Annotated in this window: 39 protein-coding genes and 1 riboswitch; of the genes, 14 read left to right on the top strand and 25 right to left on the bottom strand. The window is 65.8% G+C overall.

The features are described from left to right. Positions 1-524: 524 nt before the first annotated feature. Complete coding sequence (locus ACZBJS_RS34700) at positions 525-830, top strand: DUF6916 family protein (RefSeq protein WP_316398564.1); 306 nt, start codon at positions 525-527, stop codon at positions 828-830. Here ACZBJS_RS34700 and ACZBJS_RS34695 read toward each other — a convergent pair. From ACZBJS_RS34695 to ACZBJS_RS34675, 5 genes are all read right to left on the bottom strand, one after another. Continuing rightward, the gene (locus ACZBJS_RS34695) at positions 812-1,360 is read right to left on the bottom strand and encodes a GNAT family N-acetyltransferase (RefSeq protein WP_244559027.1); all 549 of its coding nucleotides are present in this window, start codon (positions 1,358-1,360) and stop codon (positions 812-814) included. The genes ACZBJS_RS34700 and ACZBJS_RS34695 overlap by 19 nt on opposite strands. Positions 1,361-1,367: 7 nt before the next feature. Continuing rightward, on the bottom strand, positions 1,368-1,901 hold the full coding sequence (locus tag ACZBJS_RS34690) for a phage tail protein (protein WP_057021215.1): 534 nt from the start codon (positions 1,899-1,901) through the stop codon (positions 1,368-1,370). 12 nt (positions 1,902-1,913) lie between these two features. Then, complete coding sequence (locus ACZBJS_RS34685) at positions 1,914-2,438, bottom strand: phage tail protein (protein WP_168858612.1); 525 nt, start codon at positions 2,436-2,438, stop codon at positions 1,914-1,916. A gap of 12 nt (positions 2,439-2,450) precedes the next feature. After that, positions 2,451-2,951, bottom strand: a complete 501-nt coding sequence (locus tag ACZBJS_RS34680; RefSeq protein ID WP_076834879.1) for a phage tail protein — start codon at positions 2,949-2,951, stop codon at positions 2,451-2,453. 337 nt (positions 2,952-3,288) lie between these two features. Continuing rightward, positions 3,289-11,274, bottom strand: a complete 7,986-nt coding sequence (locus ACZBJS_RS34675; RefSeq protein ID WP_316398561.1) for a cadherin domain-containing protein — start codon at positions 11,272-11,274, stop codon at positions 3,289-3,291. Positions 11,275-12,139: 865 nt separating this feature from the next. On the opposite strand from ACZBJS_RS34675, the gene ACZBJS_RS34670 reads away from it, so the two are divergent. The 3 genes from ACZBJS_RS34670 (at position 12,140) to ACZBJS_RS34660 (ending at position 17,952) form a co-directional block, all read left to right on the top strand. Beyond that, positions 12,140-13,324 carry an efflux RND transporter periplasmic adaptor subunit gene (locus ACZBJS_RS34670; RefSeq protein WP_316398568.1) on the top strand — a complete coding sequence of 395 codons (1,185 nt, stop codon included), beginning with the start codon at positions 12,140-12,142 and terminating at the stop codon, positions 13,322-13,324. Further along, positions 13,321-16,494, top strand: a complete 3,174-nt coding sequence (locus ACZBJS_RS34665; protein WP_168858610.1) for an efflux RND transporter permease subunit — start codon at positions 13,321-13,323, stop codon at positions 16,492-16,494. The genes ACZBJS_RS34670 and ACZBJS_RS34665 overlap by 4 nt, the downstream gene beginning before the upstream one ends. A gap of 267 nt (positions 16,495-16,761) precedes the next feature. Beyond that, positions 16,762-17,952: an ABC transporter substrate-binding protein gene (locus tag ACZBJS_RS34660; protein ID WP_057021219.1), complete on the top strand. Its 1,191-nt coding sequence runs from the start codon at positions 16,762-16,764 to the stop codon at positions 17,950-17,952. A 168-nt stretch (positions 17,953-18,120) separates the two neighbouring features. On the opposite strand, the gene ACZBJS_RS34655 is transcribed toward ACZBJS_RS34660, so the two are convergent. The 5 genes from ACZBJS_RS34655 to ACZBJS_RS34635 form a co-directional block, all read right to left on the bottom strand. Then, positions 18,121-18,510, bottom strand: coding sequence for an MAPEG family protein (locus tag ACZBJS_RS34655; protein WP_253638371.1), 390 nt, complete (start codon positions 18,508-18,510; stop codon positions 18,121-18,123). Between the two features lie 267 nt (positions 18,511-18,777). Next, the gene (locus ACZBJS_RS34650; RefSeq protein ID WP_316398560.1) at positions 18,778-19,863 is read right to left on the bottom strand and encodes a lipocalin-like domain-containing protein; all 1,086 of its coding nucleotides are present in this window, start codon (positions 19,861-19,863) and stop codon (positions 18,778-18,780) included. After that, positions 19,853-22,312: an ABC transporter permease gene (locus ACZBJS_RS34645; RefSeq protein ID WP_316398559.1), complete on the bottom strand. Its 2,460-nt coding sequence runs from the start codon at positions 22,310-22,312 to the stop codon at positions 19,853-19,855. The genes ACZBJS_RS34650 and ACZBJS_RS34645 overlap by 11 nt, the downstream gene beginning before the upstream one ends. Next, the gene (locus ACZBJS_RS34640; RefSeq protein ID WP_316398558.1) at positions 22,309-22,962 is read right to left on the bottom strand and encodes an ABC transporter ATP-binding protein; all 654 of its coding nucleotides are present in this window, start codon (positions 22,960-22,962) and stop codon (positions 22,309-22,311) included. Before ACZBJS_RS34640 ends, ACZBJS_RS34645 begins: the two co-directional genes overlap by 4 nt. 36 nt (positions 22,963-22,998) lie before the next feature. After that, positions 22,999-23,760 carry a class I SAM-dependent methyltransferase gene (locus ACZBJS_RS34635; RefSeq protein ID WP_057021224.1) on the bottom strand — a complete coding sequence of 254 codons (762 nt, stop codon included), beginning with the start codon at positions 23,758-23,760 and terminating at the stop codon, positions 22,999-23,001. A 224-nt stretch (positions 23,761-23,984) separates the two neighbouring features. Between ACZBJS_RS34635 and ACZBJS_RS34630 the strand changes: the two genes are divergently transcribed. Next, positions 23,985-25,313 carry an MFS transporter gene (locus ACZBJS_RS34630; RefSeq protein WP_253638375.1) on the top strand — a complete coding sequence of 443 codons (1,329 nt, stop codon included), beginning with the start codon at positions 23,985-23,987 and terminating at the stop codon, positions 25,311-25,313. Positions 25,314-25,537: 224 nt separating this feature from the next. Here the strand turns inward: ACZBJS_RS34630 and ACZBJS_RS34625 are convergent, their stop codons facing one another. Then, positions 25,538-27,256, bottom strand: a complete 1,719-nt coding sequence (locus tag ACZBJS_RS34625; RefSeq protein WP_316398557.1) for an N-acyl-D-amino-acid deacylase family protein — start codon at positions 27,254-27,256, stop codon at positions 25,538-25,540. A 167-nt stretch (positions 27,257-27,423) separates the two neighbouring features. Beyond that, complete coding sequence (locus ACZBJS_RS34620; protein WP_316398556.1) at positions 27,424-29,244, bottom strand: chloride channel protein; 1,821 nt, start codon at positions 29,242-29,244, stop codon at positions 27,424-27,426. Between the two features lie 76 nt (positions 29,245-29,320). Here ACZBJS_RS34620 and ACZBJS_RS34615 point away from each other — a divergent pair, with 76 nt between their 5' ends. Beyond that, entirely contained in the window at positions 29,321-29,761 is a 441-nt protein-coding gene (locus tag ACZBJS_RS34615) for a MarR family winged helix-turn-helix transcriptional regulator (protein ID WP_316398555.1), read from the top strand. Positions 29,762-29,789: 28 nt separating this feature from the next. On the opposite strand, the gene ACZBJS_RS34610 is transcribed toward ACZBJS_RS34615, so the two are convergent. Then, complete coding sequence (locus tag ACZBJS_RS34610) at positions 29,790-31,028, bottom strand: MFS transporter (RefSeq protein WP_316398553.1); 1,239 nt, start codon at positions 31,026-31,028, stop codon at positions 29,790-29,792. Positions 31,029-31,254: 226 nt separating this feature from the next. Between ACZBJS_RS34610 and ACZBJS_RS34605 the strand changes: the two genes are divergently transcribed. Next, a complete protein-coding gene (locus ACZBJS_RS34605; protein ID WP_253588624.1) occupies positions 31,255-32,502 on the top strand; it encodes an ATP-grasp domain-containing protein in 1,248 nt (415 codons plus the stop codon). A gap of 18 nt (positions 32,503-32,520) precedes the next feature. Here the strand turns inward: ACZBJS_RS34605 and ACZBJS_RS34600 are convergent, their stop codons facing one another. The 3 genes from ACZBJS_RS34600 to ACZBJS_RS34590 form a co-directional block, all read right to left on the bottom strand. Beyond that, positions 32,521-33,513, bottom strand: coding sequence for an ABC transporter substrate-binding protein (locus ACZBJS_RS34600; RefSeq protein WP_253638377.1), 993 nt, complete (start codon positions 33,511-33,513; stop codon positions 32,521-32,523). Between the two features lie 206 nt (positions 33,514-33,719). Next, positions 33,720-33,893: a hypothetical protein gene (locus ACZBJS_RS34595; protein WP_168858599.1), complete on the bottom strand. Its 174-nt coding sequence runs from the start codon at positions 33,891-33,893 to the stop codon at positions 33,720-33,722. A gap of 111 nt (positions 33,894-34,004) precedes the next feature. Further along, positions 34,005-36,287 carry a TonB-dependent receptor gene (locus ACZBJS_RS34590; protein WP_316398552.1) on the bottom strand — a complete coding sequence of 761 codons (2,283 nt, stop codon included), beginning with the start codon at positions 36,285-36,287 and terminating at the stop codon, positions 34,005-34,007. Between the two features lie 109 nt (positions 36,288-36,396). Beyond that, a riboswitch (cobalamin riboswitch) is annotated at positions 36,397-36,594 on the bottom strand. A 112-nt stretch (positions 36,595-36,706) separates the two neighbouring features. Here ACZBJS_RS34590 and ACZBJS_RS34585 point away from each other — a divergent pair. From ACZBJS_RS34585 to ACZBJS_RS34575, 3 genes are all read left to right on the top strand, one after another. Next, complete coding sequence (locus ACZBJS_RS34585) at positions 36,707-37,750, top strand: FecCD family ABC transporter permease (RefSeq protein ID WP_253638379.1); 1,044 nt, start codon at positions 36,707-36,709, stop codon at positions 37,748-37,750. Further along, positions 37,747-38,520 carry an ABC transporter ATP-binding protein gene (locus ACZBJS_RS34580; protein WP_253638380.1) on the top strand — a complete coding sequence of 258 codons (774 nt, stop codon included), beginning with the start codon at positions 37,747-37,749 and terminating at the stop codon, positions 38,518-38,520. The genes ACZBJS_RS34585 and ACZBJS_RS34580 overlap by 4 nt, the downstream gene beginning before the upstream one ends. Before the next feature lie 269 nt (positions 38,521-38,789). Further along, positions 38,790-39,536, top strand: a complete 747-nt coding sequence (locus ACZBJS_RS34575; RefSeq protein ID WP_316398566.1) for an ABC transporter substrate-binding protein — start codon at positions 38,790-38,792, stop codon at positions 39,534-39,536. Between the two features lie 172 nt (positions 39,537-39,708). Here ACZBJS_RS34575 and ACZBJS_RS34570 read toward each other — a convergent pair whose 3' ends face one another. From ACZBJS_RS34570 to soxX, 8 genes are all read right to left on the bottom strand, one after another. Beyond that, positions 39,709-40,749: an MBL fold metallo-hydrolase gene (locus tag ACZBJS_RS34570; RefSeq protein WP_253588628.1), complete on the bottom strand. Its 1,041-nt coding sequence runs from the start codon at positions 40,747-40,749 to the stop codon at positions 39,709-39,711. A 338-nt stretch (positions 40,750-41,087) separates the two neighbouring features. Then, positions 41,088-41,543 carry a DsrE family protein gene (locus ACZBJS_RS34565; protein WP_057021234.1) on the bottom strand — a complete coding sequence of 152 codons (456 nt, stop codon included), beginning with the start codon at positions 41,541-41,543 and terminating at the stop codon, positions 41,088-41,090. Then, positions 41,540-43,288: a thiosulfohydrolase SoxB gene (gene soxB / locus ACZBJS_RS34560; RefSeq protein ID WP_076834894.1), complete on the bottom strand. Its 1,749-nt coding sequence runs from the start codon at positions 43,286-43,288 to the stop codon at positions 41,540-41,542. The genes ACZBJS_RS34565 and soxB overlap by 4 nt, the downstream gene beginning before the upstream one ends. Before the next feature lie 34 nt (positions 43,289-43,322). Next, positions 43,323-43,637 (bottom strand): hypothetical protein, encoded by a 315-nt coding sequence (locus ACZBJS_RS34555; protein WP_245311939.1) that lies wholly within the window; start codon positions 43,635-43,637, stop codon positions 43,323-43,325. After that, a complete protein-coding gene (gene soxA / locus ACZBJS_RS34550) occupies positions 43,634-44,494 on the bottom strand; it encodes a sulfur oxidation c-type cytochrome SoxA (protein ID WP_316398551.1) in 861 nt (286 codons plus the stop codon). The genes ACZBJS_RS34555 and soxA overlap by 4 nt, the downstream gene beginning before the upstream one ends. Then, positions 44,491-44,802: a thiosulfate oxidation carrier complex protein SoxZ gene (soxZ, locus tag ACZBJS_RS34545; RefSeq protein WP_057021236.1), complete on the bottom strand. Its 312-nt coding sequence runs from the start codon at positions 44,800-44,802 to the stop codon at positions 44,491-44,493. Before soxZ ends, soxA begins: the two co-directional genes overlap by 4 nt. A gap of 70 nt (positions 44,803-44,872) precedes the next feature. Beyond that, positions 44,873-45,367 carry a thiosulfate oxidation carrier protein SoxY gene (soxY, locus tag ACZBJS_RS34540; protein WP_057021237.1) on the bottom strand — a complete coding sequence of 165 codons (495 nt, stop codon included), beginning with the start codon at positions 45,365-45,367 and terminating at the stop codon, positions 44,873-44,875. Positions 45,368-45,400: 33 nt separating this feature from the next. After that, on the bottom strand, positions 45,401-45,691 hold the full coding sequence (soxX, locus tag ACZBJS_RS34535; RefSeq protein WP_316398565.1) for a sulfur oxidation c-type cytochrome SoxX: 291 nt from the start codon (positions 45,689-45,691) through the stop codon (positions 45,401-45,403). A 265-nt stretch (positions 45,692-45,956) separates the two neighbouring features. On the opposite strand from soxX, the gene ACZBJS_RS34530 reads away from it, so the two are divergent. After that, a complete protein-coding gene (locus tag ACZBJS_RS34530) occupies positions 45,957-46,631 on the top strand; it encodes a DUF938 domain-containing protein (protein ID WP_316398550.1) in 675 nt (224 codons plus the stop codon). 6 nt (positions 46,632-46,637) lie between these two features. Here ACZBJS_RS34530 and ACZBJS_RS34525 read toward each other — a convergent pair whose 3' ends face one another. Further along, positions 46,638-47,510, bottom strand: coding sequence for a protein-L-isoaspartate O-methyltransferase family protein (locus ACZBJS_RS34525; RefSeq protein ID WP_316398549.1), 873 nt, complete (start codon positions 47,508-47,510; stop codon positions 46,638-46,640). A gap of 89 nt (positions 47,511-47,599) precedes the next feature. On the opposite strand from ACZBJS_RS34525, the gene ACZBJS_RS34520 reads away from it, so the two are divergent. From ACZBJS_RS34520 to ACZBJS_RS34510, 3 genes are all read left to right on the top strand, one after another. Next, on the top strand, positions 47,600-48,091 hold the full coding sequence (locus ACZBJS_RS34520) for a type II toxin-antitoxin system HicB family antitoxin (protein WP_168859287.1): 492 nt from the start codon (positions 47,600-47,602) through the stop codon (positions 48,089-48,091). Positions 48,092-48,395: 304 nt separating this feature from the next. Then, positions 48,396-49,640: an MFS transporter gene (locus tag ACZBJS_RS34515; protein WP_316398548.1), complete on the top strand. Its 1,245-nt coding sequence runs from the start codon at positions 48,396-48,398 to the stop codon at positions 49,638-49,640. Positions 49,641-49,811: 171 nt separating this feature from the next. Continuing rightward, positions 49,812-51,026 (top strand): MFS transporter, encoded by a 1,215-nt coding sequence (locus ACZBJS_RS34510; protein WP_057021242.1) that lies wholly within the window; start codon positions 49,812-49,814, stop codon positions 51,024-51,026. Positions 51,027-51,260 lie beyond the last annotated feature (234 nt).

The following is a 51,260-nucleotide window of genomic DNA, read 5'->3' as shown; positions in this document are numbered from 1 at the left end:
CGTCCCCGAACTCACCCAAAGACAAATCCGGCTGCATCGCTGGCGCTCCTTCGAATCAAAGCGCCAGTGAGAGAATCATACAACATGCTGCAGAGACGCCACTTCTTGCTGTACCGAGTCAATCTGTCGCGCCCCAAAACCGTGTAGACACGCTAGTGCGAAAGCAGGGACCCATAACCACAGGGTTGCGTTGTTGAAGTGAGCTGTGGCCCGAGCGCTGGCTAAACAATTGGCATCGGTGGTTATGGGTCCCGGGTCGCGCGGAGCCTGTCATCGGGCGGCGCTTCGCGCCGACCCGGTGGCTTGCCCGGGACGACATCGAATATGTGGCACTCGCGTGAGTCATACATCCGCATCCTCGCGGCGCGCTGCATCCGAGTCTTGCGTTTACTTGCCTCCCCGTGGAAGCAGAGGACGCCCCGGAATGACGGTGAAAGCTTCAGGTCGAAATCGGATGACCGGCAGAAATCTTGACGGCAACATAGCGGCGTGTGTTACACCTCGAAAGCAACAGGGACGTGCGCATGACATCCACCGTCGATCTCACGAAACTGCATATTGAAGATTTCACGCCGCATCAGGATGCGGAGTTCGCGATGCAGGCGGAGAGGGATCGCGTCGTGCCGCTGAAGCTCGCCAAGGTCGAGCCCGCGGGCAACAGCGGCCGGCCGGGTGGCGCATTCTCGCTGCTGTTCACGGCGCCGAAGGGCGCGTGGCTGCCGCAGGCGATCTATCCGGTGCGGCATCCGGCATTGGGCGTGATCGAGATGTTCCTGGTGCCGATCGGTCCGGTCGCGGACGGCAATGGTTATCAGGCGATCTTCACCTGACGCTCTGCCGCCCGCCAGCGCATCAGGTCGTAAACGCCCTTGTCTTCCTCGGTGATGAAGCCGAGCCGCCGGTAGAGCCGCATCGCCGGGTTGAGCTTCTCGACGTGGATCGAGACGTCCTTGCCGGCGGCCTTCGCCTCGTCGATCGCGTCGCGCAGCAACGCTTCGCCGTAGCCCCTGCCGCGATGCTCGGGCAGGAAGGCGATGTCGATGATGCGGTGCTGGCTCGGCCACCGTTCGAGATAGAACCGGCCGACGTCTTCACCCTGGCGCGCGATCACCAGCCAATCGGCGTTCGGATAGTGCTGCTGGTAGTGCGCGTGCTGGGCGCGGAATTGCTGCTCGAGAAAGGCAGCCTTGTCGGCCTCGCTCCACGGCACCGGCGCAAGTTCCTCGGCGCGCGTCGAGGCATAGAGGCGGCCGAGGAACGGCAGGTCCGCCTCCGACAGGCGGCGAAAGCCGCAACCGACTTCGGCCGCGCGCGCCCAGCCGAAGGCGGACGTGATGGTGCCTGGCGCGTCGAGAGCCAAAACGAGCTCAGCCTCGCGCCGGGAAGACGCCCTGCAGTGCGATGCAGAAGTTCAGCGTGAGGTAAGGTTGCATGTTGTTGTGCGGAAGGTTGCCGCCCGTCATGCCGATCATGGTGGCGTTCATCTGCGTCAGTGTTGGCGCCGGGCTCCCGGGCACGTAGGCGAACGCGTTGGCCGATTTGCCGAGGATGCGGGTCGGGCTCGGGACTTGAACGTCGGCCGTGTCCTGCGTACCGACGTTCACGGGGTGGTTGTGCTGCGGTATCTGGTTTTGCAGCAGCGTCACATTGGGGGAGCCGATGGTCTCGCCGAGGTCATACAGCGACAGCCCCGGGCCCTGTCCGGGCGCCAGCGGCGCGTTGCCCTGCATGTTGGGAAGCGCGAAATTCGAGGTGCCGTTGCCGCCATAGGTGACGCCGAGCAGCGAAAACAGCGCCGTGTTCTGCGAGATCGGCAGGATCTGGCCGCTGCAGAAGGCCCAGCCCTTGGGAGCGAAGTTGAACGGAAAGATGCGGATTTCGGCGACGAAGGGGTCGGCCATGGTGTCGCGCTCCTAGCCCTGGCTCGGGAAAATGCCGGACAGCGAAATGATGAAGGTGACGCAAAGCAGCGGCTGCAAATTGCTGTGCGGCAGGTTTCCGCCGGTATTCGTCAGCATTCCGCCTGCCATGGCCCCGTCGGGCGGCTGGCCGTCGATATACATCGCGATTGTGCCGGTCGTCTGATCGAGAATATTTCCCTGCGGGTTCGACGCGGTGCCGGTCTGCTTCGCGGCGATGAAGGCGTGCGAATGCTGCGGGATCGTCTGCGTCGTGAGTGTTACGTTTTCGACGCCGCCAGTCTGCCCCATGGCATAGGTCGTGCCGCTGCTGGCGGTGCCCGTGTGGATTGGCACACGGCCGCGCAGATCGGGGACCGCGAAGGTGGATTGGCCATCGCCGCCATAGGTGGTGCCGATCAGATTGAACAGCGCGTCGTACTGGGAGATCGCCAACAGGCTGCCGTCACAGAAATTCCATCCGACCGGGGCAAAGCTGCCGCCGAACATACGGATTTCGCCTAAATAGGATTCTGACATCGGCGCTTCTCGTCAATTCTGCGAGGGGAAAATGCCCTGGAGGGCAATGCTGAAATTGATCGTCAGGAACGGTTGCATGTTCTGATGGGCCTGGCCGCCGCCGGCATTGCCCACGGTCAATGGATTGAGCGGGGTGATGTCGGTCGTCGACGTGCTGTAGCCGTTGTTGAAGGCACCGAGATAGGCCCCCGAATCGAGCGGCTGGCTACCGTTGCTGTTGGTGGCGTTGGCCAAATGATTGTGCTGCGCCATCTCGTTGATCGTGAGCGTGTGGCTCTCCTCGCCGCCGCGTTGGCCGAGCGTATAGCCGGGGCCCATACTTATCGGCACCCGGCCTCGAAGGTCGGGCAGGCCAAAAGTGACGCGCCCGTCCCCGCCATAGGTCGTACCTAGCAACGAGAACAGTGCCTGATTCTGAGCGATGGGAAGCAGTTGGCCGTTGCAAAATGCCCAACCCTTGGGCGCAAAGCCGAACGACATCATGCGGACTTCGGAAAGAAACGGATCGGCCATCGGTCCTCCGCGAATACGCCGTACGATTTGTGAAAAATTCGAAGCAATGATGCTGCGTGTGCAACGTCTGCACGATAGCGTGTTTTGTGGCTAGTGCAACCTCAACGATTGTCTGGTTTCCGCGATTTTTTCGATTCCGCGGCCGCGCGAGCCATTCGCAGTTCGCGACGAGACGGTATCGCTGCTGACGGGACCGTTGTCACGAATCGGACATGTCCAAGCGGACATCATGAGGCGATTGAAGTTTGCCGGGTCGACGGAAGCGCGGATCCCATCCATCTGAGGCAAGCCTGCCGGAACGCTTCGGCAGGCGTTGTGTAGTCGATACGGTGCCCGGTCAGACGATCAGGTCATGGTGCAACTGGGCGTGGTTGTCGGTCGGCGTGCCGCCCATGGCGGCAAACGTCGCCTCATGGCCGACCCACCATGGGGTGCCGGCATTGGCGTGCCCGCTGAACAGATCGGACCAGGTCTGGGTGTTCGCGGCCGGGTCCGCGTGGCTCGTGCTGGCCTGCGACGGTGTCTGGGTGAACGACGAGAAGTCGAAGCCGTCGCGGTTCAGAGTCGAGGATGTGTTGCTCTGCATGGGCATCGCCTTCGCCGATCCCACGTTGGCCTGCGTGACATCCGCGGCGGTTGGGAGCCGCCGCTCGCCGTCGGTGAGACTGATATACATCAGGTCGTTGGCATCGGATGACGACGTCAGGTCGGGGAGGCCGAGCACGTGTCCCAACTCATGGACCACGGCGGTCAATAGATCGAGATGACCGGCTGCGGCCGTCGACGAATCGGTCTGCAGATCGGAGCCGGAAGCATTGAGCGCGTGGGGGAACTCAAAATTGTCAAACGGTGTCGAATCGACGAACCAGCCATGGCCGGCGGCATCGGCATCGATCGTAATGTGGCCGGCGCTTTCCAGGCCGACCACCTGGCCGGCGAGATCAGCGACGCTGAAGGTGACGGCATGCAGCGCGGCCAGTTGATCCGCGTCCACGCCAGCCTTTGCCCATTGGGTAATGGCCGCCGAGACGACCGAGTCGAGCTGGCTTTGCGTCAGGTGGGTTTCACCCGGGGTCGCGACGGCGGCCTGCACGCCGCCATCCGCGGCGAGCAGCGGCGACGAGCCGAAGCCGTTGGTGCTGCCCGCCGTGACGCTGATGGTCGGCGCCGTGGTGACCGTATTGTGCGCCAGGACGTAGCTCGAGATTGCGGCGGTATCGGTCGCGCCGCCGCCATAGGACGAGCCGTCGCCCGCGTGCAGGCCGACGGTGGTGGCAAACCGATCGCGCAGCCGGATGTCGGTGCCGGTCGCGCCCGAACCGAGGAACTGATTTTCCTGGGCGCCGGTGCCGCCCAGCGTCAACGAGACGCTCTGCGCATCGCCCGCGACCGTGCCGGCATTAAGTTCGAAGCCATGAGCGCCGAACGCACCCGGGTTGGACACCGTGTTGCCCATGACGATCGCGGTCAATAGGGCGTTGCCGCCGTTCGCAGCGTCACCGGTCTGCAGTTCGATTCCGTCGTTGTTGTACTGATACAGATGATTGTTGGTGATCGTGACGCTGGAATTGGCCCCGCCCATCGTGACGAAGCCGATGTCACTGCCCTGGGCGGAGCCGCTGTTGGCGACGCCGGCGACGCCGATCGTGTTGGAATCGATCGTGCCGTTGAACGAGCTTGCGCCTGATCCCGTGCTGATGCCGAGCGCGGTGCCGAGGGCATCACGCATGGTATTGTTGGCGATGTTGAAGGTCAGGTTGGCGTGGTCGCCGGTCCCGCCGGAGCTGATGGTGATGCCGCCGCCGCCCGAGACGATATTCTGGTTGTTGTTCGAGAAACTGTTTCCGTTCAGCACGAGGTCCGAGTTGACGCCGCCGTGCAGATCGAGCTGGAACAGGTCGCCGCGCGCCGACGTGAATGTCGAATTCTGCACGGTCGCGTTGAATGTTCCGTCGGTGGCCTGGAACACCAGGGCATCGCCCGAGCTGTTTCCGGCCGCCGAATTGGTCGCGAAGGTCGAGCCGGTAATGGTGATGCGGTTGAGTGTCTGACCGCTGTTGTTGAAGACGTGGAACGCATCGAGCGCCGCGCCCGTGAAGGTCGAATTCGTTACCGACGCCGTGCCGGACAGGCCGGTGAAGTAGACGTCGCCCTCGCCGATGCCGCCGACGTTGGTGCCGTTGGTGCCGGTCACCGTGGTGTTGCCGAGGGCAAAGCCGGTGACGCTGGTGCCGACGATGCCGTAGTTCTGGAAGTCGTGCATCGCCAGATAGGACAGCTGAACGTCCTTGGTGTTGTTCAGATAGACGCCGCTGCCCTGCGTGGTGCTGCCGTCGGCGCCGGTCTTGTTGGCGATGGTGCCGCCGCTGCCCGCCGTCGAGCCGTCGCCGGTGATGTGCAGGCCGCCGTTGCCGGCGGCGGTGCCGGTGTTCGACAGGATGATGCCGTTGTTGGACCCGCCGCTCGAGGTGATGCTCTTGAGGATGAGGTTGGACGAGCCGATCTGGGTGTTCTCGACATCGAGCGCGGTGCCGGTGCCCGACGTGATGGAGTTGTTGGTGCCGGTCAGCGTGATGGTGCCGCCATGGGTGAAGCTCATGCCGGTGCCGCTGGCAGTCTTGACCGTGATGTCGGACATCGTGACGGTGCCGACATTGTTGTTGTCGTCGCTGATGCCCATGCCGGTCGAGGCCGAGGTGTCGATGCTGACGCCGCTGATGCTGTGGCCCGAGGTGCCGAGCAGGTCGATGCCGTTGTCGGCGCCGGTCACCTTGATCACCGGATCGGTGCCGGTCGCAGTGTTGGCGGTCACCACGGCGCCGGTCACCGGATTGGTGAACGTCAGGGAGTGACTGCCGCCGACCAGGTTGACGCCATTGGCGAGGTTGATGCCGTTGGCCTCGGTATAGGTGCCGGACCTCAGCACGACATAGTCGCCAGAGCCGGCCGGATTCGCCGCGTTGTAGGCGGCGATCGAGGTGTATGGATCGGCCGCGGTGCCGAGATTGGCGCTGTTGGCCAGCGCCGTGGGCGAGTTGTCGATATAGAACACCTGCGGGACGACGCCGACGTGGAAGGTCTGGGCGCCCGACGTGAGCGGCCCGCCGGTGCCGGTGTTGCCGTTGTCGTTGATGTTCAGCGTGACGGTATCCGAGCCGGTGAAGCCGTCGTCGCTGTTGTATGTCAAGGTCGCCAGCGCGGTGTTGACCTGTGCGACGGTGCCGGTCAGCGTCACCGTGTGGCTGCTGTTGTTGGTGGAGCTGGCGAGCCCGGCGGTATTGAAGGTCAGGTTCGCATGGCTCGAGGCAATCGTCGCCGTGACGTTGCCGCTGGCGGCATCGATGTCGGCGACCGAAAGTCCTGAAACCGCGAAGTCGGTGTGCGAGAATGCCGTGCCGATCGAATTGTCCGCCGGCACCGACGCGGTGGGTCCGTCGTCCACCGCGGTGACGCTTCCCGTCGTCGATCCCGTCCCGGTGTTGCTGCCGCCATTCGCGGTACCGCCGTCATCGTGCACGGTCAGGCTGTAGGAGCGCGCGGTGGTGTCGGGGTTTTCGCTGGTGTTGTTGAACTGGATCAGGTCCAGCGCCGCATTGTAGTGCGCAAGCGTGTCGGTACCGGTGAAGCTGATCGTTTCGGTACCGGCGGTGCTGGTGATCTCGAAGTGGATGCCGCCGATATCGCCGCTGTTGCCGGCGTGGCCTGCGATCGACAGCGCATCCGACGGCTTCAGATTGTTCAGAACGAAGGTCGCATCGGTCAGGTTATTGCCTTCGGCGTCCGTGATCGTCAGGTTCGGCGTGATCGTGACCGGCGTCGAGTTCGCTGCCGGCGTGCCGTTCGGCGGCTCGGAGAAGCCGGTGATGGCACCGAAGCTCACGACCGGCGCATCGTTGACCGGCGTGACGTGGATGGTCGAGGTCGAGGTGTTGCTGCTGTCGGTGCCGTCGGTGACCGTAAAGCTGACGGTGCGATCCGCCCCGGATGGGTTGTCGCTCGAGTTGAAATAGGTGATGGAATCGAGCGCGGCCTTGTAGTTGGCGACGCTGGCGGAGCCGGTCAGCGTCAGCACGCCGGTCCCGGAATTGTACGAGCCGGTGATGCCGTTCTGGTTGACGAAGCCCAGCACGTCCTGGCCGGCGGCGAAGCCGCCGGTGATCTGCACCGTCGCGCCGGTCAGATTGGCGCTGTCGACGTCGGTCACGTTGACCGACGCATCGATCACGGTCGCGGCCTGGTTTTCGGTGTAGTTCAGCGTGCCGCCGGCGGTCGTGACCGGCGGATCGTTGACCGGCGTGACGTTGATGGTGCCGGTGACCGGCGTGGAGGTCGCCGTGCCGTCGTTTGCGATGATCGTGACGGTGCGCGCCAGGCCCGACGGGTTGTCGCTGGTGTTCTGATAGGTCACCGAGGCGAGCGCCGCCTGATAATCGGCGACGCTGGCGGTGCCTGTCAGCGTCAGCATGCCGGTTCCCGCATTGAACGAGCCGGTGATGCCGTTCTGGGACGTAAAGGCGAGGACGTCCTGACCGTTCGCGTAGTTGCCGGTGATCTGCACCGTCGCGCCGGTCAGCGTGGTGTTGTCGACGTCGGACACGATGATCGCCGGGTCGAACGCGGTCGCGGCCTGGTTCTCGGTGTAATTGAGGGTGTGACCGGCGGTGACGACGGGCGGGTCGTTGACCGGGGTGACGTTGATGGTGTCGGTGACCGGCGAGCTGTCGAGCGTGCCGTCATTGGTCGTGATGGTGACGGTGCGCGCCAGCCCGGACGGATTGTCGCTGCTGTTGATGTAAGTCACCGACGCCAGCGCGGCCTGGTAGTTCGCGACGCTGGAGGAGCCGGTCAGCGTCAGCGTTCCGGTCGCGGCATTGAACGAGCCGGTGATGCCGTTCTGGTTGGTGAAGCCGAGGACATCCTGGCCGCTGGCATAGTTGCCGGTGATCTGCACCGTCGCGGACACCAGATTGGCGTCATCGCCGTCGGTGACGGTGATCGCCGAATCGATCACGGTCGCGGCCTGGTTCTCGGTGTAGTTCAGCGTGTGGCCGGCGGTGACGACCGGCGCCTGGTCGACCACGACGGCGATGGTGAAGGTCTGCTGGCTGTGCAGCGTACCGTCGCTCGCATCGACCGTGACGTCATAGGACGGGTCGGCAATGTTGATCTTGCTGGGATCGGCGACCGTGATCTTGCCGGTGGTCGCATCGATGGTGAAGCCGCCGCCGGAAGTGTCGCCGACCAGCGAATAGGTCACGGCGGGGCCGTTGACGTCCGTCGAGGATGCCGTGACGCTGGTTCCCGCGCCGACCGGTGCGTTGACCGCAACGCGGTTGGCGCCGGCGTCGGCATCGACCGGGGTCGACGGCGCGACGTCGGTGACGGCGATGGTGAAGGTCTGCGAACTCGTGAGCAAACCGTCGCTGGCCTGCGCGGTGACGGTGTAGGCGTGCCCGGCCGGGTTTTCGTAATCGATCTTGGAGCTGTCCGCGACGGTGATGACGCCCGTCGTCGCGTTGATGGTGAAGCCGCCGCCGGAGGTGTCGCCGATCAGCGACCAGATCACGGCCGGGCCGTTGACGTCGGTTGCCGCCGCGGTGATGCCGACGGTCGAGCCGTTGGCAGCGCCTTCGGCGATCGTGTTGGTGCCGGCGTCGGCATCGACCGGGGTCGACGGTGCGGCGTCGTTGACGGCGATGGTGAAGCTCTGCGAGCTCGCCAGCGTGCCGTCGCTGGCCTGCGCGGTCACCGTATAAGAATGGGTCGGGCCGCTGCCCTCATAATCGATCTTGGTCGGGTCGGCGACGGTGATGACGCCGGTCGTCGGGTCGATGGTGAAGCCGCCGCCGGAGGTGTCGCCGATCAACGACCAGGTCACGGCCGGGCCGTTGACGTCGGTCGCGTGCGCGGTGATGCCGACCGCAGTGCCGGCAGCCGCGCCTTCGACAACGATGTTGGCGGCGGCGTCGCCGTCGACCGGCGTCGACGGCGCAACATCTGCGATGTTGATGGTGAAGGTCTGCGAGCTCGCCAGCGTGCCGTCGCTGGCTTGCGTGGTGACGGTGTAGCTGCCGCCCGAGCTTTCGAAATCGAGCTTGCTCGAATCGGCGACCGTGACGACGCCGGTTGCGGCATTGATGGTGAAGCCGCCGCCGGAGCTGTCGCCGATCAGCGAATAGGTCACGGCCGGACCGTTGATGTCGGTCGCCGACGCGGTGATGCCGACGGTCGAGCCGTTGGCTGCGCCTTCAATGACGGTGTTGGCGCCGGCGTCGGAGTCGACCGGGGTCGACGGCGCGACGTCGGTGACGGCGATCGTAAAGGTTTGCGAGCTCGCCGTCGTGCCGTCGCTGGCCTGCGCGGTGACGGTGTAGGAATGGGTCGGACCGCTGCTCTCGTAATCGAGCTTGCTGCCATCCGCGACGGTGATGACGCCGGTTGTCGCGTCGATGGTGAAGCCGCCGCCGGAGGTGTCGCCGATCAGCGAATAGGTCACGGGCGGGCCGTTGACGTCGATCGACGACGCCGTGACACCGACGGTCGAGCCGTTGGCCGCGCCTTCGGCGATCGCATTGGCGCTGGCGTCGCTGTCGACCGGGGTCGACGGCGGGGCTTCGGTGACGGCGATGGTGAAGGTCTGCGAGGTCGCAAGGGTGCCGTCGCTGGCCTGCGCGGTGACGGTATAGGCGTGGCCGGGCGCGCTTTCGTAATCGAGCTTGCTCGGGTCGGCGACGGTGATGACGCCCGTTGTCGCGTTGATGGTGAAGCCGCCGCCGGAAGTGTCGCCGGTCAGCGAATAGGTTACCGCCGGGCCGTTGATGTCGGTCGAGGATGCGGTGACGCCGACCGTGGTGCCGACGGCCGCGCCTTCGACGACGGTATTCGCGGCAGCATTGCTGTCGACCGGGGCCGCCGGCGCAACGTCGGTGACGTTGACGGTAAAGGTCTGCGTGCTGGTCTGCGTGCCGTCGCTGGCCTGCGCGGTGATCGTGTAGGCGTGGCCGGGCGCGGTTTCGAAATCGACCTTGGTGGGATCGGCGACGGTGACGACGCCGGTCGCGGCGTTGATGGTGAGGCCGTGGGCATCGCCGACCAGCGAATAGGTCACGGTGCCGCCATTGATGTCGGTGGCGTGCGCGGTGATGCCGACGGCGGTGCCGATGGCGGCGCCTTCGACCACTGTGTTGGTCGCGGCGTCAGAGTCGGTGGGAGCCGACGGCGGGGCGTCGGTCACGCCGATCGTGAAGGTTTGCGTCGTCGTGGTCGCGCCACTCGTCGCCTGCACCGTGATGGTGTAGGCGTGGCCCGGCGCGCTCTCGTAATCGAGCTTGTTCGGATCGGCGACGGTGACGACACCCGTCGTGGCATTGATGGTGAAGCCGCCGCCGGAGGTGTCGCCGGTCAGCGAATAGGTGGTTGCGGGGCCGTTCGGATCGACCGCGGAGGCGGTGATGCCGACCAGCGTATTGACGGCAGCGCCTTCGACGACGCTGTTGGCGGCGGCATTGACGTCGACCGGGGTGCTGACCGCCACGTCGTTGACGTTGATCGTGAAGCTCTGCGAGCTGACGCCGCCATGGCCGTCGCTGGCCTGGACCGTGATGGTGTAGGCGTGACCCGGCGCGGTCTCGAAGTCGATCTTGGTGGAATTGGCGACGGTGACGATGCCGGTGGTGGGATCGATCTTGAAGCCGCCATTGGAGGAATCCGATGTCAGCGAGTAGGTGACGCCGGGGCCGTTGACGTCGGCCGACGACGCGGTGATGCCGACCGAGGTGTTGACCGCGGCGCCCTCGTTGACGGCGTTGGCGGTGGCGTTGCCGTCGGTCGGTGTCGAGGGCGGCGCATTGCTGACCGCGATCGTGAAGCTCTGCGACGAGACGAAGATACCGTCGGTCGCCTGCACATTGACAACGTAGCTGCCGCCGGAGCTCTCGAAATCGACCTTGGAGGGATCGGCAATCGACACGACGCCGGTATTCGGATCGACCTTGAAGCCGCCATGCGAGGAATCGGACGCCAGCGAATAGGTGACCGGAAGACCGATCAGGCTGGTGGATTGCGCGGTGATGCCGACCGACGTACTGGCTGCGGCGCCCTCAACGACCGTGTTGGCGCCGGAATTGGCGTCGGTCGGAGGCGATAGGAAGCCGGGCACCGGCGGCCACGGCGTGCCGGGAGGACAGCCTAGGTAAAGATATTGCAGACCATACGTATTGACGAACGCCTGCGCGGCCGGATCCAGAATGATATTGCCGCTCGGATCGAGATGAAGCTCGGGGCGGGTTAAACCACCGATTGTATAGGCAGGTATGGTCGTCATGAGTACTCCCGCGATCGGCGTGAAAGCCGATCAACTAACTACAATTTTTGGGGACGACGAGGTGTGAAGCAGTTCACACGTTGAGGTTGACTACTTGCGATCCGAGATCGCACCGGTCTGCTCGCAATATGCGGACACCGCGACGGTTGCGGAGTCCCGACATCAGCAAGTTCAAATGCGCTTGCCATTACGTAATCGCTTCCACTCACTCACGCCGCGAGAAAGGCCCAATGAATGTTCGAGAAAAGCGCGGCGGCCAAGAAAATTTACCGGTTGGCAACCACGACCGTATTGTCGATGCTTCCGAGTGTCAATGTGTGTCCACGTGACACCGCGCCGTTAACCACGATTCGGCCATGCAGCGGGAGGTAGAGTGTGGGAACTCGACCATTTTTAATCTTGTGCGACCCCCGGTGGTTTCTGCGCCGCAGGCGGAATTGTCGTTGTGTGACGAACATGTGTCGGTGATTCGCCTTGTGATTGATTCCCGGCAAGCCGTCTGTGATCTCTCCTCACCCGAAAGGCCAGTGAATCTGTCCCTTCCTGTCGTCACGGCTTTGCGATCACGTCGTAAGGCTTTCAGATTGCGCAACTATTCGCTTGATCCGGCGGCCATCTTGAACAGACTGGGGGGCGGCTACATCTGTGACGTCCGCTGCCGCGACATTGCGGTGGTCCATCCGCGTTGAATCACCGCAAGTTCAATTGCGACTTTCGTAGCCCTGCACTGATCCTGGGGGAGAGGGAATTGAGTTCGATCGACAGAACGGGGCGTGTGGCTCCGGTGACCGGCGTCGAGCGTCATTCGCTTCGCCGCCATGCCTCGCGTGGCCCGTCGCTCAAGCCTTGGCTCGGCCTTGCGCCGATCGGGCTGCTGGCCGCGCTGGCGCTCGGCGGCTGCGACAACAAGAGCGCGCAATCGCAGGCCGCGCCTCCGCCGCCACCCGTGACCGTCGCGCAACCGGTCAAGCGCACCGTCACCGACTGGGACGAGTTCACCGGCCGCTTCGAGGCGATCGAGGAGGTTCAGGTCCGCGCCCGTGTCGGCGGCTTCGTCAACAGCGTCGAGTTCAAGGATGGTGCGATCGTCCACGCCGGCGATCTGCTCTACATTATCGACCCGCGGCCGTTCGAGGCGGTCGTGCTGCAGGCCGAAGGCCAGCTGGCCGACGCGCGCGCCAAGGGGGAGCTTGCCAAGCGCGATCTCGAGCGCGGGCTGAACCTCGTGCAGACCAGCGCGGTCTCGGAGCAAGTCGTCGATCAGCGACGTCAGGCGTTGCAGGCGGCACGCGCCGCCGAGACCCAGGCCGAGGGCACGCTGAAGGCCGCGCAGCTCAACGTCGAATTCACCCATGTGCTGGCGCCGATCACCGGCCGCGTCAGCCGGCATCTGGTCACTCCGGGCAATCTCGTGCAGGGCAGCGAGGGCGGCGCGACGCTGCTGACCTCGATCGTGTCGCTCGATCCGATCTACATCTATTTCGACGTCGACGAGGCGACCTATCAGCGCAATAGCAAGCTGTGGTTCGAAGGCAGGCGGCCGAGCTCGCGCGACACCGCGAACCCGGTGCAGGTGACGCTGACCGGCGAGACCAAGCCCTCGCATGAAGGCAAGATGGACTTCCTCGACAATCGGCTCGACGTCTCGACCGCGACGCTGCGCAGCCGCGCGATCATTCCGAACAAGGATCTGTCGGTCCTGCCCGGCCAGTTCGGCCGCGTCCGTATCATCGGCTCCTCGCCCTATGAGGCGCTGTTGATCCCGGACAGCGCTGTTGCCACCGACCAGTCGCGCAAGATCGTGTTCGTGGTCAAGGACGACAACACGGTGGAAGCAAGAGCGGTCACGCTCGGGCCGCTCGACGATGGCTTGCGCGTCGTCCGCGAAGGCCTCAAGGCGGAGGATCACGTGATCGTCGACGGCCTGCAGCGCGCCCGCGTCGGCGCCAAGGTGACGCCGAAGATGGCGCAGGCTCCGGCGGATTCCAAGCCCGCCGCAGGCGACAAGCCCGCGGCCGCTGACAAGCCCGCCTCAGGTGCCAAACCATGAATCTCGGCAGGCTCTCCATCAACCAGCCCATCCTCGCGATGGTGCTGTCGATCGTGCTGCTGATCGTCGGCGCGATCGCCTATCCGACGCTGCCGGTCTCGGAATATCCGCAAGTGGTGCCGCCGACCGTCGTCGTCACCACGCAATATCCGGGCGCCTCGGCGCAGACCGTGTCCGACACCGTCGCCGCGCCGATCGAGCAGGAGATCAACGGCGTCGAGGACATGCTGTATCTCTACAGCCAGGCGACGTCGAACGGCCAGCTCACCATCACAGCGACCTTCAAGCTCGGCACCGACCTCGACAAGGCCCAGGTGCTGGTGCAGAACCGCGTCGCGATCGCGCAGCCGCGGCTGCCCGAAGAGGTGCAGCGCAACGGCGTGACCACGCGCAAGAACTCGCCCGACATCCTGATGGTCGTGTTCATGCTGTCGCCCGATGACACGTTCGACCAGCTCTACATCTCCAACTACGCGCTGCTGCAGGTCCGCGACCAGCTGTTGCGGCTCGATGGCGTCGGCGACATCCAGATGTTCGGCGCGCGCGATTACTCGATGCGGCTGTGGCTCGATCCCGACCGGATCGCCAATCTCGGTCTGACCTCGACCGAGGTGCTGGCGGCGATCCGGGCGCAGAACCTGCAAATCGCCGGCGGCCAGATCGCCGAGCCGCCGATCGCCGATCGCGCATTCCAGCCGAACCTCGTCTTCACCGGCCGCCTCAAGGACATCAGGCAGTTCGAGGACATCGTGGTGAAGGCCGGCTCCGACGGCCGCACGGTACGTCTGCGCGACGTCGCCCGCGTCGAGCTCGGCGCGCTGTCCTACGCCACCAACAGCTTCCTGCTGCGCAAATCCGCGGTCGCCCTGCTGGTGACGCAACGGCCCGGATCGAACGCGCTCGCCACCGCCAAGAGCATCTCCGACACGATGGAGCGGATGAAGGCGAGTTTCCCGAAGGGGCTCGACTACAATATCGGCTACAACCCGACCGAATTCATCGCCCAATCGGTCCACGAGCTGATCAAGACGATCTACGAGGCCATGGCGCTCGTCGTCATCGTGGTGCTGGTGTTCCTGCAGGGATGGCGGCCTGCGATCATCCCGATCATCGCGATCCCGGTGTCGCTGGTCGGCACCTTCGCGGTGATGGCGGCGCTCGGCTTCTCGATCAACAATCTGACGCTGTTCGGCCTCGTGCTGGCGGTCGGCATCGTGGTCGACGACGCCATCGTGGTGGTCGAAAATGTCGAGCGGCATCTCGAGCACGGCATGAGCAGGCGCGACGCTGCGCTCAAGACCATGGAGGAGGTCGGCGGCGCGCTGGTCTCGATCGCGCTGGTGCTGTGCGCGGTGTTCGTGCCGACCGCCTTCCTCGGCGGCATTTCCGGGCAGTTCTTCCAGCAATTTGCGGTGACGATCGCGGTCGCGACCGCGATCTCCTGCTTCTGCTCGTTGACGCTGTCGCCGGCGCTGGCCTCGCAGATCCTGGTGCCGCATGAGGCGAAACGCCCGCCGGCGCGCTGGAACATCATCGCGCGCGGCTGGGACAGCTTCACCGCGCTGTTCAACCGCGTGTTTGACCGGCTCGCGCACGGCTATGCATCGGTGGCCGACTTCGTGATCCGGCATACGGTGGTGATGCTTGCGCTCTACCTCGTACTTATCGGCAGCGCCGGCTGGCTGCTCGCGACCACCTCGCAGGGCTTCATTCCGGCGCAGGACCGCGGCTACGTCATCATCTCGGCGCAGCTGCCGGGCGCCGCGTCGCTGGCGCGGACCACCGCTGTTGTGCGCGAGATCGAGCGGATTGCGCTGGATACGCCGGGCATCGTTCGCGTCGCGGCTTTCGCCGGCTTCTCCGGTGCGACGCGCACGCAGCAGGGTAACGCCGCGGCGCTGTTCCCGGTATTCGACGAGCCGGAGGCGCGCCTGAAGAAGGGGCTGACGGCGAACGCGATCACGGCCGAATTGCGCAAGCGTCTGTCGGTGATCCAGGGCGCCTTCATCATCGTCATTCCGCCGCCGGCCGTGCCCGGCATCGGCACCGGTGGTGGCTTCACCATCCGCGTCCAGGACCGGCAGGGGCGCGGACCCGAACTGCTGGCTTCCGCGACCGATGAACTGGTGACAGCCGCGCGCAAATCGCCGTCTCTCACGTCGGTGTTCTCGCCGTTCACCGCGAACACGCCGCAGCTGTTCGTCGACATTGATCGCGTCAAGGCGCAGAAGCTCGGGGTGCCGATCGCCAACATTAACGACACGATCCAGACCTATTTTGGTTCGACCTATGTCAACGACTTCAACCTGTTCGGCCGCACCTATCACGTTACCGCGCAAGCCGATCTGCCGTTCCGGAAAGACAGCCCCGATCTCGCAAGGCTGCGCACCCGCAACGTCGCCGGCGACATGGTGATGCTCGGCAGCATCGTGGACTTCAAGGACGTCTCGGGACCCGACCGCGTCGCGCGCTACAATCTGTACTCGGCGTCCGAACTGCAGGGTGAGCCGGCACCCGGCGTGAGCTCGACGACGGCGCTCAACACCATCAAGCAGCTCGCCGACCAGACATTGCCGAGTGGCTTTTCGTTCGAGTGGACCGACCTGTCCTATCAGCAGGTGACCGGCGCCAATGCCGGCCTCTACGTGTTCCCGATCTGCGTGCTGTTCGTCTATCTGGTGCTGGCCGCGCAATATGGCAGCTGGACATTGCCGTTCGCGGTGATCCTGATCGTGCCGATGTGCCTGTTCGCGGCCACGATCGGCGTGCGCCTGATGGGCCAGGACGTCAACATCCTGACCCAGATCGGCTTCGTGGTGCTGGTGGGGCTGGCCGCCAAGAACGCGATCCTGATCGTCGAGTTCGCACGCGACATCGAGCTCGAGGGGAGGTCGCGGCTGGACGCGGTGATCGAGGCCTGCCGGCTCCGTCTGCGGCCGATCCTGATGACCTCGTTCGCCTTCATCCTCGGCGTGCTGCCGCTGGTGGTATCGACCGGTTCGGGCTCGGAGATGCGGCAGGCGGTCGGCGTTGCCGTGTTCTTCGGCATGCTCGGCGTCACCCTGTTCGGCCTGATCTTCACGCCGATCTTCTACATGGTGGTGCGCAACCTCGCGGAAGGAAAGAACGAGGGCAAGCCGGCCGAGCCCAAGGCAACCGTGGCGGGTTGAGGGCGGCACCCAACGTTCCGCAGCAGCAAGTCCTTGCCCGTCATCCTGAGGAGCCTGCGAAGCAGGCGTCTCGAAGGATGCACGGCCACCGGCCGGGCCGTCGACCCTTCGAGACGCGCGTTCCGCGCTCCTCGGGGTGACGGGAAGCTAGCAAGTGCTGTCGACGCAGCCCATACTTTTGGCTGAGCGGAAAGAGATGGGCAGGCGTGGGGTTATAAAATAATGTCGCGCCGATTTTCCTGATAGAAACTGCTGGGAGAGCATAGAATGAAGTCCGGATTTTTGGCCGCGGTCGCGGCCTGCAGCCTGATGCTTGCGGCGCCGGCGATGGCCCAGGGCGTCAAGATCGGCATCCTGAACGATCAGTCCGGCGTCTATGCCGACTACGGCGGCAAATATTCGCTCGAAGCCGCGCGGATGGCGGTCGAGGATTTCGGCGGCGAGGTGCTGGGACAGAAGATCGAGATCGTTACCGCCGACCATCAGAACAAGCCGGATCTTGCGACCGCGATCGCGCGGCGCTGGTACGAGGTCGAGAACGTCGACATGATCACCGAGCTTACGACGTCGTCGGTCGCGCTCGCGGTGCAGGAGCTGTCGAAGGAAAAGAAGAAGATCGACATCGTGGTCGGCGCGGCGACCTCCCGTATCACCGGGGATGCCTGCACGCCCTACAGCTTCCACTGGGCCTATGACACCCGCGCGCTCGCGGTCGGAACCGGCGGTGCGCTGACAGAAGCCGGCGGCAACACCTGGTTCTTCCTGACCGCCGACTACGCCTTCGGCTACGCGCTGGAGAAGGACACCAGCGACATCGTCACCTCAAAGGGCGGCAAGGTGGTCGGCTCGGTCCGCGTGCCGCTCAATTCGTCGGACTTCTCGTCCTTCCTGCTGCAGGCGCAGAGCTCGAAGGCCAAGATCATCGGGCTCGCCAACGCCGGACTCGACACCACCAACTCGATCAAGCAGGCGGCCGAGTTCGGCATCGTGCGCGGCGGCCAGAAGCTTGCCGGCCTGTTGATGACGCTGTCGGAGGTGCACGGTCTCGGGCTCGAGGCGGCGCAGGGTCTCGTGCTCACCGAGGGCTTCTACTGGGACCACGACGACGCCTCGCGCGCCTTTAGCGAGCGCTTCTTCAAGCGCACCAGCCGGATGCCGAGCATGATCCATGCCGGCACCTATTCGGCGACGCTGAGCTATTTGAAGGCTGTGAAGGCCGCCGGCACCAAGGACAGCGAGGCGGTCGCCGCCAAGCTGAAGGAGCTGCCGGTCGATGACGCCTTCGCCAAGGGCAAGGTGCTCGCGAACGGCCGCATGGTGCACGACCTCTATCTGTTCGAGGTCAAGAAGCCCTCGGAGTCGAAGAAGCCGTGGGACTATTACAAGCAGATCGCCGTGGTGCCCGGCGACAAGGCCTTCTTCACCGCCAAGGAAAGCGGCTGCCCGCTGACCAAGTGAGGCGAATATCCACGGGTGGTGTCGTCCTGGCGAAAGCCAGGACCCATTACCCAGATTGGATGTTGTTGCACCACGCTGTGGCCATCAGATTGCCCATAACCACGCTCTGTGGTTATGGGTCCTGGCTTTCGCCAGGACGACGGTAGTGGTTATGGCGCGACCGCGCCTTCAATGCGCCAGCCGCCACACCGCGCCGCCGATCGCGCCAACCCAGAGGATGACGCAGGCGAGCGCCTGGATGGCGAAGCCGGGGCTGCGTTTCGCCACCGCTTCGCGATAGCCGATGAAATAGACGATGCGGCCGATCACCCAGATCGTGCCGACCGCCGCCGCGGCGGCATCGCCGACATAGACCGCGAACAGCCAGAGCGACGGCAGGAAGATCGGCATCCATTCCAGCGTGTTCATCTGGATGCGGTAGATGCGCTCGAAATCCGGATTTCCCGTGATCGCCGGCAGCTTGACCCCGTAGACCGCGCGGGCGCGGGCGACCTGCAGCGCGAAGAAGAAGTGCAGCGCGACCGCAAGGCAGGTGACGATGGCGGTGTAGTGGTACATGTCAGGCGTGTCCTCTTTCCATTGGCCCCGATGTCATGACGGGACAGCGAAGCCCGGTGTGACATGCGGCCTTGCTTTACCTCTCCTCGCGCGCGGGGAGAGGTCGGAACGCATCGTCAGATGCGTTCCGGGTGAGGGGGGACCTCGGCGAGACCAACTGTCACCGAGTACGCGGAGACGGCCCCTCACCCCAACCCTCTCCCCGTAAGAACGGGGCGAGGGAGCACAGTTATGCCGCGGCCCCATTCGGACCAATTCCGTCACGTCCTAGTACCCCGTCATCTCAAGATAGCCGATTCCGGCGTGGCTGCCTGAGAAGCGGATCGGGCCTTCCCAGTACGGGAAGCTGGTTCCCATCCAGCTCCGTGCATTGAGCGGCGTGGTCTCGATGGCAAGGCCGCGTGCGGGCAGGCTGACGCGCCATGACGTCGGCAGCTTGCGGCCGTCGATCTCGGTGGTCGCGAGCGGCGCGATGCTGTTGCCGCTGGCGGCGATCTCGGCCGAGCGGCCGTCCGGCGTGATCCAGTTGCCGAACAGGTTTTCGCGGCCGTCCTTCTGGCGCAGCCGGTACAGCATCAGCTTCTCGTCGCCGGGCAGATGCAGCGAGAACCAGTCCCAGCCGGTCTGATCGGCCGCCAATGGCTGGCTGCTCCATTCGCGATCCATCCACGCCGAGCCCGTGACGTCGACCGGTCTGTCGTCGATTACGATGCGGCCGGACGCCTTGTAGAACGGCTGGCTGTAGTAATAGGAGGCTTGCCCGCGATCCGACTTGCGGCTGTAGCCGCGGTCGCCCTGCAGCACCAGCGCGCGGTCGGCCTCGAGCCGCAGCGCGGTGCTGAAGTCGGCGGCGGAGGCCTTGAGCTCGAGCGGTGCGACGCGCTGAGCATCGAACGCGTCGCGCCCGCGCAGCTCCCAGGCGTCGATCCAGGCGCGGAACGGCGTGGCTTCGACAGCGGCCTGCCCGACGCCGCCGCGGGCAAAGGTTTCGCTGAAGCGGTGCGTGCCGGCGCTGGTCACGGCGGCGTGGCCCATCCAGAGCTGCTGATTGGCCCAGCCCTCGGCCGGTCCGCCCGCTTTCATCGCTTGGCGGAACAGCGTCCATTGTGCGCCATAGGCCGCGCCGCTCGTGTCGGACAGGTTGGCGGTCACGTACCACCATTCGATCCGGAATTCCGGATGCGGGCCGTGGTCCGCGGGGAACGTGAATGGCTTGCCCGGCGTGACGGCGGCAAATCCTTCCGCGGTCTCGCCGAGCCCGGCGAAGCCCTGCGCGAACGTCTTGCCGCCGAGCGCCAGCCCCAGCGTACCGCCGGCAAAGGCGCGACGGGTGATGGTGCCGCTAGCGCTCATTGACAAAGATCCTGATCAGGCTGGCGGGCTGCATGCGCGCCAGCCTCGCGACCGGAAGCGCCGCGGCACAGAATGCGGCGGCCAGCGCCACCGCGAGCAGCTCGATCAGCTGCAGCGGGAAAATGTGGAACGGCAGCCGCCAGCCGAACGCCTTGACGTTGACGATCGCAAGCAGGCACCACGCCACCAGCAGGCCAAGCGGCAGCGCAAACAGCGCGGTGATCAGCGCGACCGCCATGGTCTTCAACAGTTCGAGCGCGGCGAGCCGCCGCCGGGTCAGGCCGATCGCCCACAGCGGCGCCAGCTGCGGCAGCCGCGAATTGGCCAGCGTGAGCAGGCTGGTCAAAAGCGCAATGCCGGCGACGCCGAGCGTGAAGGCGTTGAGCGCGGCGGTCACCGAGAAGGTGCGGTTGAAGACCCGCTTCGATTCCGTTTTCATCCTGGCCTGGTCGGCGATGTTGCGATCATCGAGACCGAATTTCTCCTGTAGCGCGGTGATCAGCGGTGCGATCTTATCCGGTGCCACGCGGAGGCCCATCCGTGTCATTGGTGTCTGCGGGAAGCGCCGGGTCAGCGCGGCGAAGTTGACCGCGATCTGGCCCTTGGGGTTGCCGTAATCGGCATAGATGCCGACGATCTCGAGCGGCCAGTTGCCGCCGGGGGCGGGTACCTCGATATGATCGCCGATCGCCAGCTTCATCCGCCGCGACAGCTGCTCGCTGACGAGGCAGGTGTCGCCGGGCCGCAGCCGAACCCACGCATTTGCGACGCTTTCGAGCAACGGCCAGCTGTCGTGATAGGTGGCGTGGTCGGGCAGGCCGAGCACCTCGATCGGCGCGCCGTCGAGCTGGGTGTCGGCGCGGCCGCCGGGCAGGATGGCCTGAACCTCGGGCCGATCGCGCAGCCAGGCCTTGATCTCCTTTGCCTGCTGATCGCTGGCGGCGCTGATGTAAACGTCGGCGGCGAGCCTTCCGTCGAGCCAGACCAGGAAGGTGCGGTTGAAACTTTCCACCATGGTGCCGACGCCGACATTGACCGCGAGCGCAAGCAGCAGCGCCATCAGCGCCAGCGACAGTCCCGACAATTGCTGGCGGCTGTCGGCCCAGAACCAGATGCCGACCGGCGCCCGCGCGCTGCGCTGCCCGAAGGCCAGCGCAATCTGCAGGACCATCGGCAGGATCAGCGCCGCGCCGAGCATCAGCGCGGCGAGCACGGCGAAGCCCGCGATCAGGGAATCGCCGAACCAGATCAGGCCCGCGGCGACCGCAAACACCGCGAGTGCCGCCGCGCTCTGGAGCAGCAGCCAGCGCCGCTGCGCCTGCTGCCAGGCCTGCGGCTGCGCCGTCGCCAGCACCGGCATCCGGATCGCCTTGGCAAGGCTCGCAGCCGCCGCGGCGAGCGCGCCAAGAATGCTGATAGCGATGCCGGCGAACCACCAGGCGGGTTTAAGCGAAAGCTGTCCGGGAATCTGCGCGCCATAGAGCCCGCGCAGCGAGGCCGCGACATCCGGCAGCAAGGCAGCCGCAACGAAGTAGCCGCAGACGAGGCCGATGAGGCCGGCGACCAGCGCCAGCGACACCAGCTCGATCACCAGCACGGTGTTGAGCATTCGCGCCGAGAGGCCACAGGCGCGCAGTGTGCGCAGCATCGGCAGCCGCTGCTCGAAGGCGAGGCCGATCGCGGAGTTGACGATGAACAGGCCGACGAAGAACGACAGCAGCCCGAACGCGGTGAGGTTGAGATGGAAGCTGTCGGTGAGGCGTTCGAGGTCGCTCTCCGCGCTCGGCTCGACCAGGCGGAGCTTGTCACCCGCCACGTTTTCGAACGCTGTGTGCGGCGCTTTGGACTTGCCGACGAGCAGGCGCGAGACCTGGCCGGGCACTTTGAGGATGTCCTGCGCGATGCCGATATCGACGATCAGTGCGCCGGGCGCGAGCTCGGCCTGCACGCGCAGCGGCGGCAAGCTCATGCCGTTGGCCTGCGGCCGCTCGCCTTCCTTGAGGCCGAGATCGCGCAGCGTTTCGCCCGCCACCAGCATTTCGCCCGGCGGCGTGACGAAGGACTGCAGGCTGCCGCGTCCGACCGCCGGCGCGTTGCCGACCTCGGACGGCAGCGTCACCGGCTCGACGCCGAGCAGGCGGAAGCTGCGCCCGTCGATCTGGACCCGGCCCTCCAGCATCGGCGACACCGGCCAGCCGGCACGGCGCAGATCGACGAACAGTTGTTGCGGGAGGGTCGCGCTGTCCCTGGCGACCAGCATTGCAGTCCGCGATCCGCCGAAGGTCGCGGCGGCGCGGTCATAGGCGATGCGCGCCTGCTGGTTCAGCGCCTGCACGCCGCTCCATAGCGCGGTGGCCGAGATCAGTCCGATCAAGAGCGTTGCGAGCTGCATCGGATGCCGCCGCCAGTGGCTGAGCAGCACCGCGAGGATCCACAGCGCGCGCCTCATGCGACGATCCCGGCATGCAGGGTGATCTGGCGGTCGAGCGTCGCCGCGAGCCGCGCGCTATGCGTGACCATCAGGAAGCCGCAGCCGGTGCGGGTCACCAGATCGCGTGCCAGCGCCAGCACCTCGTCGGCGGTGTCCTCGTCGAGATTGCCGGTCGGCTCGTCGGCGAGCAGCAACAGCGGCTTTGGCGCCAGCGCGCGGCCGATCGCGACGCGCTGCTGCTGGCCGCCGGACAGTTGCTCGGGATAGCGCTTCAGCAGCTGCTTCAGCCCAAGGCGCTCGACCAGTTCGTCGTGCCAGACGGCGTCATGCCGTCCGGCGATGCGCGACTGAAACACGAGATTGTCCGCGACCGTCAGGCTCGGGATCAAATTGAACTGCTGGAACACGAGGCCGAGCCGGTTGCGGCGCAATTCGGCACGACCGGCGTCGCTGAGGTGGGAGACGACGGTGTCGGCGAGAGCGATCTCGCCGCTATCGGCGGCATCGAGCCCCGCGATCAGATGCAGCAGCGTGCTCTTGCCGCTGCCGGATTCGCCTGATAGCGCCACGCTCTCGCCGGTCGCAACGGCAAGGTCGACGCCGCGCAGCACAGCGACGTCTTCCCCGGCAGAACGGTAACTCTTGGTCAGGCCGGTGACGCGAAGCACCGCGGCGGTCTGGTCAGATGAAGCGATGGCTGGGCCTCATTGCGGCTTCTGGTATTTCAGGACGAACTCGTCGATCGGCACCGGTGCCTTGAAGACGGGAATGTCCTTGGGGTCCTCCGCATGATGCAGGAAATCGCCCTCGGCCACCAGCTTGAAGCCCGCCGCCTCGATCTCCTGCTTCAAGGTGCTCTCCTCGATCCGGTGCAGCGTCTTGGCGACACCGGTGCCTGCGCCCGTCTTGGCCGAGTGATCCGCGATCACGAGCAAGCCGCCCGGCTTGAGCGCGGCGAACATCTTCTTGTTCATCGCGGCGCGGTCGACAGGCAGATAGGTGATGTCGTGATAGAAAAAGAAGAAGGTGATCATGTCGAGGTCCTTGACCTCGGGCGGGATCGGGTCGTCATAGTCCCGCACCACATGGACCACGTTCTTCATCGCCGGCGCCTTGGCGCGGGTGTCGAACTTGTCCTTGACGAAGCGCTCGAGCACGGTCGCGGAATCCTGTGCGTAGACCTTGCCCGACGGGGCGACGGTGCGCGCCAACAGTTCGGTGCTGTAGCCGGCGCTCGCCGCCATGTCGAGGATCGTCATACCCGGCTTGACGCCGGCAAAGGTGAGCATCTTGGCCGGCTGCCGGCGCTGGTCGACCTGACGATCCGCATCGCTGCGATCGGGTGCGGCGACGATCGCGGCGTAGTCGGGATTGGCGGCGTCTTCCGCGCGAACTTGAGGCGCGGCAAGCAGCGCGGCGGACATAAGTGCAGCGCAAGCGGTGGCACGTAGGATCAATCTGTTCATGAAATAACCCCGGGAGCTTTTCGTTGGCCCTGAACATAGCAGTCGGGACATGACAGTTAACCGCTCCACTGGCGCGACCGACGCGATCGTGATCGGGCCGTTAGAAGCGCTCCGGGGCGCACAACCCCGAGGAAATGCGGTGTTGCGTTGCACGGCGAGGCGTGGCTAGCATCGCCGGACGGGGCCGATTTACGAAGCCAAAACGAAACGACGGGGAGCCGGACATGACGACGCAAGCGACGTCCAAGAGGACGTCAGAGGGGCTGTCAAAGGGGACGCCGAAGGGCGCCTGGCAAATCACCTTCCTTCTATTCCTGTTCATGGTGGTGAACTTTGCCGACAAGATCGTGGTCGGGCTCGCCGGCGTGCCGATCAAGAAGGAAATGGGCCTCACCCAGGAGCAGTTCGGCGATCTCGGCTCGTCATTCTTCCTCTTGTTCTCGATCTCGGCGATCGTGGTCGGCTTCATCGTCAACCGCGTCGCCACTCGCTGGGTGCTGCTGATCCTGGCGGTGATCTGGTCGCTGGCGCAGTTTCCGATGGTCGGCACCGTCAGCTTCACGACGCTGGTGATCTGCCGCATCATCCTCGGCGCCGGCGAGGGGCCGGCGTTCTCGGTCGCGGCGCACGCGATCTACAAATGGTTTCCGGACGAGAAGCGTACGCTGCCGACCGCGATCCTGTCGCAGGGCTCCGCGTTCGGCGTGATCCTCGCGGTGCCCGCGCTGAACTGGATCATCGTCAATCACAGCTGGCATCACGCCTTCGGCGCGCTCGGCATCGTCGGCCTGATCTGGGCGGTCGCCTGGTTCGCGCTCGGCAAGGAAGGGCCGCTGGTGTCGACGTCTGCCGTGACGGCTGACGAGCCGCGGATTCCGTATTGGAAGCTGTTGACCTCACGCACCTTCATCGGCTGCGTGGTGGCAACCTTCGGCGCCTATTGGGCGCTGTCGCTCGGGCTCACCTGGTTCACGTCCTTCATCATCGAGGGGCTCGGCTTCTCGCAGCACCAGGCCGGCTTCGTCTCGATCCTGCCCTGGATCTTCGGCGCGACGATCGTGCTGCTGACCGGCTGGATCTCGCAGCTGATGCTGACGCGCGGCTTCACCACTCGCGGTGCGCGCGGCGTGCTCGGCTCGGTGCCGCTGATCTTCGGCGGCGCCATCCTTGCGATGCTGCCCTATGCGCCGCCCGGCGGGATCATGATCGCGCTGCTGGTGATCGGCTCCGGCCTGTGCGGCTCGATCTACGTGGTGTGCCCGCCAATGCTCGGCGAGTTCACGCCGGTGTCGCAGCGCGGCGCGATCATCGCGATCTACGGCGCGCTCTACACGATCTCGGGCATCCTGGCGCCGATGGTGATGGGCAATGTGATCCAGCACGCGGCAACGCCGATGGCCGGTTACATGTCCGGCTTCACTATCAACGCGGCGATCATGGCCGGCTCCGGCCTGCTCGGATTGCTGCTGCTGTGGCCGAACAGCGAGCGGGCGCGGCTGACCGGCACGTCGCAGCCGGCGGGCACGATCAAAGGCGCGATGTCGCCGACGTAAGGGGCGCACCTCTGGCAACTCGCTCCACTTCGCCTCTCCCCTTGTGGGAGAGGCCGGATTTCGCGCGTCAGCGGGAAATCCGGGTGAGGGGTCTGCCTCCGCGAGCTCCGTCCCTCGAGAGACCGCAACCCCTCACCCGGATCGCATTGCGCTCCGCTGCATGCGATCCGGCCTCTCCCACAAGGGGAGAGGCAGGAGTCCTGTAGCCCGGATCGCTGCGTCTCTCAATTCATCCCCTGCGCGCCGCGCACCAGTCTGCCCGGGCGTGCGCCGGTGGCCTTGCCCTCGCGCTGGGTCACGATGCCCGACACGATGGTGGCGTCATAGCCGTCGACCTGCTGCAGGAGGCGGCGGCCGCCGACCGGCAGGTCGTAATGCACCTTCGGAGGGTGCAAATGCAGCCGGTCGTAATCGATCACGTTGACGTCGGCCTTGAAGCCAGGAGCGATCACCCCGCGATCATACAGACCGACCGACAGCGCGGTCTTGCGCGACTGCGCCGCGACCACGAACGGGATCGAGAGCTTCTCGCCGCGGCTGCGGTCGCGCGTCCAGTGCGTCAAGAGATAGGTCGGGAAGCTGGCATCGCAGATGATGCCGCAATGCGCGCCGCCGTCGGACAGGCCGGGCACGGCACTGGGCTCGCGCAGCATCTCATGCACGGCGTCGAGATTGCCGTCGGCGTAATTCAGGAACGGCACATAGAGCATGCCGCGACCCTCGTCGGTCAGCATCGCGTCATAGGCAAGCTCTTCCGGCTGACGGCCCTGGCGCCGCGCCTGCGGCCCGAGCGCGTTTTCCGGCGGCTGCTCATAGTTCGGCGGATTACCCAAGAGATACATCTTGTCGTAGTTCGGCCGGAAGAACAGCGGATCGTCGGTCGCCGTCGCGCTCTCGCTCAGGATCGCCGCGCGCACCTCGGGTCGGCGCAGATGCGCGAGCCGCTCGGCCAGCGGCAGCCTGGCGATCTCGCGATAGCTCGGATGGGTCTGGAACGGGTTGCGCGACAATTCGAGCCCAAGCAGCAGCCCGACCGGCCGTGCCGCGATCTGGGTCGTGATCGAGAGGCCGCGGACGGCGGCTTCGTTGATGGTGTCCATGGTCTGCCGCCAGCGCCGCGGCGCCTTGTCGGCCTGGGCGACCGAAAAAGAGATCGGGCACCTTGTGTTCTCGGCGACCCGCAGCATCATCGGCAGGTCCTCGTGCACGGTGCTCTGGTCGAGCACGAATTGCAGCACGCTGCGGCCGACGCCGTGCATCGCGCCGGCGATCGCGGTCAGTTCATCCTCGCCGGCTTTCAGCGTCGGCGTGTAGTCGCCGGTCGAGGTGCGGTGATTGAGCGTGCGCGAGGTCGAGAAACCCAGCGCGCCCGCCCGCACCGCGTCGCCGGCGAGCGCCGCCATCGCCTTGTTGTCCTCGGCCGTTGCGGGATCGCGGCGCGCGCCGCGCTCGCCCATCACATAGACCCGCAGCGCCGCATGCGGCAGCTGCGCGCCGATGTCCATGTCGAAATTGCGCTTCGACAGCCACTCCATGTAGTCGGGGAAGCTCTCCCACGCCCAGGGAATGCCGGCGGAGAGCACCGGCTCCGGAATGTCTTCGACGCCTTCCATCAGCTGGATCAGCCTGGTGTGGTCGCTCGGCCGGCACGGCGCGAAGCCGACGCCGCAATTGCCCATGATCGCCGTGGTGACGCCGTTCTGCGACGACGGCGTGATGTCCTGGCTCCAGGTCACCTGGCCGTCGTAATGGGTGTGGACGTCGACGAAGCCGGGCGCCACCAGCTTGCCGCGGGCGTCGATCTCTTCCTTGCCCTTTGCCGAGACCTTGCCGACTTCGGTGATCTTGCCGCCTGTGATCGCGACATCGGCTTCATAGAGGTCGCCGCCCTTGCCGTCGGCGATGGTGCCGCCGCGGATCACGAGGTCTGGGGTCGAGGTCATGGCATTTCATCCCGAGGCTGTTTTTGGTTGACGGCATCATGGGTCAGCCCCTGATGCTGTCAACCAGCGCCGATGAAGCTCTGGGATGCGTTGATGCTGATTTGCCAGCTGGGATCGAACGTTGCCGCCCGGCGGAAATTTGTTCCGCCGGGCAAATCGCCGCGAACCTAGCGCGCGCCGAAGAACGCTGTCTTCTGGGTCTCTTCGGCCTGCAGCCTGGCGCGGACGCGCATCAGGTCCTTCCAGCCGATATAGCCGACGAGGCGCTGATCCTCGCGCGAGATCACAGGCAGATGCGAGACGTTGACCTGCATCAGGCGGTCGGCGAGCCGGTCGAGATATTCGTCGGGATAGGCGACGGTGATCTTGCTGCCGGCCAGCAGCTGCTTGAGCGTCGCGGTGCGATGCTTGCCGGCGCGGCGCCAGCGCAGCACGGACGGCGGGTCGATCACCCCGAGCACGTGATGGTTGGCGTCGACGACGGGAAAGCTGGGGTGAGCTGTCTTCGGGTTAGTCAGGAAGGCGGCCGCGCCGTGCAGCGTCATGGTGTCGGCGACGGTCTCGACCGCCTTGGTCATGACGTCGCGCACGCGGGTCAGCGCGAACGGATCGACACGGTACTCGCGCACCAGATGATGGCCGCGCCGAGCCACCTTCTCGGTCAGGATCGAGCGCCGCATCAAAAGCACCGTGACGCCGTGCGCGGTGCCGCAGGCTGCGATCAGCGGCAGCAGCACATGGGTGTTGCCGGTGAGTTCGACGGCGAAGAAGGTCGCGGTCAGCGGCGAGCGCATCGTGCCGCCCATTGTCGCCGCCATCGCCAGCAACGCCCAGAAGCCGGGGCTCGCCGGCGGCAGATAGCCGCTCAGCGCCGTTCCCATCGCGCCGCCCATGATGAGCAGCGGCGCCAGCACGCCGCCCGACGTGCCCGAGCCGAGCGCGACCGACCAGATCACGGCCTTCACCACGAGCAGCAGCAGCGCGGCCTTCAGCACCACATCGCCTTGTAACATCGACGCGAGGTTGTCGTAGCCGACGCCGAGCGCCTGCGGCTCGATCAAGCCGCCGAGGCCGACCACCAGGCCGCCGATCAGCGGGCACCACATCCAGTGGATCGGCAGTTTGAGGAAGATGTCCTCGCAGCCATAAACCAGCTGGGTGAGCACGCCCGACAGCAGGCCGGAGAGGATCCCGATCAGGATCCAGGCGCCGAGCTGCAGCACCGAAATGTCGACGCCGCCGGTGAACGGAAACAGCGGCGCGGGCATGTGCAGGAAGGTGCGCCCGACCGCTGCCACCACGGCGGCGACGGTGACGGGAATGAAGCTGCGCGGCGTCCATTCGAACAGCAACAGTTCGACCGCGAGCATGATCGCGGCGATCGGCGTTCCGAACACGGTGGTCATGCCGGCTGCGGCGCCCGCCACCAGCAGGGTCTTGCGCTCGTTGTCGCTGACCGGGAGCATCTGCGCGATCAGCGAGCCGATCGCGCCGCCGGTCATGATGATCGGGCCCTCGGCGCCGAACGGGCCGCCGGTGCCGATCGACACCGCCGACGACAACGGCTTCAGGATCGCCACCTTGGGGTCGAGCCGGGAACGGCCGAGCAAGATCGCCTCGATGGCTTCCGGAATGCCGTGGCCGCGGATCTTCTCGCTGCCGAAACGCGCCATCAGCCCGATGATGAGCGAGCCCGCGACCGGCACCAGCACGGTCCAGAGCCCGAGCGGCGAATCCTGCAATTTCAGGTCGGCGAAGCTGAACTGGCCGAAATAGGCGATGTTGGTGGCAAGCTTGATCAGCTGCAGCAGTCCCGCCCCGGCCAGCACGCCTGCGGCGGAGACAAACACGGCGATCGCCGAGATCACCACGACGCGCGGATCGGTCGTGAAGTCGCTCAGGAGGTGGCTGGCCTTCTCGCCGATTTTGGCAGTGTTTGGGGCGGTGTTCGTGGCGGAGACGCTCGATTTGGTGGAAATGACGCTCATTGGTGGCGTAAGGCTCGGGTGAAGTGGACGCGGCGTCATATCGCATTGCGATATAATTACAAGCGGGAGACATCGAATGGCACCGTCGAAATCGCCGAGGCAGGACCAGAAGCGGGTTCCCAGCCAGGGCGATTACGAAACGCTGTCGCAATTTCGCTATCTGATCCGCCGGTTTCTGGAGTTCAGCCAGGACGCCGCGAAGGCCGCAGGCCTGACACCGCGGCAGCATCAGGCATTGCTGGCGATCCGGAGGTATCCGGGGGGCGGGCCGGTTGCGGTCGGTGATCTGGCCGAACGGCTGCGGCTTCGTCACCACACCACGGTCGAACTGGTCGACCGGCTGTCCGAGGCCGGACTGGTCGAGCGCGTGCTCGATCCCGCCGACCAGCGGCGGGTGCTGCTGAAATTAACCGGCCTTGCGGCCGATCATCTCGCCGAATTGTCGGCGGTCCATCTCGATGAGCTGTCGCGCATCGAGCCGCTCCTGAAGCAGGTGCTGTCGCGACGGTCGGAGTGAGCGCGCTGCGTGCGCAACGTTTCGCGTTTCAGGCGCGCGGGCTGGCGGTCTCGGCCTCGTATCCCGAAGCCTGCGGCTTGCGCTCGGTGACGAGGGCAAGCAGCACGGTCAGCACCATGAACACCACGGAGGCGCCGAACACCCAGTGCGGCATGTGCTGGTCCATGATCCAGCCGAACAGCAGCGGGCTGACGATGCCGCCGAAGTTGAAACCGGTGGAGACGATGCCGAAGGCGCGGCCGGCGGCGCCGGGCGGCGCGGCGTTGCGCACCATCATGTCGCGGGACGGCGCGATCACGCCGCCGAGGAATCCGGCAAGCCCCATCGCCAGCGTGAGCGCCACCGGCGGCAGGTTGAGCAGCGCAATCAGCAGCACGAGGGCGGCGTTGACCGCGAAGCAGCCCGCAGCGACCTGGCTGTGGCGGTGGGTCCAGTCGGCGAGGTAGCCGCCGGCGAGCACGCCGGCCGCGCTGGCGCCGAGGAATGCGGTCAGCGCGATATTGGCCGTCGAGAACGATGCGCCGTAGCCGCCCATCAGTGCGACCACGCCGAAATTGTTGATGCCCGAGGTCGACAGGCTGAGCAGCGTGAAGAAGGCCGTCAGCACCATCAGCGCCGGTGTGATCACGCTGGCCTTTGGTGCCGCATCGTCCTTTGACTTGTTCTTGTTGGCGCCGGCATCGGGAATGCCGAGCACGATCAGGAACAGCGCCACCAGCGGCCCGACCGCACCGGCGACGATCAGCGCGCCGAGGCCGCCGATCGAGGCCACGAGCGCCGCCATGATCGCGGGCGCCACCGCGCCGCCGAGGAATCCGGCGAAGGTGTGGATCGAGAAGGCGCGGCCCATCCGCGCCTCGTCCATATGCGCCGAGAGGATCGCGTAGTCAGCCGGATGATAGACGCTGTTGGCGAGGCCCAGCAGCACCGCGCAGACGATCAGCGACGTATAGCTGAGATGCAGGCCGAGCCCGATCAGCGCGCAACCGCCGACCGTCAGCCCGATGAGGAGGATCTTGCGCGCGCCGATGTGGTCGGCGAGGTAGCCGATCGGCGCCTGGGTCAGCCCGGAGACCACTGCGAACACCGTCAGCGCCAGGCCGAGCTCGACATAGCCGACGCCGAGCTGCTGCTTCAGGAACGGGAACAACATCGGCAGCACGAAGATATGGAAATGGCTGACCCAATGGGCGACCGAAATCCCCGTCAGCGTGCGCAGCGCACTGTCGGCTTTCGCTTGCTGCGGTGCGGCCAGAACGTCGACCATGTCGTCGAAAACCCCAGTTCCATAGCGTTTTCAAGCGAAGTGGGTACCGGTTCGCGTGAAGAAAACGCGTCAAACAAAATGCCCGGCAGGGCCCGCCGAAAATAGAGATTGGCCGCTAATTGTCTATGAACGCGGGCGCATGGCTGCCCCCGGCGCTGGCGTGCCGGATCGACACATGCGGCATTAAATGCGGCGACAAAGCACGGCGGCACGGCGATGATCGGCCATGATCGACGCCAAAAAGCAGCTCCGCGTGCTGGTGTCGGAGGGCTCCAGCACCTCCGGCCGCGAGGCGATCACGATCCTGGGCCTGGCCGGCCATCACGTCGAGGTTTGCGACCCCTCGCGCTGGTGCCTGGCGCGCTACTCGCGCTTTGTCCGCAAATACCACCATTGTCCGCCGCTGCGGTCGGATCCGGCCGGCTTCCTGCGCTTCGTCGAGCGCCTGTTGGCGTCGCGGCATTTCGATGTGCTGCTGCCGACCCATGAACAGGGATTTCTGTTCGCCCGCGCCGCGGCGGGGCTGGCCTCACGTACCGGCCTCGCGCTGCCGGATTTCGCCAGCTATCGCGCCGTGCACAGCAAGGCCGGCTTCAGCCGCCTGCTCGACCGGCTCGGCCTGCCGCAGCCGCCGACCCGGATCGTGAATTCGGCCGAGGAGCTGCGCGAGGCGGTGCGGTTTCCATCCGTTGTCAAAACGTCGGTCGGCACCGCCAGCCGCGGTGTCTGGTTCGTGCGCGACGCTGGTGATCTCAATCGCGCGCTCTACGACCTCGAATCCTCAGGCGATCTTGCCGGCGAGGTGCTGGCGCAGGATCTGGTCACCGGCACGGTCGAGAAGGCGCAGTCGGTGTTCTGCCACGGCACGCTCGTCGGCTTCCATGCCTACCGCCAGATTGCGGCCGGTGTCGGCGGCGGCGAGGCGATCAAGGAGAGTGTGAGCCGGCCGGCGATCCGCGCCGGCCTCGAGACCATCGGCGCGCATCTTCGTTGGCACGGTGCGCTCTCGGTCGACGTCATCATGCCGCTCGACAGCGCGACGCCGCTGTTGATCGACTGCAACCCGCGGCTGGTCGAGCCGATGAACGCCTTTCAGTCGGGCGTCGATCTGGTCGACCTGCTGCTGCGCGTCTCGCGCGGCGAAACGCCGGCGCCGCTGGCCGAGGGGCGCGCCGGGGTGCGGACGCATCTGGCGATGCAGGCGCTGCTCGGCAGTGCGTCGCGCGATGGTACGCGGCGTGACCTGATCCGGGAATGCGGCCGCATCGCCGCGGGCGAAGGGCACTATCGGGGAAGCAGCGAAGAGCTGACGCCGGTGCGGCTCGACTGGCTCAGCGCTGTGCCGCTTGCGATGACGACAGTGCTGCTGCTGGCATCACCGCAGATCGCCTCATCGCTGGCGCGCGGCGGCTTTGGCGCGCATCTGCTCGATCGCGGCAGCATCAAGGCGATCGAGAATGGCGATTTCCGCTAGGATCCCTCCAGCGCGAATTCACCGCACGATCTTGTCTGCGCGCTTCAAGAGCTCCGGTGGAATCTCGACGCCCACGGCCTGGGCCGCCTGGAGATTGAATATCAGCTCTCGCTTGGTGACGACGCCGACTGGCAGGTCGCCCGGCTTCGCGCCCTTGAAAATCTTGTCGGCGAATGTCGCAAACTCGCGCCATGTATCGGCGACGTTGGCCCCATAAGTAATCACCCCGCCGGCGTCCGCCTGGCCGCCGGGAAACATTGCCGGCAAGCGGTTTTTGATGGCCAGTTCACCGACTCGTTTTCGATTGCTCCAGGGCACCGGCACTTCAAGGACCAGCAGCGCCTGCGCGCGCTCCTTTGCCATCCCGGCAATCGCGGCCTCCAGATCGTCTGCACCCTTGACCTTCACGATTTGCGGCTCCACCCCCTGGGCCTTGGCTGCGGCCTCGTTGGCACGATCAATCGGGGCGAGCCCGCGTTCATCCGCGCCGGGGATCGTTTGATCACTGAGAATCGCAACGCGCTTGATCCCGGGGAATGCCTCCTTCAGAAGCTTGAACTGGTCGCTGGCCTGCTGCGGATCGAGGTTGGTGAGGCCCGTGACATTGCCTCCCGGTTTTTCCATCGAGGCGACAAGCTTCAACGCGACCGGATCGGTGACGATCGCAAAGATCACCGGGATCGTCGACGTGGCTTTCTGCGACGCGACCGACGCCGGGCCGCCGAGTGCGAGGATGACATCCACATTCGCGTCGACCAGCTCCGAGGCGAGGCCCGGAAGGCGCTCGAGCTTCGATTCGGCAAATCGCGGTTCGATGACGATGTCGCGTCCTTCGAGATAGCCGCGCTCGGCGAAGTCGCTCAGAAGGTTTTTCTTGATGGAGTCGAACAGCGGCGACGGGCTGCCGTTGACGAGGATTCCTACTTTCCTGGGGGCCTGTTGCGCATCGGACGGGTCGCACATCGACGCGATCATGCAGAAGACCGTGAGCACCGCCTTCGCAAACCTCATGGCACCGCCCCCAGCAAGGACCCAGCGTCCATGCGAAGCCTAGCATCCAGGGGGTGGGCAACCAATCCGGAAGGGTGGTCCGGCCGATGACCTCGCTGCGACCTAATGTCTGCTTGGCGACGACGAGCCGGGCTCGGTAGCTCGCGAGCTACGAGGCCGCCGCGCGCGACTGCGCGCAGGATCTGTGGATCGATATTCGCCGGGCCTCACAACGGCTCGTCATCATTGCCGTAGCGGTCGAGCTTCGGCGTGGCGATGTCGCCGTCCTCATAGTACTCGTCGTCCTGCAACGCTGCGGGTGGCGGAGGCTTCTTCGACTTGTCGTCGGTCTTGTCCTTGATCTTCGTGCCGCCCTTGGTCTGCTTCCCGGCCTTGGCCATGCGTTTCCCCTGCGCGGGTCAAATCAGCTGCCGGAACTCTACCCCAGTTTCGGTGCGTTTGTAATGTTCGGAGACGGTGCGCGGGGCAGACCCGCCCCACCGGTTCACGCTCTAAAACGTCGCGCCGGCCTTTACCATGTAGGTGCGGCCGGGCAGCGGATAGGCCGAGAAGCGGCCTTCGGTGAACGTGCTCGCGATGGCGTAGTCGTAATAGAGCGCGTTGAACAGGTTGTTCACGCTCAGTGACCAGAAGAAGCGGTCAACTTGCCCGCTCAGCTTGATATCGGCGGTGGCGTTGCCGGGAATCCGGCTCTGGGTGTTGGCCTGATCGTTGTCCATGATGCGCGAGCTCCAGGCCCGCACCGTGGCGTCGAGCACCAGATAGTTCTGCCAGATATTCCAGGTGACGCCGAGATTGCCGGTGTAGCGCGACACCAGCGGCACGTCGTTGCCGGTCCAGATGCCTTCGCGGAACACCGCGCGGGTGATCGCCATGCCGCCGCGCAGGGTCACCGTATCGCTGAACTTGAGCGAGGCACTGGTTTCCGAGCCACAGCGGCGGGTGGGGTCGAGGTTGGTGTTGAAGAACAGCACCGGGTTGAAATGGATCTCGTTCTCGAGATCCATCAGATAGACGCTGGTCTGGACCTGAAACAGGTTGGTCTTGACCCGGAAGCCGCCCTCGACATCCTGCGAGGTCTGGGTCTTGAGCTGGAAATTCTGCGGGATCGGGGCGAAGGTCAGCGGATCGAACGACGGTCCGGATGCGACGCGCTCGTCGACATCGGGCGTGCGGAACGCGCGCGCCGCGCGGCCGAACACCGAGAAGGTGTCGGTCAGGCGATGCTCGGCGCCGACATGCAGGGCGTATTGCGTCTCGTTGCTGTCGAGCGGTGCCGCCTGCGTGTCGAACGCGAATGGCGCATTCGGGTCGTAGCGATCGCGCGCCGAGATGCTGGTATTCTGGACGCGCGCGCCGTAGGAGATGTCGGTCGTTGGCAACAGGCCCAGCGTATGTTGCCAATAGCCGGCCACGCTCTGCTGCTCGATATTGTAGATGTGGAACGGGTCGACGCCCTGATAGGCGCCGCGCGCCTCGCGGAAGCTCGAATCGTAATAGTCGATGCCGGTCAGGATCGTCGACGGCACGCCCAGCATCACATTCTTGACGCTGAGCCGCGGCGTCAGCGACCAGGTCTGCAGCGCGGCATCATTGTAGGTCGAAGCGAAGCTGATGGTCGGCATCGTGCCGAAGAAGCCGCTCTGCGTCTCGCGCTGCCGCCAGCCGCCGTCGACGATGAGGTCGACGCCGTTCATCAGCGTCTTGGTGAAGCCGGCGGTGACGCTGGCGGTCTGCTGGTTGGCATAGTCGAAGGGCGTCGCGGCGCCGCGGCGATCGGTGAGCAGCTCGTTCACGCCGATCGACGGATCGACCAGCCGTCCGCCGGGTAGGCCGAGCTTCTGGTCGCTGCCGGTGACGGTCAGGAAGGCGGTGAGATCAGGCGTCGTGTAGTTGATGTTGCCGACGGCGTTGCGCTGGTCGAGCGCATTGTTGACGCGGTAGCCGTCGGACTTGATGCCATTGCCGTAGAACGAGGTGGACCACGGTCCGGAATTGAGCGCTGCGGAGACCGCGGCCATGCGGGTGTTGAACGAGCCAGCTCCGGCCTCGGCCCGCATCGTCGTCGGCGGGCCGCCGACGCCGGTCTTGGTGATGATGTTGACGACGCCGCCCACCGCATTGTCGCCGTAAAGCACCGCGCCGCTGTTGCCGCGCGTGATCTCGATGCGCTCGATCGAATCGAGCGGAATCGTGGTGAGGTCGAAGCCGGCCTTGTCGACGTCGTTGAGGCGGCGGCCGTTGAGCAGGAACAGCGTATTGTCGGTCGCGAATGCGCCGAAGCCGCGCAGGTCGACCGACGTCTTGGCGCCGTTCGGTCCGCCATAGGGCGTTTGCAGCTGCACGCCCGGCACCTGCGCGAGGATCTCGGGTAACGACTGCACCGGCGAATGCGCGATGTCGTCGGCGGTGATCACGGCCGAGGAGGTGCCGACAATGCCGGCGAACTGGCGGCCGCCGGTGCCGCCCGTTCCGGTGGCCACACCGGTCCCTATCGTGCCCGATCCGGCTCCGCTGCCTGTATTGTTGCCTTGCGAGGTGCCCGGCGCCGGGCGTCGCGGCGCCGGCGCTTCGTCAGCGGCCGGCCTGGCGCGCGTGACGTTCTGGTCGCCCGGCTTGGTGACTTCGATCGCCGGCAGCTGATCGGGAGCGGGTGCCTCCTGCGCCCGCGCTGCGGAGACAAGGAATGCCGGCGCGAGCATCGTCGCCGGCGCGATCATCGTCGACGCGAGCAGAAGCGCGCGGCGCCGCCGATGGAAAGGGAAGGAGAACATAAGCAAGGCCTCGGCAACGTCAGTGGCACGTCACCGCGAACCAGTCTCACCATCGTGCTCACAGCATCAGGTGAAGCTCATGCCTGTACTCCCCGACCGGCAGCATCGCGTGTGACCACGGCTGACGGCAGGTCTCCTGGCTCGCGGGTCGTTACCCTTCGTCGCCTTCCCAGGACCGAGATTCCCAGTGGCCTGTGACGAAGGATTCACCGCATACAGTTGCGGGGGCAGCCGCGGCGTTGGGGAAGTTTCCCCGTACCGCATTCCCTTTTCATCTCATGAAAGAACCGTCATGTTCATCTAGGGTTCGGCCGGGTAGCAAAGTCAATCCGGCGGAAGTCGGGCGGCGGCCGCGCGGCCACGGTTTTTGTCGAGTGTCGCTTGTCTGCCACGGCGATCGCTGTAAGAGCATGGATCCGATGAGCGTGCAGGATTTTGCCTTGGCGGCCGAGGTCGCGGCGCGGCGCCGGTGGGGCGCCACGGCGGCGCTGCTCGCGCTCGTGGTCCTGTTGTGCGTGCTCTCGCTCGGCATCGGGCCGGTGCGGCTGTCGCCGCTCGCGGTGGTCGAGGCGCTGTTCGGCGGCAGCAGCGATGTGGCGCAGGTGATCGTGCGCGAGATCCGCCTGCCGCGCACCATCCTGGCATTTGCGATCGGCGGCATTCTCGGGCTGTCCGGTGCGGCGCTGCAAGGGCTGCTGCGCAATCCGCTGGCCTCGCCGTCGCTATTCGGCGCGCCGCAATCGGCGGCGTTCGGCGCGGTGCTGGTGATCGCGCTGGGCCTCGCCGATGTGCGCTCCTACGCGCTGCCGGTGGTGGCGATCATCGCCGCGTTCGGCTCGGTGTTCGCGCTGCTTGCGATCGCCGGCCGCAATGCCGGGCTGTTGATCCTGATCCTCGCTGGGCTCGCGATCTCGAGCTTTGCGGGAGCCGCGACCGCACTGGTGATGAATCTCTCGAGCAATCCGTTTGTGGTGCTGGAGATCGCGTTCTGGCTGCTCGGCTCGCTGGAGGACCGCAGCTTCCAGCACGTGGCGCTGGCGCTGCCCTTCATCGTCGCGGGCGCCGCCATCCTGCTCAGCCAGGCGAGCGCCTTCCGCGCGCTGACGCTTGGCGAGGAGGCGGCGCAGAGCCTCGGCGTCGACGTCGGGCGGTTGCGGCTCTTCGTGATCACGGGCGTGGCGCTCGGCGTCGGCGGCGCGGTCGCAGTCACCGGCACGATCGGTTTCATCGGCCTCGTCGCGCCGCATCTGATGCGTCCCGTGATCGGTCACGATCCGGCGCGGCTCTTGGTGCCGAGCGCGCTCACCGGCTCGGCGCTGCTGCTCGCCGCCGACATCGCGGTGCGCATCATTCCTTCAACCTCGGACATCAAGGTCGGCGTGCTGACCTCGATCATCGGCGTGCCGTTCTTCCTCTATCTGATCATGCGCGAGCGCCGCGCGCTCGGCGGAGGCGTGGCATGACGCTGCTCTCCGCCGCGGCGCTCAATGCCTCGCTCGGCAGCCGCAAGGTGCTGCACGATGTCTCGCTGTCGCTGCCGTCGGGCCATCTGGTCGCGCTGGTCGGCCCGAACGGCGCCGGCAAGACCACGCTGCTGCGTGCACTGGCCGGGCTGATTTCGTCGGGCGGCGAGATCCGGATCGGCGGCGATCCGCTGGCGTCGCTGCCGCTGCGCGAGCGCGCGAAGCGTTTCGCCTATCTGCCGCAGGGGCACATGGTGCACTGGCCGCTGCCGGCGCGCGACATCGTCGCGCTCGGCCGCTATCCGCACGGCGCGACCGATCCGGCGCGGCTGTCGCAGACGGATATGGAGGCGGTGCTGCGCGCGATGCAGGCGGTCGACGTCACTGAGTTCAGCGATCGCCGCGTCACCGAACTCTCCGGCGGCGAGCGCAGCCGCGTCGCGCTGGCCCGGGTGCTCGCGGTGGAGGCGCCGGTGATCCTCGCCGACGAGCCGACCGCCTCGCTCGATCCACGCCACCAGATCGACGTGATGCAGAAGCTGCGCAACGTCGCCGATGCCGGTGTGCTGGTGATCGTGGTGACGCATGACCTGGGACTCGCCGCGCGCTTCGCCGATCATGTGCTGGTGCTCGCGGAGGGGCGGCTGGCAGCGCAAGGCGCGCCTGTCGAGGCACTGTCGGAGAGCGTCCTCGCCAGCGTGTTCCGGGTCAGCGCCTATCGCGCCGAATTTCAGCGCGAAGCCGTCATCGTGCCGTGGGCGGACGTCTGATGTGGCCACGGCCTCACCACAAGCTCAGTTCACCTCTCCCGCTTACGGGGGAGGTCGCTGCGCTCGACGAGCGCAGCGGGTGGGGGCTCTCTCCACGATATGGCTCGCGGCGAAACCCCCACCCCAACCCTCCCCCGCAAGCGGGAGAGGGGGCGCACCTTCAGCGTGGCAGCCATCTCGCTTCGCTTCATCTTGGAGCGGTGGTCGCCATAGTGCTGTGGCTTATTTCCGCCGGTGCCGCGTTCGCCGCCGGACCGCGCATCGTCTCGATGAATGTCTGCAGCGACCAGCTCGTGCTGTCGCTGGCCGACCCGGATCAGATCATCGGCCTCAGCCGCTTCTCGCGCGATGCCTGGCAATCCTGGGCCGCGGAGAAGGCGCGAAACTTTCCGCGCTTGTCCGGCGAGGCCGAGGACGTGTTGCTGCTCAAGCCCGACCTCGTCGTGGTCAGCCTGTTCGACAAGCGCGCGACCCGTGATCTGTTGAAGGCCCACGGGCTGCACCTCGTCGAATTCACGGTGCCGCGCACGCTGGACGAGGTGAAGGACCAGATCCGCGCGATGGGCGATGTGGTGCAGCACCCCGATCGCGCGGAGGCCGAGATCGCGCGCCTCGATGCGGCGATCGCGCATGCGCGGGCGGCGGCAAGCGCGCATCATTACCGCGTGCTGCCGCTGGAGCGACGCGGCTTTGTCTCGGGCGACCATAGCCTGGTCAGCTCGCTGCTGGCGGCAGCCGGCCTCGCCAACGCCGCCGGCGAACTTGGCGTCGGCGCAGGCGGGTTTGCTTCGCTGGAGGCGATCGTAAAACTGCGGCCGGATTTCATCCTGGTGTCGGAAGCCGGCGACCGCGTCGAGGATGACGGCCGCGCCTTCCTGCTGCATCCGGCGCTGGAGCGCTTCTATCCGCAAAGCAAGCGCATCGTGCTGCCGGAGCGGCTCACGGTGTGCGGCGGCGTGATGCTGGCGGATGCGCTGGATCGCCTGACGGAAGAGTTGCAGCGAGTGACGCAGTGACCTTCCAAACCCGTCATCCTGAGGAGCGGCGAAGCCGCGTCTCGAAGGATGCGCGGCCCGGATACTTCCAGGAGTTCGCGGAAGGAGTGTGGCCGTCGCCCTTCGAGGCTCGCTTCGCTCGCACCTCAGGGTGACGGTGAGATATTTGCGAGCGGGCTAAAGGGTTATGAGACTATCCCATCACCACCGGCCCGCCGGCCTTCTTCCAGGCGTCGATGCCGCCATCGATATGCGCGGTGTTGGCCAGTCCCGCCTTCTTCGCGGCGGCCACCGCCATCGCCGAGCGCTCGCCGAAGGCGCAGAAGAACACGACGCGGCGGCCGGTTGCGGCGGCGACCTCGCGCAGCATGCCGCCGGGCTGCAGGGTGGCGCAAATCCCCGGATAGGGCGCGTGCAGCGCGCCCGCGAGCGTGCCGTGCTTGGCCCGCTCGGCGCTCTCGCGCAAATCGACCAGAAGGATATCGGGGCGGCCGAGACTCGCGATGGCGTCGCGCGCGCTGAGGGAGAGGCCTTCCTTGGCGAGTTCGTCCTGGTGCAGGCCGACATGCATGTTGGCGGGCACCACGACGTCCATCAGCTTCGGGTTCGGCAAATTGAGGTTGTTCATCAGCTCGACATAGTCGTCGATCGATTTGACCTGCAGCCGCGGATTGTAGCGCTTCTCCTCGCCGATGGTGGAGACGGTGTCGCCCTTGTAATCATGCGCGGGGAACACCATGGTCTCCTCCGGCAGCTTCAGCAGCCGGTTGAAGATCGAATCGTACTGCGCCCGCGCGCTGCCGTTCTGGAAGTCGGTGCGGCCGGTGCCGCGGATCAGCAGCGTGTCGCCGGTGAAGACGCGGTCGCCCATCAGATAGCTGTAGGAATCGTCGGTGTGGCCGGGCGTGTACAGCGCCTCGAGGCAAAGGCCCTCGATCGTCACCTTGTCGCCGTCGGAGACGCGCATCGACACCACGTCGGCCTTGCTCTGCTCGCCCATGATGGTGATGCACTGGGTGCGGTCGCGCAGCTCGCCGAGGCCGGTGACGTGATCGGCGTGCAGGTGCGTATCGACGGCCTTGACCAGCCTGAGGTCAAGTTCCTGGAGCAGCTTGCAGTAGCGATCGGCCTTCTCCAGCACCGGATCGAGGATCAGTGCCTCGCCGCCGGCGCGGCTCGCGAGCAGATAGCTGTAGGTTCCGGATACGCTGTCGAAGAGCTGGCGAAAGATCATGACGGCTTACCTATTCTCCGGGCCGAGTCACATGGAGGATATTATTCCATAGATAGGGTTCGTTCAAAGCAAATCCATCCCCACCCCAGCCGGATCCCGTCACCCTGAGGAGCGCGCTCTTGCGCGCGTCTCGAAGGGTGGACGGCCCGGGTCTTTCCGCGAATGGGACAAGGCATCTGGGCCGTGCATCCTTCGAGGCTCGCTCCGCTCGCGCCTCAGGATGACGGGATATGCATCGAGGTCGTGGAAGAGACGAAGTTACGGCCGCACGTAACTCCAGCCTGCTCCTGCGGGCGCGCGTTCGCGCGACCCGTTGGCTCGCAATGACGACGGGGCCGTTACGGCCGGACCAGCGTGTATCCGTTCTCGGTGAGCAGCAAGATCTGCGCGACGCCGACCTGCACGGGGGTGGCGGCGGCGATGTAGTCCGGCCGCTTGCCGCTGTCGCGTTCGATCGTGTCGACGGTGTTGAGGCAGATGTCGACCCGCGCGCCCTGCGCGACCAGGCTCTCGACCAGCTTGCGGTTCGGGTTGTCGGGCTTGAGCAGGTCGATGCCCGGGCCGAAGGCGACGATCTCGACCGCGACCTTGTCGGGGTCGTAGTGCTTCATCAGATTGTTGGCGACGCTGATGACGAGGCCTTGCTTCCTCGGATCGTTGTCGGAGAGCTGCAGCACGACCTTGTGCTCGGCGAACGGCTTGTCCTGCAACGGCGCCTGCTGGGCACGCGCGAGCGGCGTCGCCAGCGCGAGCGCAGCAAGGCCGAATGCCGCGATCAGCGCGCGGCGCGTCATCCGTGCCTCGCGATGCCCGGGTTGTCCTCGACGCCTTTCAGCGTCACGCCGGGTTCGTCGCGGTTCGGCGGCCGGCCGGAGCGCAGGTGCCTGGCGACGACATCCCAGATCGGCGCGCCGCTCTGCTGGTTGACCGAGGCCCAGCCTGCGACCTTGTAGTGCTTGCCGGCTTCGAGACGCTTGCCGTTGCCCAACTTCAGCTCGGAAATGCGCTTGCCGACAGTCTCGGCCGGCGTGCAGGTGTAGGCGAGGCCGCCGACGCGAACCATGTCGCCGCCCTGCTGATAATAGGGATCGACGTTGAACAGATTGTCGCAGACGTCTTCCAGCACATCCTTGATCTGGCTGCCCGTCATCTTGGCGACGTAGGTCTCCGGATAGGTGATCGCGGTTTCCGACAGCACGTCTTCCATGGTCAGCGGCTGGCCGGCGAGCGTGGTGATGCCCCAGCGGAAGCCCGGCGACAGCGCGATCTCGGCGTCGAGCTCGTTCAGCAGCGCATCGCAGATCAACTGGTCGACGGTGCCGGAGAAATTGCCGCGGCGGTAGAGCAGCCGGTCGGCCGAGGCCAGCTTGTTGTTCCATTCGTCGGCATGCGGATCGCGCATCTTGTCGATCAGCGTCTGCATCGCAGGATCGGGCTTCAGCAGTTCGGCGAACACCGGCAGCAGCCGGTAGCGGACATTGGCGACCTTGCCCTTGGCAAGGTCGAGATCGAGCACGCCGATGAATTTGCCGTTGGAGCCGGCATTGGTCACCAGCGTGACGCCGCCGGCATTGGTCACCGTGATCGGGATCGGGATCGCGTCGTGGGTGTGCCCGCCGAGGATGACGTCGATGCCGGTGACGCGGCTGGCGAGCTTGAGGTCGACATCCATGCCGTTATGCGACAGCAGGATCACCGCCTCGACCTTGTCGTTGTTGCGATGGCCGTCGACGAGCTTCTGCAGCTCCTCGTCGCGGATGCCGAACTTCCAGTCCGGCGTGAAGCGCTTCGGATGCGCGATCGGCACGTAGGGGAAGGCCTGGCCGATGATCGCAACGCGATGGCCGCCGATCTCCTTGATGAAGGACGGCTTGAACACCCGTCCCGAAGCCGGGTCGAACGCCTTGGCGTCGTTGAACGCGGCTTCCTCGGTCAGGAACACGTTCTGCGCCAGGAACTCGCCCTTGAAGCGGGAGAGGTTGTCGCGCAGCACCTGCTCGCCATAGGTGAATTCCCAGTGCCCGGTCATCGCCTCGATGCCGAGCAGATTGGCGGCCTCCACCATGTCGGCGCCGTTCATGGCGTTGGCGAGCGCCGAGCCCTGCCAGAGGTCGCCGCCGTCGAGCAGGATCGAACGCTTTTCGCCGACATCGGCGCGCAGCTTGTCGACCAGTGTCTTCAGGTGGGCGAAGCCGCCGAGCCGGCCGAAGCGGCCGGCGGCCTTCTCGAATTCGACGCAGGTGAAGGCATAGGCGTCGGCGCTGTCGGGCCGGATGCCGAAGCGGTCGAGGAAGGCCTTGCCGACGAGGTGCGGCGGCTGGCCGGCCATCGCGCCGACGCCGAGATTGACGCCGGGCTCGCGGAAGAACACCGGCTTCAGCTGCGCATGCGTATCGGTCATGTGCAGGATGCGGGCGTTGCCGAACCGCTCGAGGTCGTAGACGCTGGCGGTATCGGCGCTGCGCGCAAGGCGCGGCAGACCGGCCGTCAGCGTTGCGGCGGCCGCAGCTTTCAGGAATTCCCGGCGGCGGATGATCATCATTCTCTCCGCGCGGCCCCTGGCCTGCGCGCTCTTAACGAACTTCCATGTCCTTCCAGCGTTCCTTTTCGCTGGTGGCCTGGAAGATCGAGGCCTTTGCCAGTGCCTCGGCCTCCTTGGCCTTGGCGACGGCGGTGTCGAAATCACCAGCCTCACCGGCCTTTTTTGCGGCAGATAGTGTCGAGGCGGTGGTGGTCCACTGGTTGCGCAGGCTGCCTGCCTCCTTGTTGGCGGCTTCGGCGGCGGCGTAGGCGGCCTTGTAGTCGGCCTCGGAGGCGGCGAGGGCGCCGGTCGCCGATGCGATCAGCAGGGCTGATGCTGCGAGGACAGCTTTGATGGCCGCGCTCATGGCCGTGCTCCCGGACCCGAAATCGGCAGCCCGTTGCTGACATAGGACAGATAGTATTCGAGGTTGCGGTACTCGTCGTCCTGCGGATTGAGCGGCACGCCGCGGATCTGGCTGTTGCAGGTGGTGAAGCGGCGGCTGGTCGTGCCCATGCCGCTCCATTCCGAGCGGTAGATCGGCATCGCGTTCAGGATGCCGAGCGCCGGTGCCAGCACCTCGGCGCGGATCCGCTCGCCCGGGCTCTGGATGTGGCAGGTGGCGCAGGAGAAATTGAGCTGGCCGCGGCGGGTGTAGAAATACTCCTTGCCCTTCTGATAGGCCTCGAGCGCGCGCGGATCGTTCGGGATCTTGATGTCCATCGGCTTGCCGCGCGAGGTGAAGGCCATGTAGGCGGTGAGCGCGGCCATGTCGTCCTTCAGATAGGAGAACGGTGCCTCGCCATTGGCTTCGCGGCAGCGGTTGAGCGCGAGCTCGAGCGTGACGACCTTGCCTTCCTTCTCGTCGAAATAGGGATAGTTCTGGCGGATACCGATGCCCTTGTTCGGGAAGCAGTCGGCGTAGGTCTTGCCGTTCTTGAACGGCGTCGCGAACATCTCCTTGCCGGCTTCGAGCGAGAACTCGTAGGGCGGAAACTGCTCCTTCTCCTCCCACTGCCTGTGCAGGTCCTCATTCATCGAATAGGGACCGTTGACGAAATCCTCGAGCTTCAGCTTGGGGAATTTGCTGGTGAAGAATTTCTGGAACGCGGCCTTGTCGGCGGCGGGATCGACGGTGTCGGCCGCCCGCGCGGCCGGCGCGAGCGCCAGCACGCCGAGCGCGAACGTCGCGAGTGCTGCACGGATTGCGAGGCGCCGCGTCATTGAATCTTCGCCGTGGCGGTGTCGGTCGCGCCCTTGTTGTCGACCCAGCTGACCTTCAGATCGTCGCCCTTCTTGCCGCCCTTGAAGGCGAACTTGACATAGGGGTCCTTGGAGACGCCGCCGCCCCAGTCGGCGACGAACACCGGCTTGCCGTCATATTCGAAGGTGAGCTGCTGGATGAAATGCGGCGGAATGATCTCGCCCTTGGCGTCCTTGACGAAGCCGGAATCCATCGGATGCTGGATCAGCGCCTGCACCTCGGTGGTGTCGCCGTTTGACGTGGCGCGCACGCGAATGCTCGATGCCATCTGATTATCCCTATTGTTTGCGCATGATCTTGTCGGAGAACCGGTTCCCACTTTTCCGGATCATGCGTACTCAGCCGCCGCAGCCGCCGACGGTGACCTTGATTTCCTTTTTGGCGCTGTAGAGCTTGCCGCCGGCCTCGACGATCGCGGTGACGTTGCTGGTCTTCGCCATCTTGATGCGGTTGGAGACGGTCGGCAGCGTGCCGGCCGGAATCCTGTATGAGGCGACCAGCGAGATCGGATTCTCGCTCACCAGAAACGAGATCGAGGTGACGTCGGCCAGCGTCGTGGTGGCGGAGATCGGCACCACCGCGCCGTTCTCGGCGATCTCCGGCGCATCCATCTTGATCTTGTCCGACGGCTCGGCGGTCTTGCCATAGAGCGCCTTGATCGCGTCGGCCTCGTTCTTCTGCTTGAATGCGTCTTCGGGATATTTGTCGTTGGCGGCGGCGAGCGCCTGCGGCACGTCGAACGGAATGACCCCGAGGCCGATCAGCGCGGCGACGCCGGCGCCCTTCAGCACCATGCGGCGCGCTTTGAAAAATTCGCTGGTCGTGATGTTCATCGAAAAAAATCTCCTCAAGCGACGGTCGCGGCGTCACAGCGTCTGCAGGAAGTCCACCACCGCGTCGATTTCCTTCTCGCTCAAAATCCGGTTTCGGCCGAACGGCGGCATCACCGTCTGCGGATTGCGCCTGGTTTCGTCGGTCACGATCGCGATCAGCTCGTCACGGCTGTATTTGGCCTTCAGGCCGCTTAGCTCGGGGCCGATCGTGCCGGGCAGGTCGCCGCCCCTGATGACGTGGCAGGTCAGGCAATTGCCCTTGCCGCGGTCGAAGGCGAGCTTTTGTCCCTCGGCGGCGGACTGGGCCTGCGCGGGCGCGGCCATGGCGGTGCCCGCCAGCAGCGCCAGGACGAAGGCTGGCTTGGAGAAAGTGGCGATCAAGGACGTTTCCCGGGCTTCAATCTCGATGATCCCATCGCAATATAAAGCGTGGAAAGCACAAAGGCCATCGGCTGGCAACACGGAGAATAGGCGCGTTGCGACGGGGTTAATGCCACAGGGGCAGTCCGGCACTGGAGCGCATGTCCTGCGCCTTCCGCCTGTCATGTTTGTGCGGTTGAGATGTGGCTGAGGCGTAGGGAGAAGCGCGGTGGCGGAATTCGTGGCGGAGTTTGGCAAGGACGGCCGGCCGGTCGAGGCGGACGGGCGGCTCGATGCGCCGGCGTTCCATCGCAACCATCAGCCGATCTGGACCGTCCTGAAGGACTGCCTCGCCGGCCAATCCGGCGACGTGCTGGAAGCCGGCAGCGGCACCGGCCAGCATGTCGTCTATTTCGCCGGTCAGACGCCCGACATCACTTGGTGGCCGAGCGACCTCCATGCGGCGCACCTGCGCAGCATCGAGGCCTGGCGCGCGCATGCCGCCCTTCCGAACATCCGGCCGCCGCAGCCGATCGATCTGTCCGACCCGGCTTGGTCGCCGGCGCCGCCGGACGGCAAAGGTCCGGACAAACTGCTCGCGATCTTCTGCGCCAATGTGATCCACATCGCGCCGTGGCGCGTGGCCGAGGGCCTGTTCGCCGGCGCCGCGCGGCACCTGCGCGCCGACGGCCGGCTGTTGCTCTACGGCCCGTTCAAGCGCGGCGGCAAGCACACCGCGCTCAGCAATGCCGTGTTCGACACGTCGCTGCGCGAGCGCGACGCCGAGTGGGGGGTGCGCGATATCGCCGATCTCGAGACGCTTGCGGAGCGCGTCGGGCTCAAGCTCGCCGGCAGCTTCGAGATGCCGGCCAACAACATGATTTTGGTCTTTGCCCGCAAGTAGCCGCGCTCAATCGTAAGCCAGGCACCAGCCTGGCCCACGCAGCCAGCAACGTTCATCGGGGATCCCGGCGTCGCGATAGAGCTGCGTCACCTTCTGCCAGCCGCCGCGGGCGAAGGCTTCGGCGAGCGTTTTTTCGGACGTCTCGTCCCGGCCGCCGTCGCAGGGAATGATCGCGACCGGTGATATCCAGTCCGCCCGGTACGCTGCCTCCTCGCGCCGGATCCGGAACACGGCGCCGGATCGCGCCACCTGCTCCGGCGCGCCGCCCTTGAATCCCTCATCCGAAGTCAGCGGCAGGATCAGACGGCCGCCGGCGGCGAGCCCGTCTAGCCATCGCGCGACAGGCCGGGTGCAGCCGGCGTTGACATAGATCACGTCGGCGGACTCGAACGCGACCTGTGTGCCGTCGCCCTGGATGATCTCGACATTTGCGCAAGCGGCGAGATTGGCGCGAGCGTCTGCCGCAAGGTCCGGATCGTATTCGGTGCCGGTCACGCGGCCGGACGGTCCGACCAGATGCGCGAGGATCGCGGTGTAGTACCCCGTGCCCGTGCCGATATGCACCACGTGCTCGCCGGCGGTGGGTGCGGCCTGGTGCATGAGATAGGCATGCAGCGAGGGCTGGCCGTTGTTGAGACGTCGCTCGGGGCGCAAGGCGACGAGATCGTTGGTGTAGAGATAGACCGGGTCGGCATCGGGCGTCGGCGCATAGTCGCGGCTCCACCAGCGCAGCATCATCCATGGTCCCGGGCCGACGAAGTCCTCGCGGCGAATGGCGGCGAAGGCCTCCGTCAGCCGCGGATTGATGGTGTTGGCGGCGGCCAGGATCTGCTTGGCATAGGCCGCGCGGACGATGCGGAGTTCGGCTTGCGGGTCCATTGCCGCGCGCTCCCACGATGTCGCGTGTTGTGTGATTTGACACACACCCGAGGTGTGTGAAATAGCATACTGCGGCGACGGAGGCCAGAATGAAGAGACGGCTTTATCCGGCCGTGCTGGAGCGCGGTCCGCGCGGCGCGTTCGGGGCGTGGTTTCCGGATTTTCCCGGCTGCGTCGCCGCGGGACGATCGCAGGAAGACGCGATCGAGCGCGCCGAGCAAACGCTGGCGCAAACCGTCGACGGCTGGGTCGAGCAAGGCAAGCCATTGCCGGAGCCGACCCCGATCGAGCGCATCGTGCCGCCGAAGGGCTCCGACGTTGCAGCCTTCTTCATGGTCGGCGTCGATCCGCCCGACCCGTCCGAGCGCGTCAACGTCTATTTGCCGAAGAGCCTGATCGCACGGATCGACAAGCATGCCGCCGGACTCGGCATGAGCCGTTCGAGCTTTTTTGGTTTCGCCGCGACGCTTGCGCTTGAATGGCACGTTCACAAGCCGCACCTCGTCGGGCCGCGCTCCAAGGTGCACAAGACCGGCGCGCTGCGCGCCGAGAAGCGGATGGGCAAGAAGCCGGCGCGGTAGGCGATCGATCATCGAGCGACAGCTCTCTCACCGTCACCCTGAGGAGGCCGCAGAGCGGCCGTCTCGAAGGGTCGACGGTCCGGCTGTTGGCCGTGCATCCTTCGAGACGCGCTACGCGCTCCTCAGGATGACGGTACTGATAGAAGTGCCGGGCTGCTGTGACGTCACTCTGTGAGAGCAAGCGATCCCCTCGTGCGCCTCCTGCATGGCGTACGTCCGTTTGCGCCGGTTGATCGGCTTCGACCCGCTCTCCATAGTGCGCCCGATTGGGGGCTCCCGCCGGGGCTTCGAGGCGGGACCACCGATGATTGACGTGACGGCTGCGGATGAGGCGAGCGACGACGCGCGGGCGCGCAGCAATGTGTGGCGGCTTGCGGCGGCGCAGGCGCTGACCGGCGCCAATTCGGCGGTGATCTTCGCCACCGGCTCGATCGTCGGCGCGACGCTGGCACCCGACGTCTCGCTCGCGACGGTGCCGCTCTCGATGTATGTGCTCGGGCTTGCCGCCGGCACGCTGCCGACCGGCGCGATCTCGCGCGCCTATGGCAGGCGCGTCGCCTTCATCATCGGCACCTTCTGCGGCACGCTCACCGGCGCGCTCGGCGCCTGGGCGATCCTGCATTCATCGTTCTGGCTGTTCTGCGGCGCGACCTTCCTCGGCGGGCTCTACGGCGCCGTCGCGCAGTCCTACCGCTTTGCCGCGGCCGATGGCGCCAGTGTCGCGTTCCGGCCCAAGGCGGTGTCCTGGGTGATGGCCGGCGGCGTGTTCGCCGGCGTGCTCGGGCCGCAGCTCGTGCAATGGACCATGGACATCTGGCCGCCCTATCTGTTCGCGTTCTCCTTCGTGATGCAGGCGCTGGTCGCGCTGGTGGCGATGGCGGTGCTCTCGGGCGTCGACGCGCCGAAACCTGCGGCTGCGGACCTGCATGGCGGCCGCCCGCTGCTCGAGATCGCAAAGCAGCCGCGCTTCATCGCCGCGGCGCTGTGCGGCGTGATCGCCTATCCGATGATGAATCTGGTGATGACCTCGGCGCCGCTCGCCATGAAGATGTGCGGGCTGTCGGTCAGCGATTCCAATTTCGGCATTCAGTGGCACATCGTTGCGATGTACGGCCCGAGCTTCTTCACGGGCTCGCTGATCGCGCGGTTCGGCGCGCCCGTTATCGTCGCGCTCGGGCTGGCGCTGGAAGCGGTCGCCGCGATGATCGGACTGTCAGGCGTCACCGCGCCGCACTTCTGGGCGACGCTGTTCGTGCTCGGGTTCGGCTGGAATTTTGCGTTCGTTGGCGCTTCCGCGCTGGTGCTGGAAACGCACCGGCCGCAGGAGCGCAACAAGGTGCAGGCGTTCAACGATTTCCTCGTGTTCGGCATGATGGCGATCGGTTCGTTCTCGTCGGGCCAGCTGCTCGCGCATTACGGCTGGAATGCCGTCAACTGGGTGGTGTTCCCGCCTGTGCTGCTCGGCCTTGCCGTGCTCTCGTTCGCTTCATTCGCCAAGCGACGCGCGAAATTGCGCGCGGTGGAAGAAATCCCGGATCCCAGCATCTAAAGCTTGTCGTTTGACCATGGTCTGTTCGGAAAACCGCTTCGCACTTTTCCGCACCATGCTGCTGCCAATTGCTGACACTTCGATCAGCTTCGAAATGATCCGCTTGCAACGCTGTTCACATCATGGGATCGGATCGGTCCGGCCATGACGATGTGAGAAGCAAGAGCAAGAATGGACGCATCCTCAGCCACGCTGCCTGATGAATCCTCGCTTGGCTACGAAGGCTGGCGCATCGTCGTCGTCTGCTTCCTGCTTGCGACCTTCGGCTGGGGATTGGGCTTCTACGGACAGAGCGTCTATGTTGCCGAGCTGCAGCGGCTGCACGGTTGGCCGGCGTCGCTGATTTCGTCGGGCACGACCTTCTTCTATCTGTTCGGCGCCGCGCTGGTTGCCTTCGTCAGCGAGGCGATCAAGGCGTTCGGCGCGCGCAGCTGCCTGATCGCCGGCACCTTCGCGATGGCGATCGCGGCCGTTGCGATCGGCGAGGTGCGCGAGCCCTGGCAGCTCTATCTTGCCGATGCGCTGCTGGCGTTCGGCTGGGCCGGCACCAGCCTCGGCATCATCACCAACACACTCGGCCTGTGGTTCGACAAGAAGCGCGGCATGGCGATCAGCCTGGCGCTGAACGGCGCGAGCTTCGGCGGCATCGTCGGCGTGCCGCTGCTGGTGGCGGGGATCGGCACGTTCGGCTTCTCCGGCGCGATGATCGCGGCCGCGGGGCTGCTGATCGTGGTGATGGTGCCTGTCATCCTGATCTTCGTCGGGCAACCGCCGGTGCATCTGCACGCGGTCACGGCGGCCGCTGCCGACGCGCCGTCGGCGACGCAGGTGCGCAGCCGGGCGCTGCGCGACATCCGCTTCCTCTCGGTCTCGATTGCCTTCGCGCTGGTGCTGTTCGCCCAGGTCGGCTTCATCGTGCATCTGATCGCCTATCTCGATCAGGTAATCGGCCGCGAGCGCGCGACGGTGGCGATGGCGCTCTTGACCGCGATGGCCGTGGTCGGGCGTGTCTCGTTCTCCTTCGTGATCGACCGGCTCAACCAGAGGCTGGCATCGGCGCTGTCTTTTATCAGCCAGGCGGTCGCGCTCGCCGTCATCATCAATGTGCACAATGACGTGGCGCAGATCGCCGCCTGCGCGCTGTTCGGCTTCTCGGTCGGCAATCTGATCACGCTGCCGGCGCTGATCGTGCAGCGCGAGTTCGATCCGCGTGCGTTCGGCGTGCTGGTCAGCCTGATCACCGCCATCAACCAGATCACCTACGCCTTCGGCCCCGGCGTGGTCGGGCTGCTGCGCGATCTCTCGGGCAGCTATTCGCTGCCGTTCTACGGCTGCATTGGCCTGGAGCTGATCGCGGCGGCGACGATCATGGCGAAAGGGAAGTAGCTTTCCACCTCCCCTTGAAAAGGGGAGGTCGCTTTGCTCACAGAGCAAAGCGGGTGGGGATCTGCTCTCTCCGCTTGCAACATCGCCTGCGGCTGACCCCCATCCCGACCTTCCCCCTTTCAGGGCAGGGGTGTCCGGGGAAATTCAGGCATAGCGGAGCTCCATCTGGTCAGGTGAGATGGTTGATTTCCGACGGCTGGGGTTGATGGGCGGAGGTTTGTCGATGGCAGCGAG

The organism is Bradyrhizobium sp. KZN70725 (assembly GCF_055264925.1).
Note: the sequence above shows the minus strand (reverse complement) of the source record. Positions and strands in the feature narration are given on the sequence as shown.

Bases quoted from the DNA above. Each gene is read 5' to 3' on its own strand.
- ACZBJS_RS34605 (WP_253588624.1), top strand. From the start codon at position 31,255: ATGATCGACGCCAAAAAGCAGCTCCGCGTGCTGGTGTCGGAGGGCTCC.
- ACZBJS_RS34595 (WP_168858599.1), bottom strand. From the start codon at position 33,893: ATGGCCAAGGCCGGGAAGCAGACCAAGGGCGGCACGAAGATCAAGGAC.
- soxB (WP_076834894.1), bottom strand. From the start codon at position 43,288: ATGATCATCCGCCGCCGGGAATTCCTGAAAGCTGCGGCCGCCGCAACG.
- ACZBJS_RS34610 (WP_316398553.1), bottom strand. From the start codon at position 31,028: ATGGTCGACGTTCTGGCCGCACCGCAGCAAGCGAAAGCCGACAGTGCG.
- ACZBJS_RS34635 (WP_057021224.1), bottom strand. From the start codon at position 23,760: ATGAACAGATTGATCCTACGTGCCACCGCTTGCGCTGCACTTATGTCC.
- ACZBJS_RS34525 (WP_316398549.1), bottom strand. From the start codon at position 47,510: ATGGACCCGCAAGCCGAACTCCGCATCGTCCGCGCGGCCTATGCCAAG.
- ACZBJS_RS34625 (WP_316398557.1), bottom strand. From the start codon at position 27,256: ATGACCTCGACCCCAGACCTCGTGATCCGCGGCGGCACCATCGCCGAC.
- ACZBJS_RS34585 (WP_253638379.1), top strand. From the start codon at position 36,707: ATGAGCGTGCAGGATTTTGCCTTGGCGGCCGAGGTCGCGGCGCGGCGC.
- ACZBJS_RS34600 (WP_253638377.1), bottom strand. From the start codon at position 33,513: ATGAGGTTTGCGAAGGCGGTGCTCACGGTCTTCTGCATGATCGCGTCG.
- ACZBJS_RS34570 (WP_253588628.1), bottom strand. From the start codon at position 40,749: ATGATCTTTCGCCAGCTCTTCGACAGCGTATCCGGAACCTACAGCTAT.
- ACZBJS_RS34690 (WP_057021215.1), bottom strand. From the start codon at position 1,901: ATGGCCGACCCCTTCGTCGCCGAAATCCGCATCTTTCCGTTCAACTTC.
- ACZBJS_RS34655 (WP_253638371.1), bottom strand. From the start codon at position 18,510: ATGTACCACTACACCGCCATCGTCACCTGCCTTGCGGTCGCGCTGCAC.
- ACZBJS_RS34580 (WP_253638380.1), top strand. From the start codon at position 37,747: ATGACGCTGCTCTCCGCCGCGGCGCTCAATGCCTCGCTCGGCAGCCGC.
- ACZBJS_RS34590 (WP_316398552.1), bottom strand. From the start codon at position 36,287: ATGTTCTCCTTCCCTTTCCATCGGCGGCGCCGCGCGCTTCTGCTCGCG.
- ACZBJS_RS34675 (WP_316398561.1), bottom strand. From the start codon at position 11,274: ATGACGACCATACCTGCCTATACAATCGGTGGTTTAACCCGCCCCGAG.
- soxZ (WP_057021236.1), bottom strand. From the start codon at position 44,802: ATGGCATCGAGCATTCGCGTGCGCGCCACGTCAAACGGCGACACCACC.
- ACZBJS_RS34515 (WP_316398548.1), top strand. From the start codon at position 48,396: ATGATTGACGTGACGGCTGCGGATGAGGCGAGCGACGACGCGCGGGCG.
- ACZBJS_RS34620 (WP_316398556.1), bottom strand. From the start codon at position 29,244: ATGAGCGTCATTTCCACCAAATCGAGCGTCTCCGCCACGAACACCGCC.
- ACZBJS_RS34665 (WP_168858610.1), top strand. From the start codon at position 13,321: ATGAATCTCGGCAGGCTCTCCATCAACCAGCCCATCCTCGCGATGGTG.
- soxY (WP_057021237.1), bottom strand. From the start codon at position 45,367: ATGAACATCACGACCAGCGAATTTTTCAAAGCGCGCCGCATGGTGCTG.
- ACZBJS_RS34660 (WP_057021219.1), top strand. From the start codon at position 16,762: ATGAAGTCCGGATTTTTGGCCGCGGTCGCGGCCTGCAGCCTGATGCTT.
- ACZBJS_RS34575 (WP_316398566.1), top strand. From the start codon at position 38,790: ATGAATGTCTGCAGCGACCAGCTCGTGCTGTCGCTGGCCGACCCGGAT.
- ACZBJS_RS34645 (WP_316398559.1), bottom strand. From the start codon at position 22,312: ATGAGGCGCGCGCTGTGGATCCTCGCGGTGCTGCTCAGCCACTGGCGG.
- ACZBJS_RS34650 (WP_316398560.1), bottom strand. From the start codon at position 19,863: ATGAGCGCTAGCGGCACCATCACCCGTCGCGCCTTTGCCGGCGGTACG.
- ACZBJS_RS34520 (WP_168859287.1), top strand. From the start codon at position 47,600: ATGAAGAGACGGCTTTATCCGGCCGTGCTGGAGCGCGGTCCGCGCGGC.
- ACZBJS_RS34680 (WP_076834879.1), bottom strand. From the start codon at position 2,951: ATGGCCGATCCGTTTCTTTCCGAAGTCCGCATGATGTCGTTCGGCTTT.
- ACZBJS_RS34565 (WP_057021234.1), bottom strand. From the start codon at position 41,543: ATGACGCGCCGCGCGCTGATCGCGGCATTCGGCCTTGCTGCGCTCGCG.
- ACZBJS_RS34700 (WP_316398564.1), top strand. From the start codon at position 525: ATGACATCCACCGTCGATCTCACGAAACTGCATATTGAAGATTTCACG.
- soxA (WP_316398551.1), bottom strand. From the start codon at position 44,494: ATGACGCGGCGCCTCGCAATCCGTGCAGCACTCGCGACGTTCGCGCTC.
- ACZBJS_RS34555 (WP_245311939.1), bottom strand. From the start codon at position 43,637: ATGAGCGCGGCCATCAAAGCTGTCCTCGCAGCATCAGCCCTGCTGATC.
- soxX (WP_316398565.1), bottom strand. From the start codon at position 45,691: ATGGCCGCGCCCGCGCAGGCCCAGTCCGCCGCCGAGGGACAAAAGCTC.
- ACZBJS_RS34615 (WP_316398555.1), top strand. From the start codon at position 29,321: ATGGCACCGTCGAAATCGCCGAGGCAGGACCAGAAGCGGGTTCCCAGC.
- ACZBJS_RS34630 (WP_253638375.1), top strand. From the start codon at position 23,985: ATGACGACGCAAGCGACGTCCAAGAGGACGTCAGAGGGGCTGTCAAAG.
- ACZBJS_RS34685 (WP_168858612.1), bottom strand. From the start codon at position 2,438: ATGTCAGAATCCTATTTAGGCGAAATCCGTATGTTCGGCGGCAGCTTT.
- ACZBJS_RS34510 (WP_057021242.1), top strand. From the start codon at position 49,812: ATGGACGCATCCTCAGCCACGCTGCCTGATGAATCCTCGCTTGGCTAC.